Consider the following 55,080-nt stretch of genomic DNA (forward strand, 5'->3'; position numbering starts at 1 on the left):
GCGTTGATCGCCCTGGCCCGCCGCCTGGTCGACGTCATCTGGGCACTGCTGCGCGACGGCCGTGAGTTCCATCCCTCACCACCGGTCACAGCCGCAGCTGGCGCTTGACACGATCATTGAAACTCCTCATCGGCGTGGGGTCACACGCAGTCTAGCCGCGGGTGATCAAGGCGCCGGCGAACGACGCGGCGGGCGGCAGGGTGGGCAGCAGCGTTGCCTGGTAGGCGTGGTAGATGTCCGGTTTGCCGGCCCAGACCGTGGCGGCCGGCCGGTTCTCCGGGTCCAGTTCGTGGTGCCACGACCCGTGTTCGCGGTCGACGAAGCAGGCCTCGGCGTGCTCGCACCACTGCCGGAACCGCTCGAGGTAGCCCGGGTCGCCGGTCGCCTGGTGCAGCGTCCACGCGGCGGCGATCGCCTCCGCCACGACCCAGTGCAGGCGGGTGCGCACGACCGGCGTCCCGGCGAAGTCGGTGGTGTAGACGAAGCCCGGGTGCCCGTCGACCGCCCAGCCGTGCTCGGTGGCGGTCCGGAACAGCGCGGCCGCGTCGGGGACCAGCCAGTCCGGCGCGTCGTCGCCGAGCGCGCGGCGCAGGTGCACCGCGAGGCGGGCCCACTCGAAGAGGTGGCCGATGGTCGCGCCGAACGGGCGGAACGGGTGCGCCGGCTCGTCGCGGTTGTGCTCCAGGAGCACGTGCCAGCCGGTGTCGTAGTGCTCCGGCAGCAGCCAGCCGTGCGCGCGGGCCTCGCCGTGCACCAGGCGCTCCACAATGGACAGTGCGCGGCCGGCCCAGACGCGGTCGCCGGTGACGTCGGCGGCGGCCAGGAACGCCTCGACGGTGTGCATGTTCGCGTTGGCGCCGCGGTAGGCCTCCAGGTGGGTCCAGCCGCGGTCCCAGACGTCGGCGACCCGGCCGGCGGCCGGCTCCCAGAACCGGCGTTCGACGACGTCGAGGGCGTCGGTGAGCAGCGGTTCCGCTCCCTCGGCGCCGGCCGCGACCGCGCTCGCGGCGGCCAGGACGACGAAGGCGTGTTCGTAGGCGCGCTTCTCTGACAACGTTGTCGTCGCGTACCAGCCACCGTGGTCGGCATCACGGAGGACGCCGGTCAGCGCGGCGACACCGTGCGCGACCTGCTCGCCCGTTTCGGCCCCCTGAAGCTGCGCCAGCGCGAAGACGTGCGTCATCCGGCAGGTGATCCAGGTTTCGACCGGCCGGTCGAGCACCGGCCGCCCGGTGTCATCGAGCCAGGCGAACCCACCACCGGGGTGGGCCGCGTCGGCGGCGAACCCGAGCAGGCGGGCGGGTTCGGCCCGCACCCAGGCGGGAACCGAAGCAGGGATGTCCACTCTGTGCCTTTCTCGGTGATCGACGCTTCCGCCAAGGTAGGCCAAGCCGCCCGTCCCCGTCACCGCGGGCTGTACCGGAAGCGCCCGCCACCGCGTACTCTGACCTTGAGAGCGCTCCCAGTCTTCGACGCACGCTACCCGACGAAGGGACTGACGTGACCAGGAGACGATCCACGATCCTCGCCGCCGTGACGGTGCTGCTGGCGAGCCTGACCGCGATCCTGCTGAACACCGGCACCGCCGAAGCGCACGGCGCGATGATGAAACCGGGCAGCCGGACCTTCCTGTGCTGGCAGGACGGGCTCAGCTCGACCGGCCAGATCATCCCGCAGAACCCGGCCTGCTCGGCCGCGGTGAACACCAGCGGCGCGAACTCGCTGTACAACTGGTTCGCCGTGCTGCGCTCCGACGGCGCCGGGCGCACGCGCGGCTTCATCGAGGACGGGAAGCTGTGCTCCGGCGGGAACCCGGGCTACGCCGGGTTCGACCAGGTCGGCGCCTGGCCGCTGACCCACCTCACAGCTGGGGCGACGTTCGACTTCTCGTACAACGCGTGGGCCGCGCACCCGGGCTGGTTCTACACGTACGTGACGAAGGACGGCTGGAACCCGAACGTCCCGCTCACCTGGGACTCGCTGGAGGACCAGCCGTTCCTGACGATCGACCACCCGCCGGTGACCGGCCAGGTCGGCACGGTCGACGGGCAGTACAAGTGGACGGGCGCGCTGCCGTCGAACAAGACCGGGCGGCACATCATCTACTCGGTGTGGAAGCGCTCCGACAGCGCCGAGACGTTCTACGGCTGCTCGGACGTCACCTTCGACGGCGGGCACGGTGAAGTCACCGGCGTGAAGGAGCCGAGCACCCCGCCGACGACGCCCACCGATCCCCCGCCCTCGGGTGGCTCGTGCATGGCGATGTACGAGGTCACGAACACCTGGAGCGGCGGCTACCAGGCCACGGTGACGGTGATGAACCACGGCACGGCGGCGTACAACGGCTGGCAGGTGGGCTGGACACTGCCCACGGGCCAGACGGTCGGCAGCGTCTGGAACGGGACGCTGAGCCAGTCGGGTTCGGTGGTGACGGTCCGCAACGCGGACTGGAACGGCCGGATCGCCCCGGACGGCTCGACGACGTTCGGCTTGGTGGTGAACGCTTCCGGGACGAACCCGGCCCAGCCGGCCCCGACCTGCCAGGGCAGCTGAGCGTCCGGTGTGGACGGTAGCGCCGGTCCCGTCAGCGGGCGGGACCGGTGCTGCCCCGGGTGACCAGCTTCGGCCGGGAGGCGCAGACATCACCGGCCGGGCGGCCGTCGACGAGGTCGTTCAGGACGGACACGGCCAGGGCGCCGAGTTCGGCGAGCGGCCGGCTGATCGCGGTGAGGGCCGGGCGGACGAGGCGGCAGAGCGGGGTGTCGTCCCAGGAGACGATGGAGAGGTCCCCGGGAACGTCGAGCCCGAGCTCCCGCGCGGCAACGAGCGCGGCGACGGCGAGGGAGTCGGTGTCGCAGAGGACGGCGGTGGGGCGGGGGTGGCCGGCCAGCAGCCGGCGGACGGTGTCGGCGGAGGGTTCGATGTGGACGGTCGGCGGCGGGGCGGGCCGGGGTGGAGAACCGTTGAGGTGGCGGGGAAAGGGGTCGCCGAGCGACCGGGCTCGGTTGTCGGGACCGGCTGCGGGCCCGCGTTCGGCCCACCGGTGACCGCCTGCGGCCCTTTCCCGTCTGCCCAGGCCGGCCGCGGGGTCGGGAACCGCGCGGCCCTCGGCCCAGCCGTGCTTGCCGGGGGCAGCAACCCAAGACCCACCACGATCCCCGCCGCCTTCGGCCGACCGGTACGCGTCGCCACCAACGCCGGCAGCTGGGCCGGGAACCACGCCGCCCGCATCCCGGCCACCCGGACCTGCCGCGGGGTCGGGAACCGCACGACCCTCGGCCCAGCCGAGCTTGCCGGGGGCGGCAGTCCAAGACCCAGCACGATTCCCGCCGCCCTCGGCCCGCCGGTGCGCATCGCCACCACCGCCGGCAGCGGAGCCGGGAACCGCGCCACCCGCGTCCCGGCCACCCAGACCCAGCCGCCACGCCGCCGCCCTGAACGCCGTCTCCCTCGTCGCCGCGTCCGCGAACACCGGCGCGCCCGCGATCCGGACCACCCGCCGGTGCCCCAACGCCGCCAGGTACGCCAGTGCCTCCGCGGCCGCCGCCGTGTCGTCCACTCTGGCCGTTGGTACGCCCGGCAGCCCGCCCGGCCCGCCCAGCAACACCGCCGGCAAGCCGATCCGGACCAGCTCCGCCGCGCGGTCCGGCTCGGTGAGCAGCACGCCGTCCACCCTCCGCTCCGCGTGCCAGCGGCGGAAGACCGCCAGCGACGCCTCGCGACCGGCGGCCACGTGTAGCAGCAGCTCACCCGGGAACCCGTCGAGCAGCGCCGGGAAGAACAGCTCCGGCGGGCGGTCGAGCACCAGGCCGATCGCGCCCGTCCGGCCACCCGACAGGGCCCGCGCCGTGTTGCTCGGCGACCAGCCGAGCGAGCGCGCGATTTCGGTGATCCGGCGTCGCGTCGCCTCCGAGACGCCGGGGCGCCCGTTGAGCGCGTACGAAACCGCGCCCTTGGACACCCCCGCCTCGCGGGCGATGTCGGTGATCGTCGGCCGCTTCATCGCACCCGCTCCCCGTGCCGGAGCCCGTCCGTGTCCGCCCGGACACCCGCCGTCGCGCACCTTGACACCTGCCGTTCACGGAAACGAGACTCCGTCCGGGAGCGCTCCCAATCACCGGGGAGCAGATCGGGGAGTGCGCGCACATGAGGCAGATCCGAAGACGGCTGGCCTTCGCCGTCACCGTCGTCCTGCTCGTCCTGACCGGCGGCTGCGGCCCCGGCACGCCCGAACAGATCACCCTGACGCTGGCGACGTTCGGGCAGTTCGGCTACGAAGACCTCATCCCCGGCTACGAGTTCACCCACCCCGGGCTGACCATCCGCCAGGTCAAGACCGAGCAGGGCGGCCCCTACCACGAGGACCTGCTGGCCAAGCTGCGCAGCGGCCAGGGCCTCGCCGACGTCCAGGCCGTCGAGGAAGGCCACCTGGCCGACGTCCTCGCGCAGTCCGCGAAGTTCGCCGACCTGGCCGAGATCGGGCCGCGTGACGTCAAGCCCGGCCGGTGGCTCGAGTGGAAGTACGAAGCCGGCCGCAGCAAGGACGGCAAGCTCGTCGGCTACGGCACGGACATCGGCCCGCTGGCCATGTGCTACCGCAAGGACCTGCTCGAAGCGGCCGGACTGCCCACCGACGCCGGGTCGGTCAAGACGATGTTCGCGACCTGGGACAGCTACTTCCGCACCGGCGAGAAGTACGTCGAGCGCGCGAAGGGCAAGGCCTGGTTCGACTCCGCGGCGCAGAACTTCAACGCCATGGTCAACCAGCTCCCGGTCGGCTACCTCGACCGCGAAGACCACCCGACGCTCGAGACGAACGGCCCGCTCCAGGCCGCGTGGAACCAGGTCACCACGGCCGTGCGGCAGGGCCAGTCGGCCGGGCTCACCGCCTTCGCCGACGACGGCAACAACGGCCTGCGCCTCGGCAGCTTCGCGACGAAGGTCTGTCCATCGTGGATGCTCGGCGTCATCGAAGAACAGTCGGGGCCGGGCAACGCGGGCAAGTGGGCGATCACCGACGCGTTCCCGGACGGCGGTGGCAACTGGGGTGGCTCGTACCTCACGGTGCCGGCCGCGAGTGAGCACCCGGCGGAGGCCGCCGCGCTCGCCGCCTGGCTGACCGCGCCGGAGCAGCAGCTGCACGCGTTCCGGGTCAGCGGCAACTTCCCCAGCCAGGTCGACGCCTTCACCTCGCCGGACCTGCTCAGCGAGATGAACGGCTACTTCGGCGGCGCGCTGAGCGGCCAGGTGTTCGTCGCCCAGGCCCGGAAGGTCGGCAAACCGCAGTACAAGGGCCCGGGCGACGGCAAGATCCAGGAGCAGGTCATCGCACCCGCGCTCAAGGCGGTCGAGGGCGGGGCCGACCCGGGCGCCGTCTGGCAACAGGTGCTGACCGGGGTGCGCCGTATCGCGGGTTGAGCCGTCGGTCAGGCGGCGTTGACGGCCGCCTGGGCCCGCGCCATGTACTGCTGGTAGGCGCCGTTGTTGTAGGTCACCCACGGCGACCAGTTGCCCCCGCCGGAGGAGATCGTGAACGCGGCCCGCGCGGCCGGCACCGGGTCGAACGCGACCGCGTCGCTGACCTCGCTGTGCCAGTAGGAGTTGATCTGCCACAGGCCGCGGTCCCGGCTGCAGTCGGTGTTGATCAGCACGGCCCGGGTCCACCCGGAGCTCTCGGCGAGCGCGACGGCGACCGACACCTGCCAGCCGTAGCCGGAAAAGCCGCCCGAGCGCGCGGTTCGCGCGATCTGCACGTCGCTGAAGTGGGTGCCGTCGAGGATGCTCTGCTGCGTGCATTCGACGGTGGCGGGCGCGGCGATGCCGGTCGGCAGCGTGCCCGCCGAGGCGACCGGGGCGAGCCCCGCGGTGAACGCGAGGGCGGCGAGCAAGCCGAGCAGCGGAGTACGGGACATGGGGCACCTCCGGGATCCGGGGCGGATTTTCTTCAGGGAAGGACACCCGGTGAACTCCTGTCAATGGTCTGAACCATATTGGACTGGACCAATGCCGCGCAGAATCCTCGCCGCCAGTGCGCCGGTGACGGCGGAATCCGCGGCGGAGGCTCGCTCCGGTGGGCCGATCCGCCGAACGGCGGCGTCCGGCAACCGAGCGAGAAGTTGTCCGCAAACTTGTCCGGTCGGGACGAAACCCGCTCGCGCGTCACTCCCCCGTGCGGCACCCTGGGCCCGGTGACCACACCCGACCTCACCCCGCTCGCCGGCCACGCCGTCCGCCACCCCCGCCCCGACGACCACCTGCCGGTCCTCGCCGTCCTCGACTCCTGGTGGGGTGGGCTCGGCGGGGCCGAAGGCTCTCGGCAGCGGGCGCTCCTCCTGCCCAAGCTGATGTTCCAGCACTTCACCGGCAGCAGCTTCCTGGTGACCGCGGACGAGCGGATCGTCGCGTTCCTGATCGGCTTCCTCTCGCCGTCCCGGCCGGACGAGAGCTACATCCACTTCGTCGGCGTCGATCCCGGCGAGCGTGGCCAGGGGCTCGGCGCCGCGCTGTACGAACGCTTCTTCGCCTACAGCCGGGCGCACGGCCGGACCACCGTCCGCGCCATCACTTCGCCGGTGAACCGGGCTTCGCACGCCTTCCACACGCGGCTGGGGTTCGTCACCGAACCCGGGCCGAAGGAGGTCGACGGCCTGCCGGTCCAGCCCGACTACGACGGGCCGGGGCTGGACCGGCTGTCCTTCCGGAAGGACCTCTAGCCCGACACGCTGAAGGACCGCACCCCCAGCCCGGTCTGGCCCTCCCACGGCTCGAAGCCGAACTGGACGCTCGTCAGGTACCAGGCGTCGCTGATCTTGCCCCGGTTGACCGCGTCGCGGGTGAAGTCGGGCAGGCTCACGTCGAGGCTGTCCGTCCCGCCGGTCCGCACGTACGAGATCACGTTCCAGCCGATGTTGCCGAACCAGACGTTCCACGTCGCCCCGGCGAGCTGGGCCGTGCCGATCACGCTGCCGACCGGCTGCGGGGCCCCGCGGTGGTTGCCCCAGATCATCACCTCGGCGCCGGTGTTCTGGCCCGCCGGGTTCGGCGTCGGGTCGTACCAGACGTCGTAGGCGGCGTCCCACTGTCCGGCCTGGACGGTCGTGTAGTCCACATGGGACCGCAGCGAGCCGAGCGAGCGGACCTGGCGCGGCAGGCCGCTGCCGGTGCTGCAGTTGCCGTAGTGGCAACCGGCGTACACCGACGGGTACGAGCCGGGTGCGCCGTTGGTCGGGCGGTGGTGCGACGCCGTGGTGACGGTGAACCCGCTCGCCGACACCGAGAGGCACTGGGTCGTGTCGTCGCCCCAGTTGTTGTTCTGCACGATGTAGCGGCCGCCCTGGATGCGCAGCGAGCCGTACTTGTCGCACAGCTGCGTGTCCGCGGCCGCCGGCGGGGCGGCGAGCGCGACGGCGCCGGACAGCAGCACGGTCGCGGCGCCGAAGGAGGCCAGGGTGGCCCGTAGCCGGTTCTGCATGGCGGAGCTCCTTTCGCGAAGGGGTGGAAGCCCGGGCCGGACGGCGGCTGCGCGGCACCGCCCGGCCCGGGCGGTCATCACTGCACCGGCGGGTAGGCGTTCTGGACCAGTTCCTCGAACTGGGCCTGGAACCACTTGCCGGACAGCGGAGAGTTCGGCAGGGCGCCGGTCAGGTTGCCGCCGTTGGCCTGGTCGCTGCCGTGGTAGGTCGGGTCGCACATCCGGTCGAAGCCCTTGCCTTCGTCGTTCGGGATCTGCGAACTCGCGCCGTCGGACTCACCCGGCGGCTTGACCCAGACGTAGGCGTCGAAGTGCGCCGCGGGCGACGCGGTCGGCCGCGTGCCCAGGCCCGCTCCGCTCTGGTTGCACCAGTTTCCGCGGTGCAGCCGCCGGTCGATCCGGCCGGAGTTGACGTAGCTGTCCACAGTGGACCCCGACGCGCCGCTGGGCCGGGCCGAGCCGCCCCACCCGTTGCGGGAGGTGTCGATCAGCATGCCGATGCCGCTCGGCAGGCCCGCGGAGACGAACGCGTTGTACATCGCCGTGGCGAACGGCACCTCGGCGAAGTACGGGTTCCACTGGTAGAACGTCGCCGACTTGATCTGCTGGCCGCCGACGTTCAGGTTCGGGTCCGGCAGGTTCGGCTCGGTCAGCGGCGTGTAGTTGGCCGTGTCGCTGATGAAGCCGTCGATGCTGTTCACCCCGGCCGTCGTACCCTGCAGCGTCTGCTTCACCAGGTTGACGAACGGGCCGAAGTTGCTGTCCCAGCCCAGCCACGCCGAGTGCGCGATGTCCAGGTAGTTGTAGACGTTGGAGATCGCGTGGAGCTTGTTCAGCGCGTACTGGATGCCCTGGGTGTAGGCCCCGGTGGACTGCGCTTCGGCGCACTTGGCCGTAGCGGTGTTGGTGATCAGGTTGGGCAGCGAGTCCGGCTCGACGACCGCCACGACGCGCAGCGGCGCGTACTTGCTGTCGGACAGGATCGAGGCGATCGGGTCGATGTACTCGCTCTTGTACCGGGCCAGGCCGTTCGAGCCGGCCTGCAGCTCGCCGTTGGACGCCAGCGCCGCGCAGTCGCGGTTCGGCAGGTCGTAGACGACGATCTGGATCGTCACCGGCGTCCCGCCGCTCTGCTGGGCCAGCGCCGCGTCGAGGTGCCCGCGCAGGCCGCGGGCGCTCGAGGTGCCTTCGATCGCCGCGATCCGGTCCAGCCAGACCGCGGTCGAGGTGTTCGCCACCTTGGCCATCTGGGCACCCAGGGTGCCGCCCTTGGCCGCGGCCGCCGCGGTCACCTCGCTCGACCAGTCCGGGTTCACGTACCCCTTCGAGCCGGCGTACGGGTTGTCGACGTGGGTTCCCGGCGTCGGCGTGGTCGTCACCGTGGTGGGGGTCGTCGGGGTGGTGGGAGTCGTCGGGGTCGTGGGCGTGGTGGTCGAACCGCCGGTGGTGCCGTCACAGACGACGCCGTTGAGCGTGAACGACGCCGGGATCGCGTTCGACCCCGAGTACTGGCCGTTGAAGCCGAGGCTCGCGGTCGCGTTCGCCCCCAGCGTGGCGCCCCACGACGGGCTCTTCGCGCTGACGTGCTTGCCGCTCTGGCTGAACGTCGCGCTCCAGCCCTGCTGGACCTGCTGGTTGCCGCCGAAGTCCCACTGGAGGTCCCAGCCGGACGTGATCGGGTCACCCAGGTTGGTCACCGTGATGTTCGCGGTGAACCCGGGCTCGTACAGGTTGGTCGCGTAGGTGACCTTGCAGCCGGAGGCGGCGACCGCCGGGCTGCCGCCGGCCACCACCAGGCCGGCCACGACGGCCGCGGCCGTCACCGAGGACGCCACGGCGAGCCGTGACTTCCTCTTCGCGGACCAGAATTCACTCTTCATCGAGTGTGCTCCTTCTGTTGTCGGGTCAGGCGCTGCACGGGGTGGCGCCGACGGCGAACCCGCCGGGACTGCCGGTGGACGAGCCGGTGGCCTGGAAGCCGATCGACGTCGAGGCGCCGCCGGCCAGATCGGGCGCCCAGGCCGGCGCCTTCGCGGTCGCCTGCTGCCCGGACTGGGTGACGGTCGCGCCCCAGCCGCCGGTGATCTGCGTCCCCGACGGCACGGTCCAGCCGAGTGCCCAGGTCTTGAGCGGCGAGGTGCCGGTGTTCTTGAGCGTCACGGAGGCGACGAAGCCGCCCTGCCACGCGTTGTCGACGTGGTAGGTGACCGCGCAGCTCACCGCGGGCGGTGGGTCGGTCGTGCCGCCACCCGACCCCACAGGTGGGATCAGGTACGGCTGCAGGATCGCCTGCTTGGCCTGGTTGACGGTGGTCCAGTCGTCGTTGAGGATGCCGCCGGTGTCCCCGGAGTTCGGGTTCCACGACCAGTACGTGAAGCTCATCCCGGTCGTGCCGGTGCCGGCGTACTTCATCAGCTCCTGCAGCCAGGTCTTGTCGCGCGGGTCGGCGAGCGTGGTGCCGAACTCGCCGAGCAGCACCGGCGCGATGTTCTGCTTCTGCAGGTAGCCGAAGAAGTGGTCCCACAGCGCGGGCAGGTTCGCCGGGAACGACGGGTCGGAGAACCACGGCTGCGCGAACACCGACGTCGCGTATTCGTGCGCCGAGTAGACCAGCTTGTCCGGTTTGGACAGGCGCACCGGGAACTGCTTCGCGCCGGACAGGTTGCCGCCCCACCAGCCGCACTGCGGGTCGCCGGTGCCGCTGACGCAGTCGAGGCCCTCGACGATGACCAGCCAGTCCGGGTTGGCCGCCAGCACGGCGTTGCCGCCGCGCTCGGCGGCCAGCCGCCAGTCGGTCGCGGTGTCGCCGCAGCCCCAGCACGCGCCGCCGCCACCCTGGATGGAGTGCGGCTCGTTGTGCAGGTCGGCGCCGATCACCGTGGTGTTGCCCTTGTAGTGCTGGGCGAGCATCGTCCAGTCGGACAGCCAGCGGCTTTCGGGATAGGCGCTGGTGTACCAGAGCGCGGACTGCGCGCCGGAGTCCGGCCGGTGCTGGTCGAGGATGACGCGCATGCCCTTGGTGCCGGCATACGCGATGATCTTGTCGAGCACCTGCAACCCGGAAAGCCCTTGCAGGTCGGGGTTCTGGACGGCGTCGATGCTGGTCGGCTTGACGCCGGGGTCGAAGAGCTGGTTGGAGTACGGGAGCCGCAGCGTGTTGTAGCCGAGGCTCGCCATCTGGTCGAGCATGTCCTTGTAGTTGCGGCTCCACAGGCCGTGCGGCGAGTAGTTGCCGGTCTCGGCGCCGAACCAGTTGACGCCGGTCATCCGCACCGGCGCCCCGGTGGCGTCGACGAGCTGGGAGCCCGACGCGTGCCAGTAGCCCGTGCCGGTGCCGGTTGCCTGCGGGGCCGCGGTGGCCGGGGACGCCGTGAGAACGGCGCCCCCGACCAGTGCGGCGACCGCGAAAGCGAGCAGTCGCTTCATCGAGTGCCTTTCAGCCGAACAGGGCGACGTGGGCGGCGAACGCCGTGGCGATCTCCGACTGCGCCCAGAACCGGTGGTAGGTGAACGTCGGCGCGGCGCCACCGTCCAGGTAGGACTGGACCTTCGGCCACTGTGGATCGCTCTTGTAGAAGGAGCGGATCGACTCGAACGTCGAGCCGGAGTTGATCGCGTCGCCGTTCGGCATCGTGCCGGTCCAGCCGGTCGGGACGTAGAGGCCCTGGTCGGTGGTGGCGTTGTAGGTGTCGTCGAACCGGTTGTAGTCGCTCCGGGTCTCCGGCACCGCGATGCCCTTGCTGTCGGTGTTCGCCGAGAGTGCCGTGAGCAGCTGCTCCCCCACGGTCTTGGCCTGCGCGTTGCTCGAGCCGGCCGCGTAGTAGAGCAGGGTCTTGGCCAGCGAGGCGGCGACCCCGACGTCCTGGCTGTAGTTCTTCACCGTGACGTGCAGGCCGGTGTTCGAGCCCGGGCTGGTGGCGTTCCAGGTGTCCGGCGCGCCGCTCCAGGTCAGGTCGGACGGGACCTGGAAGCTCCCGCCGGTGCCGACCGTGGTGCCCGAGATCGCCCACGGGACCCACTTGTCGAGGATCTTCTTCGCCCGGGCGTCGTTGGTCGCCTGGTAGTACTCGGCGATCCGTTCCATGCCCCAGGTCTGGAAGCCGAACCACTGGTTGCTCGGCGGGTCGTGCCAGACCGGCTGCTGGTCGTAGAACATCCCGTAGAAGGTCGGGGTGCCGGCCGGCGGGGTGCCGTACTGGCCTTCCCAGCTGTTGGTCGCGCCGCCGGCGAGACCGCCTTCGGACGACTGGAGCCACTGCAGGAACTCCATCTGGCGGCCGAGGCTGGTCGCCCAGTCGCTCGCGCCGGTCGCCGAGGTGACCTTCAGGCCCGGGTCGGTCGACAACGCGTACGCCGCCAAGGGGTTCTGGTAACCCTGGTGGGCCGCGCCGTCACCGATGCGCCACGCCCAGGCGCTGGACGAGTCCATCGAACCGCCCCAGGCGTAGTACCACGAAACCAGGTAGTGCTCGCTGTCCTTGCCACTGCCGGCCGCGCAGCTCGACGCGCCGACGCAGTTGCCGATCTTCTTGAAGTACTTGTCGAACAGCGAGTACCGCAGGTAGTCGCCCATCTTCGACGCCTTCTTCACCACGGCCGCGACGTCGGCGCTCTTGCCCTGCGCGGCGGCCCACTTCTCGGCCTGGAAGGCCACCTGCACGGCGCGGGCGTCCGCGTCGGGCGCGTCGGTGTACTTCCACTGCTTCGCATACGACGAGTCGCCGGTGAACAGGTCGAGGTAGCCGTTCTTGCCACCGAACTTCAGGATGTCGCAGCTGGGCTGGGTGACCGTCTCCCAGACCGACTCCTGCGACCCGCGCTGGAAGGTGTTGATGAACGCGGGCGCGGTGTTCGTGCCGTCTTCGCAGTGGCCGAACTTGTAGATGTTGTCGACGTCGAGCAGCCAGTGCATGCCGTAGACGTCCGCCGAGCCGTAGGCCGCCTTGAGCTCCGCCGCGATCGGGTCGGCCCCGACGGACACACCGGTCTGCAGCTGCGACGGGTAGGACTTCGGGCTCGGGTACTCGGCCGCGTAGGTGGCGGGCTTGCTCGCGTTGTAGCCGCTGTTGCCCGGCTGGTCGGCCGCGGACGGGATCGCGTAGGTCTCGATCGACGTCCACGCCTGGTTGAACGGCGACCAGTCCCCGGTGATCTGCCCGTAGGACGCCTCCAGCCACAGGTAGTAGCTGAACGCCTCCGACGTCGTCTCGTGGCCGTGGTCCGGCGCCTCGACGATCAGCGTCTCGATCGAGTGGTAGGGCACCAGGATGTTCCCGAACTTGCGGAAGTAGCCGTTGTTCGGGTCCTTGATCTTGTTGTACTGCGTGAGGAACGCGAGCTGGTAGTCCGAAGTGGACGACGAGATCTCGTTCACCGTCACCGTCGCCGCGGTGTAGCCGCCGCTGCTCGCGGTGAAGGTCGCGCTGCCCAGGGCTCCCCCGTTGTCGGCGCTCTTCACGGTGACGTTCTGCGGGGTGTTCCAGTTCGACGTCGAGAAGGTCAAACTGGCGGGTGTCGCGGTGAGGTCGGCGCTGCCCGCGGTCCGGGCGACCGCGACGGTGACCGGGGCGGTCGGCGCGCCGGCGAGGCTGACCGCGAACGTCGTCGAGCCGCCCTGCTTGACCTGCGCGGTCGCCGGGGACGCGACGATCGTCGGTCCGGAAAGGACCTTCACGCTGACCGGGCTGGAGGTCGCCGACGCGTTCTTGTTGTCGTAGGCCTTGGCCGTGATCGAGTAGGTGCCGGCCGGGACGTTGCCCCAGCTGCCCTCGAAGGGCGCGGCGGTGTCGGTGGCCAGGAGCGTGTCGCCGGCGTAGAACTCGACCTTGCTCACCGTGCCGTCGGTGTCGGCGGCCGTGGCGGCGAGCGGGATGGTGGCGGGGGCGTAGTAGGTGCCACTCGTGGTGGGCGAGGTCAGGGTGACGGTCGGGGCCTTGTTGGCGCCGGTGCAGGCGGTGCCGTTGACGGAGAAGTCAGTGGGTGGGCGGTTGGCGGAGCCTTTCGAGCCGTTGAAGCCGAAGCTCGTGCTGGCGCCGGTGCCGAGGTGGCCGTTGTAGGACAGGTTCGTCGCGGTGACCGCGGCGCCGCTCTGGGCGAAGGTGGCGCTCCAGCCCTGCTGGACCTTCTGGCCGTCGAGGAACGTCCAGCCGACCTGCCAGCTGTCGAGCGGCGCGCCGTCGTTGCGCAGCGAGACGTTGGCGGTGAACCCGGTGTCCCAGTCGTTGGTGGTGTAGGTGACGGAACAGGCGACGTCGGCGCCGAGCGCCGGGGGCGGGGCGGCCAGCAGCGCGGCGGCGGCGACCGTGGCCGAAGCCAGGGCGAGCACGCGGCCGCGCAACCAGCGCGTTCGGCGCGCACGGCGCCATCGGGGGGAGGAACGCATGGCTTCGGAACTCCTTTGTCCGTAGGGAGCCAGCGATCTGGGAGCGCTTCCAGGCGCAGACGGTAGCCAGCCGGAAACGTGGATGTAAAGAATCGAGTCAGAAGGACACCGAGAGCACGGACGTCACACCGACGCTCCGGGCGCGTGCGGGCGCACTGAACACTCCTGAACAGCCGCGGCCGTTGGTCGCTGATTCACTCGAACGGCCTAGCGCCCTGGTCACCGAAAGTGCACCGAATCCGGCGTTCAGTGCCGTCGGCATACATCTGGGTCAAGAACGCCCGCGGTGAAAAAGTCGACCACGCCGCCCGAGGACCACCGAGGCCGAAGACCGTGTCGACCCGGCAATCACGCGTGTCGGCCCTTCCGGCACGGCCCCGCGGGGCATCACGCGTGATCAGAGAGGCATCACGCGTGATTGAAGGGGCATCACGCGTGAGGGGAGGGTCGACACGGTCAGCTGGAGGCGCGGACCGCCAGGGAGACCGGGAGGATCTGCTGCCGCGGCTTCAGGCTCTGGTCGTCGAGCAGCTGCATCAGCGTTTCGACCATCGCGTGGACCTGCTCGCGCGGGTCCTGGTGGACCGACGTCAGGGGTGGGTCCATCGCCGGGGCCAGGGTCGCGTTGTCGTCGAAGCTGACCACCGCGACGTCGTCCGGGATGCGGCGGCCGGCCGCGTCCAGGGTGCGCAGCGCGCCCACCGCCATCATGTCGCTGGCGACGAACACCGCGTCGAGGTCGGGGTGCCGGTTGAGCAGCGCCGACATCGCGGTCGCGCCGCCGGACAGCGTGAAGTCGGCCTCTTCGGCCAGGTCCGCCGGGTCGAGACCGGCGTCGAGCAGGGTCTTGCGCCAGCCGGCGAGGCGGTCGATCGGGGCGCTCTGGTCCTGCGGGCCCGAGATGGTGGCGATCCGCCGCCGGCCCGCCGCGACCAGGTGCTCGACCGCGAGCCGGGCGCCGCCCTCGTTGTCGAAGTCGACGACGTGCACGCCGCGGCGGATGCCCGCCGCCTGGCCGCCGAACACCACCGGGATGCGCAGCAGCCGCAGCGCCTTGGGCAGCGGGTCGGCGCGGTGCGGCGCGAACACCAGCGCGCCGTCGACGTGCCCGCCTTCGAGAAAGCGGACCGTCCGGCTCAGGTCCTCGCGGATGTCGCTGAAGATCAGCACCATCTGGCGGCCGACGTCGGCGAGCTCGCGGTAGCCCGCGCGCATGACCGCGGCCCGGTACGGGTCGTCGAGCAGCCGCGACTCCGGCTCCGACAGCACCACCGCGACCGCGCCGGTGCGGCGGGTGACCAGCGACCGCGCCGCCTGGTTCGGGGAATAGCCCAGGTCACGGGCCGCGGCCAGGACCTTCTCGCGCGCCGCCGCGCTGACGTACGCGTCGTCGTTCAACGCACGTGACGCCGTCGACCGCGACACGCCGGCGAACGCCGCGACGTCCTCCAGCGTCGGCCGCTCTTCATCCCCTGCTCGAGGCACCACGGGTACCGCCCTCGCTCACCACAACCACCCGGACGCGACCAGCTTAACGGTCACGCAGGGCGATGTCCGGGAGCGCTCCTCGCAGGAAACGCTCCGGTTACGACCCCTTGACACCGGTTGAGGCCCCCAGCAGACTCTGCGACACCTGGGAGCGCTCCCAGTCGGGCTCCCAGCAGTGAGAGCGCTCATTCCCGTCAACAAGGTGGTTGGACACGTGAGAACGATCCGGAACGGCCTGGTCCTGGCACTGGGCATCACGATGACGGCGCTCGGCGCCACGGCCTGCGGCGGAGGCGGTGGTGACCAGACGCCGCCCGCGGCTGGTCCGAACGAGCACGTCGACCTGACGCTGTCGACGTTCACCGAGTTCGGCTACGAGGCACTCATCCCGGAGTACGAGCGACTGCACCCGAACATCAAGATCACCCACCGCAAGACCGGCCAGGGCGGCCCGTACCACCAGGACCTCATCACCAAGCTGGCCGCCGGCTCCGGCCTCGCCGACGTCGCCGCGGTCGAGGAGGGCCACCTCTCCGACGTCCTCGACAAGGGCTCGAAGTTCAACGACCTGAGCAAGATCGGGCCCGCCGACGCCTCCCCCGACCGCTGGCTCGGCTGGAAGTACGACGCCGCCAAGACCAAGGACGGCAAGGTCATCGGCTACGGCACGGACATCGGGCCGCTCGCCATGTGCTACCGCAAGGACATGTTCCAGGCTGCCGGTCTGCCGACCGACCCCGAGGCCGTCAAGCCGCTGTTCGCCACCTGGGACAGCTACTTCGCCGCCGGCGCCGACTACTCCGCCAAGACCAAGAAGGCCTGGTTCGACTCGGCCGCGCAGAACTTCAACGCCATGGTCAACCAGCTCCCCCAGGGCTACATCGGCAGCGACGACAAGCTCGCCGTCGAGAGCAACCAGGGCATCAAGGACGCCTGGACCAAGGTCACCGACGCCGTCGCCAAGGGCGAGTCGGCCAAGCTGACCGCGTTCAGCAACGAGTGGAACACCGGCTTCAAGCAGGGCGCGTTCGCCACGAAGGTGTGCCCGGCGTGGATGCTCGGCGTGATCAAGGAGCAGGCCGGCCCGGAGAACGCGAACAAGTGGGCCGTCACCGCGGCCTTCCCGGGCGGGGGCGGCAACTGGGGTGGCTCGTACCTGACCGTGCCGACGCAGTCGAAGCACCCGAAGGAGGCCGCCGAGCTGGCCGCCTGGCTGACTGCGCCGGAGCAGCAGATCAAGGCGTTCCAGGCCAAGGGCACGTTCCCGAGCCAGGTCAAGGCGCTGTCGGACCCGGCGCTGCTGAGCCAGACCGACGCCTACTTCGGCGGCGCGAAGGTCGGCGAGCTGTTCGCCGAGCAGGCGAAGAAGGTGCAGAAGCCGCAGTACAAGGGCCCGGGCGACGGCCAGATCCAGGAGAACGCCTCGAGCCCGGCCCTGCAGGCGGTCGAACAGGGCAAGTCGGCGGCGGACGGCTGGCAGCAACTGGTCGACTCGGCGAAGAAGATCACCCGCTGACCTCATGACCGTCCTCGACAAAGTCGCGCCGGAAGGGAGCAAGGCCGGGGAGCGCACGTCTCCCCGGCCCACCTTCCGGCACAAGCTGAGCCGGTGGGACGTCAAGGTATCGCCGTACCTCTACGTCGCGCCGTTCTTCATCGTGTTCGGGATCGTCGGGCTGTTCCCGCTGCTCTACACCGCGTACGTCTCGCTGTTCAAGTGGAAGGCCGGCGACGACGACCCGGACTTCATCGGGCTCGACAACTTCAAGGAGCTGTTCGCCGACAGCCAGTTCTGGAACGCGCTGACCAACACGGTCAGCATCTTCCTGCTCTCCAGCGTGCCGCAGCTGATCATCGCGGTGCTGCTGGCGGCGTTGCTCGGCGCCCGGCTGCGTGGCGCGACCGGCTGGCGCGTTGGCATCCTGCTGCCGTACGCGGCGAGCCTGGTCGCGATCGGCATCATCTTCGCGAACCTGTTCGGCCCCAAGTACGGGCTGATCAACGGCGTGCTGCAGACCATCGGCCTCGACCCGGTCGACTGGCAGGCCAGCCGGTTCGGCAGCCACGTCGCGATCGCGATCATGGTCAACTGGCGCTGGACGGGCTACAACGCCCTGATCGTGCTGGCGGCCATGCAGGCCATCCCGAAGGAGCTGCACGAGGCGGCGCTGATCGACGGCGCGGGCACCTGGCGGCGGTTCACGGCTGTCACCCTGCCGCTGCTCAAGCCCACGCTGATCTTCGTCACCATCACCTCGACGATCGGCGGCCTGCAGATCTTCACCGAGCCGAAGCTGTTCGACGCCCTGCCCGGGTCGAACAACGGCGGCTCGACCAACCAGTTCCAGACCGTGACGCTGTACCTGTACCAATCGGCGTTCGAGAACTACAACCTCGGCTACGCCTCGGCGATCGCCTGGGTGCTGTTCCTGATCATCGTGCTCATCGCGCTGGTGAACTTCTTCCTCACCGGCCGGCTCGCGCGCACCCCGGCGGTGAAGAAGAAATGACGACCCTCCAGAGTGGACTCCGCAGGCGAGTCGCCACGCTCGGGAAGCCGCGCAAGGCGACCTACGTCGTGCTGGCGATCTTCGTGCTCGGTTCGCTGTTCCCGTTCTACTGGTCGTTCCTGGTGGCCAGCCGCGACAACGGGATGCTCACCGAGCGCATCCCGCCGTTCATCCCCGGTGGCAACTTCTTCGCCAACGCCGCCCGGGTGTTCGACACCGTGCCGTTCTGGAAGGCGTTGGCGAACAGCGTCATCGTGTCCGGCACGGTCACGCTCACCACGGTGCTGTTCTCGTCACTGGCCGGGTTCGCCTTCGCGAAACTGCGGTTCAAGGGCCGCAACGGGATGTTCGTGTTCATCGTCGTCACGCTCGCGGTGCCGACGCAGCTCGGCATCATCCCGCTGTTCATCGCGATGTCCGAGCTCGGCTGGGCGGGCGGCCTGCAGTCGGTGATCGTGCCGAACCTGGTCACCGCGTTCGGCGTGTTCTGGATGCGGCAGTACACAGTGGACGCCCTGCCCTACGAGCTCATCGAGGCCGCGCGCGTCGACGGGTGCAGCATGATCCGGATCTTCTGGAACGTCTGCCTGCCCGCGGTGCGCCCGGCCGCGGCGATCCTCGCGATGTTCACGTTCATGACGTCGTGGAACGACTTCCTCTGGCCGCTGGTGGTCCTGGACGCGGGCAACCCGACCGTCCAGGTCGCTCTGGAAAAGCTGCAGAGCGGCTACTACGTCGACTATTCACTGGTGCTGGCCGGCACGACCCTGGCCACCATCCCGATCCTCATCGTCTTCGTCCTCCTCGGCCGCCAGATCGTGGCCGGGATCATGCAAGGTGCCGTGAAAGGGTGACCATGTCCGTACATCCCGACAGCGTTCGGGCGGAGACAGCGCTGATGTTCCCGCCCGGCTTCGTCTGGGGCGCCGCCACCGCGGCGTTCCAGGTGGAAGGAGCCACCACGGCCGACGGTCGCACCGACTCGGTCTGGGACGTCTTCGCACGCCGTCCGGGCGCGGTCGTGGGCGGCGACACCGGCGACCCGGCGGCCGACCACTACCGCCGCTACCCCGAGGACGTCGACCTGATGCGCCGCCTCGGCCTCGGCGCCTACCGGTTTTCGCTGGCGTGGCCCCGGGTCCGCCCGGACGGCGGCGCGCCGAACGCCGCCGGGCTCGCCTTCTACGACCGGCTCGTGGACTGCCTGCTGGAAGCGGGGGTCGAGCCGTGGGCGACGCTCTACCACTGGGACCTGCCCCAGACGCTCGAGGAGCAGGGAGGCTGGACGAACCGCGACACCGCGTACCGGTTCGCCGAGTACACCGAGACGGTGCTGGAACGCCTCGGCGACCGCGTCGCGAGCTGGTCGACGCTCAACGAGCCGTGGTGCGCGGCGATGCTCGGCTACGCGGGCGGCATCCACGCGCCGGGCCGCACCGACCACCCGGCCGCCGTCGCCGCCACCCACCACCTGCTGCTGGGCCACGGGCTGGCGATGGACATCATCCGCCGCCACGCGCCGGGCGTCCCGGCGGGCATCACGTTGAACCTCTACCCGGTCGCCCCGCACGACCCGGCGAACGTCACCGACGTCGCCGCGGCCCGCCGGATCGACGGCTTGCAGAACCGCCTGTTCCTCGACCCGGTGCTGCGCGGCGGCTACCCGGACGACCTGGTCACCGACCTGGCCCCGTTCGGTCTCGGCGACGTGGTGCGCGACGAGGACGCCGCGGTCATCGCGGCGCACGTCGACTGGCTGGGGGTGAACTACTACCGCGACTACCGGGTGGCCGGCCGCCCGGTGCCGGGCAGCGAGCCGGCGGGCCCGGAGTGGGTGGGCGCGGGCGACGTGCACTTCGTCCCGGACCTGGCGGCACCGCGCACGGACTCCGGCTGGGAGGTCCAGCCGGCCGGGCTGACGGAGTCGTTGCTGCAGGTCCACCGCGGCTACCGCCGGGTGCCGCTGTACATCACGGAGAACGGAGCGGCGTACCCCGACGTCATCGACGGCGGCGGTGACATCGTGGACACCGACCGGGTGGCGTTCCTCGACTCCCACCTGCGAGCGGCACACGACGCGATCCAGGCCGGAGTAGACCTGCGCGGCTACTTCTACTGGTCACTGCTGGACAACTTCGAGTGGGCGGAGGGCTACGCAAAGCGCTTCGGCTTGATCCACGTGGACTACGCAACGCAGGTGAGGACGCTGAAGCGCAGCGCACAGTGGTATTCACGGGTGATCGGCCTCAACGGCCTCGGCTGAGGGAGGAAGGAAGGTGAAGGCCGCCGGCGCGGGCGGCCTTCACCGGCGCAAGTGACGGGCCCTCAAAACCCGACACGACGAGAACCCAGACCCCCCGCACCGCGATCCGAAGCCAGAACACGGCCGGCAGCGCCGGGTCAAGGCATCTTTCCCGCCTTGACGCGGTGCTGCCGGCCGTAGTCACAATGAAGGCTTCGGGGTGCCGGAAGGGCATTTGAACCCGCCGCCCACCCGCCAAAGACGTGCATCCCGGCCACCTCATTGACAGACTGACCGGTATGGGACTGCGCAGCGAAGCTTGGTTCAACAACCCCGCCGACCCGGGCATGACGGCCCTCTACCTAGAGCGCTACATGAACTGGGGCCTCACCCGCGAAGAGCTGCAGTCCGGCAGGCCGATCATCGGCATAGCGCAGACCGGCTCGGACCTGTCCCCCTGCAACCGCCACCACGTCCAGCTGGCCGACCGCACCCGCGAAGGCATCCGCGAAGCGGGCGGAATAGCCATCGAATTCCCCGTGCACCCCATCCAGGAAACCGGCAAACGCCCCACCGCGGCACTGGACCGCAACCTGGCCTACCTGGGCCTGGTGGAGACGCTCTACGGCTACCCGATAGACGGCGTCGTCCTCACCACGGGCTGCGACAAGACGACCCCAGCCTGCCTGATGGCCGCAGCGACCGTGAACATCCCATCGATAGTGCTCTCCGGCGGCCCCATGCTCAACGGCTGGCACAACGGCGAGCGAACGGGCTCGGGCACCATCGTCTGGAAGGCCCGAGAGCTGCTCGCCGCCGGCGAAATCGACGACGCCGGCTTCATGGAGCTGGTCGCCTCCTCGGCTCCATCGCCAGGCCACTGCAACACCATGGGCACGGCATCGACGATGAACGCCCTCGCCGAGGCACTCGGCATGAGCCTGCCGGGCTGCGCGGCGATCCCGGCACCGCACCGCGACCGCGCCCGGATGGCCTACCTGACCGGGCGAAGGATCGTCGAGCTGGTCCGGGAAGACCTCAAGCCGTCGGACATCCTGACCCGAGAGGCGTTCGAGAACGCGATCGTCGTCAGCTCGGCGATCGGCGGCTCGACCAACGCACCGATCCACATCGGCGCGATCGCCCGGCACGTCGGCGTGGACCTGCCCCTCGAAGACTGGCAGCGGCTGGGGTACGCCGTCCCGCTGCTGGTCGACCTGCAGCCCGCGGGCAAGTACCTCGGCGAGGAGTTCCACCGCGCCGGCGGCGTCCCGGCGGTGGTGCACGAGCTGATGCGGCACGGCCTGATCCACGAGGACGCACGCACGGTCAACGGCCGCACACTGGGCGAGAACTGCCGCGAGGCCGAGGCCGGCGACCGCGACGTCATCCGCACCTTCGACACCGCCCTCACCGAAGACGCCGGGTTCCTCGTGTTCACGGGCAACCTCTTCGACGCGGCCATCATGAAGTCCAGCGTGATCTCCCCGGAGTTCCGCCGCCGCTACCTGGCCGGCGGCGTCTACGAGGGCACCGCGGTCGTGTTCGACGGCCCGGAGGACTACCATGCCCGCATCGACGAGGCGGGCCTCGGCGTCGACGAGCACTCGCTGCTCGTCATGCGCGGCACCGGCCCGCTCGGCTACCCGGGCGCGGCCGAGGTGGTGAACATGCGGCCGCCGGCGGCGCTGATCAAGCAGGGCATCCGTGAGCTGCCGTGCCTCGGCGACGGCCGGCAGTCGGGCACGTCCGGGTCGCCGTCGATCCTCAACGCCTCCCCCGAAGCCGCGGCGGGCGGTGGCCTCGCGGTGCTGCGCACCGGCGACCGGGTGCGCATCGACCTCGCGGCGGGCACCGCGAACGTGCTCATTCCGGACGAGGAGCTCGCGCTGCGCCACAAGGAGCTGGCAGAGTCGGGCGGGTACCCGGCCCCGGAGTCGCAGACACCGTGGCAGGAGATCCAGCGTTCGATGGTCGACCAGCTCTGCGACGGCATGGTCCTGCGCCCGGCCGTGGCCTACCAGCGGATCGCGCAGACGAAGGGCATCCCCCGCGACAACCACTAGCGCGGCACTTTCATAGGGAAAGTGCCGCTTCGAACGGGTGCGGAGGGGGTATCCCAGCGATAGCCGAGGCGAGGAGGACCCCATGTTGCCGGAGCGAGAGCGGCACGCCCTGCGCGAAATCGAGGCCGAGCTGCTGGCGAGCGACCCCGCGTTCGCCGCCGCGTTCAACGGCCGCACCCGGCGCGGCCTCCGGCGGTGGAACCTGCTGCTGGTGCTGTCCGACGTCACCGCGGTGGTGATGCTGGTCGTCGGCCTCTTCGCCCGCGACGCCGCACTCGTGCTCTGGGGCACGGTCTGCGCCGGCGCGCTGGTGGCGTGGCACATCGCCCGCGCCGAGACGACCCGGGAGGCCGCTCAGGACGGCACGACGCCGGCGGCCGGCTCGCGCTGAGCTTGCCGCCGACGTCCACAGTGGACTATTCGGCGGCCTCGGCCGCGCCGGCCACCGCCGCCGCCATCGCGGGCACCACCGCTTCGTCGAACACGCTCGGCACGATGTGCCCGGGGTCCAGGTCCTCGCCCACCACATCGGCCAGCGCGTGCGCCGCCGCCAGCAGCATCTCCCCGGTCACCCGCGTCGCGCCCGAGTCGAGCAGCCCGCGGAACATGCCGGGGAACGCGAGGACGTTGTTGATCTGGTTGGGGAAGTCGCTGCGGCCGGTGGCGACGACCTCCGCGTGCTCGCGGGCCGCGTCCGGGTCGACCTCCGGGTCCGGGTTGGCCAGCGCGAACACGATCGCCCGGTCGGCCATCGCGGCGACGTCGTCGGGCTTGAGCAGCCCGCCGGCGCTGACTCCGACGAACACGTCCGCGTCGCGCAGCGCGTCCTGGACGCTGCCGGTGACCCGTGCGGCGTTGGTGTTCTCGGCCAGCCAGTGCTTCTCCCCCACCAGGTCCCGGTCCGGGTGCAGCACGCCTTCGCTGTCACAGACGACGATCCCGTCGGCGTGGTAGCCCGCGCGCAGCAGGAGCCGCGCGATGGCGCTGCCCGCCGCGCCCGCCCCGGCGATGACGACCGACGTGCCCGCCGGCTCGCGGCCGGTCAGCTTCAGCGCGTTGTGCAAGGCGCCGAGCACGACGACCGCGGTGCCGTGCTGGTCGTCGTGGAACACCGGGATGTCGAGCTCGTCGTGCAGCCGCCGTTCGACGGTGAAGCACCGCGGGGCGGCGATGTCCTCGAGGTTGATCGCGCCGAACGACGTCGCGAGGTCCTTGACCGTGCGGACCAGGTCGTCGGGTTCGCGGCTGACCGGGCAGATCGGCCAGGCGTCGACGTCGGCGAAGCGCTTGAGCAGCGCCGCCTTGCCCTCCATCACCGGCAGAGCGGCGGCCGGGCCCTGGTCACCGAGCCCGAGCAGGGCGGACCCGTCGGACACGATGGCGACCGAATTGGCCTTCACCGTCTCCCGGGCGAGCGTCGAAGGGTCGTCCGCGATCCGCTTCGCCTGGTCCGCGACGCCGGGTGTGTAGTGCTCGGCCAGGTCGTCGGGGGTCTCCAGGGTGACGCGGGTCGTGACCTCGACCTTTCCTCGGCTGTGTGTCATGCCCGCGGAGTACCCGGACCACGCGGCCGAAAATCACCGACCTCGCCCGGCTGCGGTCCGCGGCGGCCGGCTGTCACGGCTGCGCCCTGCACCGGGACGCGACCCAGACCGTCTTCGGCGAAGGCTCTCACGGCGCGAAGGTGCTGGTCGTCGGCGAACAGCCGGGTGACGAGGAGGACCTCGCGGGTGAGCCGTTCGTCGGCCCGCCGGCAAGCTGCTGGACCGGGCCTTCGACGAGGCGGGCTTCGACCGGAAGTCGCGCTACGTCACCAACGCGGTCAAGCACTTCAAGTTCAAGCGTGCCGAACGCGGCAAGCGCCGCATCCACCGGAAACCGGGCCGCACCGAAGTGGTTGCGTGCCGGCCGTGGCTGCTGGCCGAGCTGAGGGCGGTGCGCCCGGAGCTGGTGCTGCTGCTGGGCGCGACGGCCGCGCAGTCGCTGCTGGGCCCGAAGTTCCGGCTGACCGCGCACCGCGGCGAGCCGGTCGAAGCACCCGAAGACGTGGCGGAGCTGGTGCCGTCGGCCATCGCGACGGTGCACCCGTCGGCGGTCCTGCGGGCACCGGACCGCGACGAGGCCTACGCGGCTTTCGTGGCCGACCTGACGGCTGCGCGCCGGACTCTCGCCTGACCCGAGCGCCCCAATGTGGCGTTGGGTGCGCTCAACGCACCCAATGTGGCGTTCGGGGCGGCGGACGCACCCAACGCCACAGTGGGGCGCCGCAGGTGAGCCGGCGCAGAGCCGCTTCCGCCGAGCCCGCGTGCTCGGCCAAGTCGCGCCAAGGGTCGTCCTTGCGTGCCAGCCGCTGCTTCTCCTTCGCCAGGCTCCAGCCGTCCGGGTCGGCCTTGCCCAGCTCGCGCCAGTCCAGCGGGGTCGCGGCCGCCGCGCCCGGGCGGGCGCGCAGCGAGTACGGCGCGACGAACGTCTGCGCGTAGCCGTTGCGGTTGGCGTCGAGGAAGATCCGGTCGCCGCGCTTGTCCTTGCGCTGGGCCGTCGTCAGCCGGTCGGGGTCGGCCGCCGCGACCCGGTCCGCCAGGGCGCGGGACAGCTCGAGCACCACGTCGACGTCGGACTTCGCGTCGAGCGGCGCCAGCACGTGGAAGCCGCGGCCGCCCGTCGCCTGGACGAACGCCGTCAGCCCGGCCCGCTCGTACTCGGCTCGGATCCCGCGCGCGACCGGCCGCAGCTCGGCGACCGGCGTGCCGTCCGGCGGGTCGAGGTCCAGCACCAGCCGGTCCGGCCGCTCCGGCGCGTCCACTGTGGACAGCCAGACGTGGAACTCCAGCGTGCCCTGCCCGGCCAGGTAGTCCAGCGTGTCGGCGTCTTCGCAGACCACGTAGTCGTCCGAACCGCCACCGCGCCGGGGCACGCTCGCGACGCGGATCGAGTCCGGGAAGTGCTCGCCCGGGTGCTTCTGGAACCAGCCCTGGCCCTCGATGCCGTCCGGGAACCGCCGCAGCGTCAGCGGGCGGCCGCGCAGGTGCGGCAGCATGACGTCGGCGACCGCCCGGTAGTACTCGACGACGTCGCCCTTGGTCAGCCCGTCGGCCGGGTAGAACACCTTGTCCGCATGAGAGATCTTCACGCCTGCTCCCGCACCACGTCGGCCGCCCGCTTGTCCTCGCGCAGCCCGGCGAACCGCGGGTGCCGAAGCCGCCCGTCGCGCGTCCATTCGGAGAAGCCGACCTGCGCGACCAGCTCCGGCCGGACCCAGTGCGCGCCGGACTCCTTCATCGCCCCGGCGAACGGCGACTGCTTCGTCTCGCGCGCCCGCAACCGGGCGTGCAGGGATGCCAAGAGCTTTTCGTCGAAGCCGGTAGCGCGCCGAAGCCGTGCCGCGCGCCCTGCGGGTCGGTGAAACCGCCGATGACCAGCTCCTGCCCCTGCGCGCACTTGAACTTCAGCCAGTCGGGTGTCCGCGTCGGCCCGTTTGGCGATGACGCCCTCCCAGCCACGCCGGCAGGCCTGTTCGGAGAACTTCTCGCCCTCGGTGTTGCGGTGGGCCGACAGCCGGAGCGGGTCCGCGAAGCCGAACGCGTCGCGCAGCAACGCCTTCCGCTGCCGCAGGGGCAGCGCGGTCGTGTCGTGGTCGTCGAAGTACAGCAGGTCGAACAGGTAGTAGTAGACCCGCACGCCGGTCGCGCGGGCGCGGTCCGGGTCCGTGAGGTGGATCCGCGGCTGCAGCGCGGCGAAGGTCGGTGAGCGTGGCCAAGGTCGGCTCGCGCCAGCCTGGTCCCGTCACGAGGCCTTCAGCGCTTTCTCCAGCTGGGCACGGGTCATCTTCGACCGGCCCTTCACACCCTGCTCGCGAGCCAGCTTGTCCAGGTCGGCCTTCGACAACTCACCGAGGTCCGGCTTCTTCTTGCCGCCGCCGCCCTTGCGGTTCTTCACGCTGCGCGAGAGGGCCTCGAACAGGTCGACGACGTCGGCCGACGGCTCCGGCTCCTCTTCGTGCGCGATCTCCTTGCCCGCCTTCTTGGCCTTGATCAGCTCCTCGACGCGGCCGGAGTACTCGTCGCGGTAGTCCTCGGGCTTCCAGGGCGCCGTCATCTCGTCGACGAGCGAGAGCGCCATGTCGAGCTCCTTCGGCCGCGGCTTCGGCAGGTCGGGCAGCCCGCCCATGACGTCCTTCGGCTTCCGCAGGTCGGCGACGAAGTGCAGGGTGTTGAGCACCATGACGTCCTCGCCGGCGCGGACCGCGCAGAGGTACTCCTTGCCGCGCAGCACGAACTTGGCGACCCCGGCCTTCTCGCTGCGATCCATCGCCTTGAGCAGCAGGCCGTACGCCTTGGCGAAGTCCTCCTTGGCCGGCTTGAGCCAGTAGGTGCGGTCGAAGAACCACGGGTCGATCTCGTCGAGCTCCACGAACTGCTCGATGTCGATCCGCCGCGAGCGCTCGGGCGCGATCTCGTCGAGCTCGTCCGGCTCGACGAGCACGTGGTCGCCGCCGCCGAGGTCGTAGCCCTTGACGATCTCGTCCTGGGTGACCTCGTCGCCGGTCCGCTCGTTGACCCGCCGGTTGCGGATCCGGTCGGACGTCCCGCGTTCGAACTGGTGGAAGTGGATCGTGTGGTCCGCCACCGCGGGGTACAGCTCCACGGGAACGGTCACCAGCCCCAGGCTCAATGCCCCGCTCCACACCGGTCTGGCCATGTCGACCTCCTCACCGGCAGCGTTACCCGCGGCGGGGACGCGTGAAACGACGGGAACCCGCCCAGGCGACCCGGACCGGCGACGGCCGGGAGGCTCGCTCGGAGTGCGGCGAGGGCCGTCGACCGGTGGAGGCGCCAGGCCGGCTGACCCTCCCGGGCGCTCGAACCGACGGAGGCCGCCCGCCCAACGGCGGTCGGGTGATCCGGCCGGTCGTGGCCGCGGTGCCGTGCGCGAGCCGATGCGGCCGCCCACCCCGCCTCCGAACCGGCGGGAGCCCGCCGGACCGGTGCGGGCGGTCCAGGCGGGCTCTGTGCCGAAGGCGGCTCCCAGCCGCCTTCTCGGGCCTCAGGCGACTTCGCTGCTCCGTCCCTTACCCGTGCGGTGCAGGCCGAGCATCGCCAGCAGCTCGGCGCAGTCGTCGGCGTCCTTGGCCCGCCCCGCGACCGCCAGTGCGGCCCTCCGGCGCGTCTGTTCCTGCTCGGGCGTGTCCCCACCCTCGAGGAGGAGGTCCGCCACCGGCCTCAGGTCGTTCCGCTTGTCTCGCATGTTCGCTCCCCTGAATCCCCGGTTCGCTCTTCGCCGGGCGGTTACCCCGGATCACCCCGCGAAACACAAGAGGCGCCGGCCGCCCCGGCGGAGACCGTCAGTCGTTAGGCCGAACGAGTGAAAACCGCGGGACCACGGGTCCGAACCCGCAAGGATGTGAGACCCACGTCACACCAGGAGGCCGGATGGGCACCCAGATCCGCATCAGCCGCGAGGACGGTTCGCTGCCCTGCGAAGTCTGCGGATTCCCGACGATGCACGTCGCCCAGGTCGTCGCCGACGACGGGAAGGTGCTCGGCCGGACCCTGGTCTGCACGACGTGCCAGCGCACCAGGCACCGCCCCGAGCAGGCCGTCGAACCGGAGGCGCCACCGGACGAGGTCCCGGCCGGCTAGGGCGCCGTCGTCGCGACCGCCGCCACGAACTCCGCCGCGACCTCGTGGAGCTTGCGGTTGCCGTCCTGCGAACGTTTGACCAGCCGCTGGAACGCCTCTTCGGCGGTGATCCGGTGCGCCGCCATCAGGATCCCCTTGGCCTGGTCGATCACCGCACGCGTCTCCAGCGCGCGGTTGAGCTGGTCGATCAGCTCACGCGCCGCGAAGTACCGGCGGGCGCTGCGCAGGCCGAACACGACCGTCGCGGTGTACAGCTCGAGGATCTTCGTGCCCAGCTCGCTGAAGCCGTGCTCGCCGAAGCCGAACAGGTTCACCGCGCCGGCCATGTCGCCGTCCACGGTCAGCGGCGCGGCGAGGAAGCTCGCCACGCCCAGCTGCTCGGCCGAAGACACGAACTGCGGCCACACGTCGCCCACCGCCCCGACGCCGACCCGCACCGGTTGCCCGGTCTCCGCGGCGCGCAGGCACGGGCCGTCGCCGATCCGGTACTGCTCGCGGTCGAAGTTCACCGCGCGCTGGTCGGTGCTGGCCACCGTTTCGGGGACCCCTTCGCGCACCAGGGTGATGCTCGCCATGTCGGCCCCCGGCACGACCTGCACCACGTGATCGCACACCGCCTGCAGCATCTGGCCGAGGTCCAGTTCGGTGTCCAGCATCGCGGTCAGCGACTCCATCGCCACCGTGACTTCGTCCAACCGCGCGGTGAGCTGCTCATCGCCGCCCGTCATCCTTGGTGACGCCCCTTTTCTCGATTCTCAAGGGCGCTCTAGACCAGGGAGGACCCGGGCGCGCGCCACTAGTGGGCCGCTAGCGCTTTAACGGGTCCAGCGCGAGATTACTGCATCCCGATCAGCACGGGCACAAGCGGTCACCGCCCCGGCGTGCCGCGCGTCCGTTCGGAGCAACGTCGGTTGCGGGCGGTTCACCCGTGGTTAGGCTCGGGTGACGGTTCAGCCCAGCAGCCGCCCTCGAACCCCCACGAGGCGCGGCGCCCCCGGCCCCGCGTCAGTACGGCGGTGAGCCGGCATGACCATTCCCCTGGCGAGACACCCGGCCCTGCGGCTGCGCACGACGTGGCCCGCCCCGCACGCGGTGCACATCGCCGCGCGCGGCGACCTCGACAGCGCGACGGCGGCCGACCTGGCCCGCCTGGTTTCGGACCGCCTGCGGGCGGCGCCGGAGCGCCTGGCCCTCGATCTGTCCGAAGTGGACTTCCTGGGGGTGGCGGGTGTGCAGGTCCTGCTCCACGCGGCCCTGCAGGCCGACCACGGCGGCACCGACCTGGTGGTGGTCGCCGGGACGAACCCGATGCTCCGCCGCGCCCTGGCGGTGACGGGCGCCGACCGGCGGCTGACCCTTCGCGAGCACTCGGCCGAACCCGCGCCCGCCTGACCCCATGTAGTGCGGCGGGCCGGTCAGCGGGACGAGCCGGCCGCTCCGGCGTGCTCGTCCCGGGCTCGCGCCCGCTTCGAGCGGACGTGCCGCTCCTCCCCCATCCGCGCCACCGCCTCCGGGTGGTGCAGCTCGAACGCCGGCCGCTCGGAGCGGATCCGCGGCAGGTCGAGGAAGTTGTGCCGCGGCGGCGGGCACGTCGTCGCCCACTCCAGCGAGTTGCCGTAGCCCCACGGGTCGTCGACCAGGACCTGCTCGCCGTAGCGGTAGCTCTTCACCACGTTCCAGATGAACGGCAGCGTCGACGCGCCCAGGATGAACGCGCCGATCGTCGAGATGGTGTTGAGCGTCGTGAAGCCGTCGGAGGTCAGGTAGTCGGCGTACCGGCGCGGCATGCCTTCGTCGCCGAGCCAGTGCTGGACGAGGAACGTCGTGTGGAAGCCGAGGAACGTGGTCCAGAAGTGCCACTTGCCGAGGCGCTCGTCGAGCATCCGGCCGGTCATCTTCGGGAACCAGAAGTAGATCCCGGCGAACGTCGCGAAGACGATCGTGCCGAACAGGACGTAGTGGAAGTGCGCGACGACGAAGTAGGAGTCGGTCACGTGGAAGTCCAGCGGCGGTGACGCCAGGATGACGCCGGTGAGGCCGCCGAACAGGAACGTCACCATGAACCCGAGCGACCACAGCATCGGCGTCTCGAAGCTCAGGTGCCCCTTCCACATCGTGCCGATCCAGTTGAAGAACTTGATCCCGGTCGGCACCGCGATGAGGAACGTCATGATCGAGAAGAACGGCAGCAGCACCGCGCCGGTGGCGTACATGTGGTGGGCCCACACCGCCGCCGACAGCGCGGTGATCGCGATCGTCGCCATCACCATCAGCCGGTAGCCGTAGAGCGGTTTCCGGCTGAACACCGGGATGATCTCGGTGACGATCCCGAAGTACGGCAGCGCCACGATGTAGACCTCGGGGTGCCCGAAGAACCAGAACAGGTGCTGGAACATGATCGCCCCGCCGTTTTCGGGGTCGAACACGTGCGCGCCGAGGCGGCGGTCGGCCTCCAGCCCGAACAGCGCCGCGGTGAGGATCGGGAAGGCCAGCAGGATCAGGATCGAGGTGAACAGGATGTTCCAGGTGAACAGCGGCAGCCGCCACATGGTCATCCCGGGCGCGCGCAGGGTCACGATCGTGGTGACCATGTTGACCCCGCCGAGGATGGTGCCGAGCCCGGACACGATCAGGCCCATGATCCACAGGTCACCGCCGATGCCCGGCGAGTGGATGGCGTTCGACAGCGGTGTGTAGGCCGTCCACCCGAAGTCCGGCGCGCCGCCCGGGGTGAGGAACGAGCTGATCACGATCAGCCCGCCGAACAGATACAGCCAGTAGGCGAACCCGTTGAGCCGCGGGAACGCGACGTCCGGCGCGCCGATCTGCAGCGGCAGGATGTAGTTGGCGAAACCGAACAGGTTCGGGGTGGCGTAGAGCAGCAGCATGATCGTGCCGTGCATGGTGAACAGCTGGTTGTACTGCTCGGGTGAGAGGAACTGCAGGCCCGGCCGCGCCAGCTCGCCGCGCATCAGCAACGCCATCGCGCCACCCGCCATGAAGAAGGCGAACGACGTCGTCAGGTACAGGAGTCCGATCTGCTTCGGGTCGGTGGTCCGCAGCAGGCGCAGCAGCGTTCCGCCCTTCGGCCCGCGCCGCGCGACGGCGAGCGGAACCGCCTGCAGGCTGGGCTTCACGTCGGTCATCCGCAACTCCTGTCGCCGGACTGTCCCGTAACCCGCGTACTACTCCTGATGCTCGCGCTCCGCGTTCCCCTGAACGGGTGGAACTAGGCCCGCAGGGCCGGGAGCAGCTCCTTTTCGGCGAAGTCGAGGAAGCCGTCCTGCTGGTCGCCGCCGATCTGGACCAGGGCGACGTCGGTGAAACCGGCCTGTTCGAACTCGCGGATGCCCGCGACGATCGGCTCGACGTCCGGGCCGCACGGGATCGAGCCGGCGACGTCGTCTTCGCGGACGAACTGCGTGGCCCCGGCGAACCCGGCCGGCCCGGGCAGCTCGGCGTTGACCTTCCAGCCGCCGGCGAACCAGCGGAACTGCTCGTGGGCGCGCTTGACGGCCGCGTCGCGGTCGGCTCCCCAGGACACCGGCATCTGCCCGATCTTGCGGCTCGGCGGCCCGAGCTTCGTCGCGTCCCACTCGCTCGACAGCTCCGCCTTCGGCTCGACCGCGATCATCGCGTCGGCGACCGGGGCGAACCGCTTGACCGACTGCGAACCGGACACCGCGACCCCGATCGGCGTCCGCCGCTCCGGCAGGTCCCACAGCTTCGCGGAGTCGACGCGGAAGTGCTTGCCCTCGTAGTCGAAGTAGCCGCCGTCGAACAGCCCGCCGATGATCTGGAGCGCCTCGGCGAGCATGTCGTGCCGGACGTTGGCCGGCGGCCAGCCGCGGCCGACGACGTGCTCGTTGAGGTTCTCCCCCGCGCCGAGGCCGAGGGTGAACCGGCCGCCCGAGAGCGCCTGGACCGTCGCCGCCTTCTGGGCCACGACCGCCGGGTGGTAGCGCATCGTCGGGCAGGTCACGTAGGTCATCAGCTCGACACGCTCGGTGCGCTGGGTGACCGCGCCCAGCACGCTCCAGGCGTAGGGCGCGTGCCCCTGCTCGGCGAGCCACGGCGAGTAGTGGTCGCTCATCACCTCGAAGTCGAAGCCGGCCTGCTCCGCCCCGGTGGCGAAGCGGACCAGCTCGTTCGGCCCGGCCTGCTCGGTCATCAGCGTGTAGCCGATCCTCATCGGCGGCTCCTTTCGATCACGCCCCGCATACCCGCTCCCGGCGTGGGTAACCGGCTCGCATGGGCGAATCCCGGACGCTGGCGCGCAAGCTGATCGACGACCACCTGGTGGACGGAGAGCCGGTGGCCGGCCGCGAGATCGGCCTGCGGGTCGACCAGACACTCACCCAGGACGCCACCGGCACCCTGGTCATGCAGGAGCTCGAAGCACTCGACCCGGACCGGGCGAAGACCGAGGTGAGCGTCCAGTACGTCGACCACAACCTGCTGCAGGCGGACGAGAAGAACGCCGAGGACCACGCCTTCCTGCGCTCGGCCTGCCGCCGCTACGGGATCTGGTTCTCCAAGGCCGGCAACGGCGTCTCGCACCCGACCCACATGCAGCGGTTCGGCAAGCCCGGCCGGACCCTGGCCGGCTCGGACTCCCACACCTGCGCCGGCGGTTCGCTGGGCATGCTGGCCATCGGCGTCGGCGGCCTGGAGGTCGCGCTCGCGATCGCCGGCGAGCCGCTCTACCTGCGGATGCCGGAGATCTGGGGCGTCCGGCTGACCGGTGCGCTGCCGGACTGGGTGTCGGCCAAGGACGTCGTGCTGGAGATGCTGCGCCGCCACGGCGTGCGCGGCGGTGTCGGGCGGATCGTCGAGTACCACGGGCCGGGCCTGGCCGGGCTCACCGCGATGGACCGGCACGTCATCGCGAACATGGGCGCCGAGCTCGGCGCCACCGCGACGGTGTTCCCCGCCGACGACGCCGTCCGCGCGTTCCTGCGGGCCGAAGACCGCGAGGACGACTTCACCGAGCTGCACGCCGACGAGGGCGCGGCCTACGACGTCGAGGACGAGATCGACCTCGGTTCACTCGAGCCGCTGGTCGCGAAGCCGTCTTCGCCCGGCAACGTCGTCACGGTCCGCGAAGCCGCCGGCACCCCGGTCGACCAGGTGGTGCTGGGCTCTTCGGCGAACCCGGGCTTCCGCGACTTCGCCGTCGCCGCCGCGATCGTGAAGGGCCGCCAGAGCGCCGGCTCGGTCAGCTTCGACGTCAACCCGTCGTCCCGGCAGATCCTCGTCGACCTGACCCGCGCCGGGCACGTCACCGACCTGGTCACCGCGGGCGCGCGGATCCACCAGACCGGCTGCCTCGGCTGCATCGGGATGGGTCAGGCGCCCGCGCCCGGGCAGACGTCGCTGCGCACCTTCCCCCGCAACTTCCCCGGCCGCTCGGGCACCACCGACGACGCGGTGTGGCTGTGCTCGCCGGAGACCGCGGCGGCGTCGGCGCTCACCGGCGTGCTGACCGACCCCCGCGAGTTCGCCGCCGAGCACGACCTCGCGCACCCCGACCTGGCCCCGCCCGAGCACTCCGCGGTCAACACCGGGATGCTCGAGGGGCCACTGCCCGCCGGCGAGGCCGCGGAGGTCGAGCTGGTCAAGGGGCCGAACATCTCCGGGCTCCCCGAGTTCGAACCGCTCCCCGACCGCCTCGAAGCACCGGTGCTGCTGGTCGTCGGCGACGACGTCTCGACCGACGAGATCTCCCCCGCCGGCGCCCGCGCGCTGCCGTTCCGGTCGAACATCCCGAAGCTCGCGGAGTTCACCTTCACCCGGATCGACGAGGACTACCCGGCACGCGCCGCCGAGACCGGCGCGCACTTCGTAGTCGGCGGCTCGAACTACGGGCAGGGCTCGTCCCGGGAGCACGCCGCCATCACCACCCGGCACCTGGGGATGCGCGCGGTGCTGGCGCTGTCGTTCGCGCGGATCCACTGGCAGAACCTGGCGAACTTCGGCGTCCTGCCGCTCGAGTTCGCCGAGGAGGCCGACCGGGAGCGGATCTCGGCCGGCGACACGCTGGTCCTGGACGGGCTGCGCGACGCGCTCGGCGGGGGTGAGCTGACCGTCCGGAACACCACCCGGGACGAGGAGTACCGGGTGACTCATCGGCTCTCGGAGCGGCAGGTGGAGGCGGTGCTCGCCGGGGGCCGGATTCCGCTGCTCGCCACCCGGAAGTGAGGTTTACCCGGTGATCCACCGGGTACTCGGCGCACGAGAGAAGGGAGCGGGCATGCCCCAGTCGTGGAGCACCAAGCGCGAACGCCAGTACGAGCACGTCAAGGACTCGGCCGAGGACCGCGGCGCGAGCACCAAGCGCGCCAAGGAGATCGCCGCTCGGACGGTGAACAAGAACCGTGCGCAGTCCGGTGAGTCGCGGGAGGCGAGCAAGACCTCGCTCAACGACAAGTCCCCGCAGCAGCGCGGTGGTGAGCGGTCCGGCAACCGGAAGGGTCCCGGCGGCCCCACCAAGGACCAGCTCTACAACGAGGCCAAGAAGCGGAACATCGACGGCCGCTCGACGATGACCAAGAAGGAACTCGAACGGGCGCTGGGCCGGTGACGAAGCCCGAAATACCCGAACAGAAAGTGTCAGCGTTCCCCCGGATGGGTAATACCTCTCGCATGGAAGAACCACAAAGCCGCAGCTCAGCCAGCAGCAAGCCCACGCTGGACGAGCTGCTCGAGGAACCGGTGGAGCTGCGCCTGCCCGCCATGGCGGAGCAGATTCCCCTGGTCCGGATGCTCACGCACGGCGTCGTCTCGCGCGCCGACTTCGGCCTCGACGCCATCGCCGACGCCAAGATGGCCGTCGACGAGGCGTGCGCGCAGCTCGTCCAGCTCGCCGAGCTCGGCACCCAGCTGCACTGCCGCTTCGTGCAGGCCGCCGACGGTCTGCACGTCGTCGTCTCGACCCGCTCGAACGACCCGCGGCCGCCGAGTGACCGCACCTTCGGCTGGCACGTGCTGACCACGCTGAGCCGGTCGGTGACCGCGCACTGCGACGTCCTACCCGGTGGGGGCGCGGGCATCGTCACGATCGAGCTGGTGCTCAACCCGGGAACGAGCGCGTGAGCGGCGAGCGCAAAGCCCTCCTCCACCGGCCCGACGAGTACGCCCACTGCGAGCCGCTGTTCGACGAGCTCGGCACCCTCGAACCCGACGATCCGCGGCGGGACGTGGTCCGGAGCAAGCTGGTCACCGAGCTGCTCCCGCTCGCCGAGCACATCGCGACGCGCTTCTCGGGCCGCGGCGAGCCCCGCGAGGACCTGGTCCAGGTGGCCCGGATCGGCCTGATCAACGCCGTCGACCGGTTCGACCCCACCCGCGGCCACGACTTCCTGTCCTTCGCGGTGCCGACGATCATGGGTGAGGTCCGCCGGCACTTCCGCGACACCGGCTGGTCCGTGCGGGTGCCGCGGCGGCTCAAGGAGCTGCACCTTTCGCTGAGCCAGGGCTCGGCGGTGCTCTCGCAGCGCCTCGGCCGCGCGCCGACGCCCACCGAACTGGCCGAGCACCTCGGGCTGGACGTCGACGACGTCCGCGAAGGCCTGCTCGCCGGCAACGCCTACCAGGCCCTGTCGGTCGACAAGCCGGTCCACGACGACGCCGAGGCGCTGTCGCTGGCCGACACCATGGGGGAACCGGACCACGAGATGGCCATGGTGGAAAACCACGAGGCCCTCCAGCCGCTGCTGCAGGAGCTGCCGAAGCGGGAGCGCGCGATCCTCGTCATGCGGTTCTTCGGCGGGCTGACCCAGACCCAGATCGCCGACCGCGTCGGCATCTCCCAGATGCACGTCTCCCGGCTGCTGTCGCAGACCCTGGAGCAGCTGCGCGGCAAGCTCACCGGCGAAGGCTAGGGCCGGCCACCCGGCCGGCCCCGCCTGCCAAGGTCAGCTGCCTGGGTCAGCGCAGCCAGCCGGGGCGGCCGCCCTTCCCGAGCCGCCGCCACTGCCGGCCGAACGTCTCCCGCAGGTCCTCCGCCCGGACCGCGTCTTCGGCGTAGAGCATCCCGAACGTGAACGTGTTCTGCCCTTCGCCGTGCCCGGCGATGGTGAGGTGGTGCAGGACGTCCCGGCCGACCACGGTGTCCTGGTGCTCGCCCAGCGTGCTCTGGACGGCCTTGACGTTCTTGCGCCACTGCCGCAGCTTCTTGCCGTAGACCGGCTTCACGGTGTCCGCCGCGTAGCGGGCGCGCTTCGCCTTCTTGCGGACGTCGTGCAACGCCGTCTCGAGCTCCTCGCCCGTCAAACCGGTCGTCGCCGCCTCGGCCCGGCGGAGCTTCCTGGCGGCCTTGCGCACCGGTTCGCGCAGTGCGGACTTCGCCGGCTTGCGGGCCTTCGCCGTCAGCGGGGGTGCGGTCACCAGGTCGTCGAGCGCGCGGAGCAGGTGCCGGTACCGCTTGCCGGTCAGCGCGGCCATGGCCTTCGTCCGGCCTTCTTCGGCCTCGCGGGCGAAGTAGCGGGTGAGGTACTGGCGCAGTGGCCCGAACACCAGCTCCGGCGGGACGTCGTCGAGCTGTGCGCGCAGCCGTTCCTCACCGACTTCGGTGTCCCTGGCCGGCGCCAGCTGCTGCCCGAGCCGCTGCAGCTCGGCCGCCAGCGCCGCGGTGCGCTTCTTGTCCACAATGGACCCGAACGTGCGGAGCGTGCTGCGCAGCTTCCGGGTCGCCACCCGCATCTGGTGCACGGAGTCCTCGACGTCCAGCCGCACCCCGACGTCCGCCCGGCGCAACCGGGCCTGGTGCTCGCGCAGGGACGCCAGCACGACGTCGCCCGCCGTCGGCTTCTCGCGGGCGCGCGGCGGCCGCGGGACGCGGTCGCCGATCAGGCGCCGCAGCTTCGAGGGCCACGGCGAGGCGGACGCGCCGGCGTCGGCCAGCGCCCGGTCGAAGTCGTCGAGCCGGCCGGGCGCGGTGCCGGGGTCGAGCTCCAGCTCCAGCTCACGCCACTTGTCCAGGTGCGCGCCGTCGCCGCCGACCTCGCCGGTCACGTGGTCGTCGGTCAGCGTCGCGATCGTGCGGCCCTCGCCGTCGGCGAGCCGGTGCTCGAACCGGTCGGTGCGCAGGTGCGCGATCGGCACCAGCTTCTCCCCCAGCGTGTAGGCGGCCACCAGGCGCCGCAGCCGGCCGGGCACCTTGTTCGGGTCGCCGCCCAGCGGCAGCTGGATCTCCTGCCGCTCGTCGGCCGAGACGGGCAGCTTGAGGTGCCAGCCCGCGTCGTGGCCGCCGACGCGCCGCCGGAGCGTGATGCCGCCGCGCGCCAGGCGGAAGCTCGCGGTGTCGTAGTAGGACGCGTCGAGCAGGTGCTCGACCGGGTCGTCCTGCGTCTCGACGCCCGCGACGCCGATCAGCCGGGGCACGCCGCTGCCCGCGACGATCTCGTACTTGCGCTCGCGCTCGGTCACCGACGACGGCGCTGCCATGGTCATCCTCCCTGGGGCCGATGTGCCTGCCGGGTACCCGGCCGACACCAGGTCGACACGGGATTCGGCACGCGGGCAACGGGTATCCGGGCCGGGAAATCCCGAGTCCGGACCAGGAGCCTGCATGAACGGCAGCCAGCCCGCAACCGACCTGACCACCGTCCTCGCCGCCGACCACCGGCAGCTCGACCGGCTGTGCACCGAGCTCGAGCTCGGCCAGGGCAGCCCGGAGAACCGCAAGGACCTCGCCGACCACCTCATCGCCGAGGTGGTCCGGCACACCGTCGCCGAAGAGTCCTTTCTGGACGGCGGCGACCGCGACCTCGCCGAAGCGGACCGCCTGATGCGGCAGCTGGAGGGCGCGGGCCCCCAGGAGCCGCGCTTCGAACGGCTGCTGGGCGGGCTGATCCGCGCCGTCCGGCGGCACGTCCGCGGCGAAGGACCCGAAGCGGTGCGCCAGGTGCGGCTCGCCTGCTCCCCCGAACGGCGCAGCGAGCTGGGCGAACAGGTCGTCGCGGCGCGCGACGCGGCGGCGACGCTGCCGCACCCGGACCTCGCCGACCGGATGCCGCAGGCCGACCAGCTGTGGCCGGGGCCGGGGTTCGTCGACCGGGCGCGGGCCGCGCTGTGCCCACCGGACGACGGTGCGCGGAGCGCGTCGGGTTGAATGGCGGATCATGAGCATCGGTGAAGACGAGTGGGCCCGCGACCGAGCCGCCTTCGGGCCGGACGACGCGGTGGCGCCGGGCCCGCTCGCGCGCCAGCTCGCCGACCTCACCCGCACCCTGCTCGACGAGGCGCCCACCGTCGGGGGCGTGCTCAAGCTGGTGGTGGGGGCCGCGAGCGCGCTCGTCCCGGACGCCGACCTGGTCAGCGTCACCCTCCGCACCTCCGACGGCACGTACCACACCCCGGTCGAGACCGACCCGCTGGCCGAGCGGCTCGACCTGCTGCAGTACGAGCACGACGAAGGCCCCTGCGTCGAGTCGGCCCGGCCGGACGGCCCGGCGCTCGGCTGGTCCCAGGACGTCGGCCACGACCCGCGCTGGCCCTCGTTCGGCCCCGGCGCCGCCGCGTACGGCTACCACTCGGTGCTGGCCACCGCGCTGCTGCCGGACGCGCGCCCGCCCCGGCTGTCCGGCGCGCTCAACATCTACTCGGGCCGGCCGGGCGCGTTCGACAGCCGGGCGGTCGACATCGCCCTGCTGCTGGCGACGCACGCGTCGCTGGCCCTGGCGCACACCGAGGCGGTCGCCTCGGCCGAGCTGGAGCGCACGCACCTGCGCCGCGCGGTGGACAGCCGGGACGTCATCGGCCAGGCGAAGGGCATCCTGATGCAGCGCCGCGGCATTTCCGCCGACGAGGCCTTCGACGTGCTGCGGCAGGCGTCCCAGGAACTGAACGTGAAGCTGGCGGACCTGGCGCGGACCCTCGCCACCCGGCACACCGAAGTCGACCTGCCGGCCGCGGAGTCCTGACCCACGCACCGCTCGAGGGCGGCACTTTCACGTGAAAGTGCCGCCCTCGAGGTGGGTGTGAGCGGGGTTACTGCGCGGAGTACGGGGTCTGGTGCTCGATCGACGGGCTGACGTTCGGGTACCGGCCTTCCTGACCCGGCACCGGCGTCACCGTCGGCGCCTGCAGCTCCGGGTCGACCCGCTGCGGCGCCCCGCGGCGCTGGACGACCGCCTCGACCTCCTGCTCCCCGCGGATGCGGGACAGCACGCCGAGGGTGATGGCGTGCGCCAGGGCGAGGATCAGCAGCAGCACACCGAGCCGGCCGACGACGCCCGGCAGGTCACTGCCGCCCATGTCGATGGTCGAGACGAGCGCCAGCACCCCCAGCGTCGCCAGGTGGAACAACACGGTGACCAGCCGGGTCATCGAAGCGCCGGCGGCGGGGTCGCCGTAGGAGTTCTCCAAGTAACGGCGGCCGCTGCGGTAGATGATCTGCCCGTCGATCAGGACCAGCGCCACGCCGATCGCGAGAAACGACAGGTACGCGTTGGTGGTCATGCCGGACGCTCCTTCCTGGGGGACCTCTCCGGAAGAGGTACCCGGCAGGTTGCGCAGGGAAACGCCGCGGTCACCCCGTGAATGTGTCCGGGTCGGGCCCGGTGCGGCGGCCGTCGTCGAGCTTGCCGACCGCGGTCATGTCCTCGTCGTCGAGCTCGAAGCCGAAGACGTCGATGTTCTCCCGGATCCGCTCGGGCGTGGCCGACTTCGGGAACACGATGTTCCCGAGCTGGATGTGCCAGCGCAGCACGACCTGCGCGGCGGTCCGGCCGTGCTTCCCGGCCAGCTCGGCCAGCACCGGGTCTTCGAGGACCTCCGCCTGCGCCAGCGGGCTCCAGGCTTCCGTCGCGATGCCGTGGGACTGGTGGTAGGCGCGCAGTTCCGTCTGCTGCAGCGCGGGGTGCAGCTCGATCTGGTTGACCGCGGGCACGGTGCCGGTCTCTTCGGCGAGCCGCTCGAGGTGGGCCGGCTGGAAGTTCGACACCCCGATCGCGCGGGCCTTGCCCGCCCGCAGGATGTCTTCGAAGCCTTGCCACGTCCGGACGTAGGTGTCCTTGTGCGGCAACGGCCAGTGGATCAGGTAGAGGTCGACGTACTCGAGGCCGAGGCGTTGCAGGCTGCCTTCGAGCGCGTTGATCGCGTTGTCGTGGCCGTGCGCGTCGTTCGCCAGCTTCGTGGTGACGAACACGTCTTCACGCGCCAAGCCGGATTCCGCGATGCCGGCGCCGACCCCCTCCTCGTTGCGGTACATCTGCGCCGTGTCGATGTGGCGGTAGCCCGCTTCCAGGGCCGTGCGCACGGCCCCGGCGGTCTGTTCGGGCGGGATTTGGAACACGCCGAACCCGAACTGCGGGATGGACACGCCGTTGTTCAGCTCCACGGCGGGGACGTCGGCAGTGGTGGTGGTCATGGTTGCGGCCTACCCGAGGTCTCCGGGCACGAAACACGGCGGGGCGGCACCCGCCCCGCCGTGTCACTCGATCGTGTGAACTAGCTGCCGGGCCGGTCCACGTCACCGCGCCAGGCGCCGGTCTCCCGGCCGCGCTGCTCGATGAACTCCTTGAACCGCTTGAGATCGCCCTTCACCCGGCGGTCGAGCACGCCCAGCTTGTCGGCGACGTTCTCGGCGAAGCCCTCCGGGTCGATGTCCATCTGCGCGGTCACCCGCGTGTGGGAGTCGTCGAGCCGGTGGAAGGTGATGACGCCGGCGTGGTCCGGCCCGGAGTCCGACGTCCAGGCGACCCGCTCTTCGGGGTGCTGCTCGGTGATCGTCGCGTCGAATTCGCGCGTCACGCCACCGAACCGCGTCACCCAGTGGGTGTGGGTGGCGTCCAGCTGACGGATTTCCTCGACGCCTTCCATGAACTGCGGGAACTCCTCGAACTGCGTCCACTGGTTGTACGCGGTGGAAACGGGGACCTCCACGTCCACGATTTCGGTGATCGTGCTCATGCACTCCTCCTCGGTGGGGTTGGCGGTACCGCTCGGCTACCCGGCGCCGGAACGGTCAAACCCGGCGTGGTTGACGTCGCGGCCCCCCGGGTACACGGCGGCCAGGCAAGGAGGTGTTGCGTGATCGAAGAAGTGAACAAGCAGCCGGCGGCCGACCGCTCGGTCGGTGAACTGGTGACGGACCTGACCGGCGAGGTCAAGCGGCTCGTCCGGGACGAGATGCGGCTCGCGGTCTTCGAACTGCAGCGCAAGGGCAAGAAGATGGGCCTCGGCGCGGGACTGTTCGGCGCGGCGGGCCTGTTCGCGCTGTTCGGCGCCGGGACGCTGGTCGCGGCCGCCGTGCTGGCGCTCGCGCTGGTCGTGCCCGGCTGGCTGGCCGCGGTGCTCGTCGCGGTCGCGCTGTTCCTGGTCGCCGGGATCGCCGCGCTGGTCGGCAAGAAGGAAGTCACCCAAGGCGTGCCGCCGGTGCCCGAGGAAGCCATCAGCGGAGTCCGTGCGGACGTGGACACGGTGAAGCAGGGAGTGCACACATGAGCGGCGACTTCCCGAAGAACGCCGAAGAGGCGCGCCTCGACCGGGACGCCACGCGCGAGGAGCTCACCGAGACCCTCGAAGCACTCGGGCAGAAGCTCGACGTCAAGTCCCGCGTCAAGGACGGCGTCGACGAGAAGCTCGACCAGGCGACCGCGAAGGTCGCGGACGTGACCAACGAGCCGACCGCGGTGAAGTTCCGCCAAGGCGCCGATGTCGTCCGGAGCAACCCGGTGCCGATCTTCGCCGGTGTGCTCGGCCTGGTGATCCTGATCCGGCTGATCCTGCGACGGAGGAACGACTCGTGAACAAGGTCCTGTACAAGCCGCTGAGCTGGGTCGTCGGCGCCCTCGGCGGCGTGCTCGCCGGCCAGGCCTTCAAGCAGGTCTGGAAGCGGGTGGCCGGCGAAGAAGACGCGCCCGACGCCACCGACCGCGACTACACCTGGACCCAGGTGCTCATCGCGGCGGCGGTGCAGGGCGCGATCTTCGCCGCCGTCAAGGCCGCGACCGAACGAGCCGGCGCGGTGGGCTACGAAAAAGCCACCGGTGAGTGGCCGGACGACTGACCACTGCGTCCTTTGAGGACAGAGTGGACGGCGGGAGGCGTGACCGCGTCGGTCACGCCTCCCGGCCGGGCCGGGGTGCGACGCGGTCGGTCAGCTCGGAGACCGCTGCCGCGACACTCGGGTGGATTTCCAGCAGCCGGTCGGCGCCGGTGACTTCCAGCGAACGCGTCACCGAGTGCCCGGCGAGGACGACGGTGACGACCGCCCGGTCGTTCGCCTGCAGCAGCGAACGAACTCCGGCGCAGCTGAGGAAGGCGACCCGGGTCAGGTCGACGACCAGCCGGTCGCCGGTGGCGAGCGCGTCGTCGAGTGCTTCGACGGTGGCGGCGTCGATGTCCCCCACCAAGGTGACGACGCGGACACCGCCCGGTCGCATGATGGTGGTGACGGTCAAGCCGGACGGTTCGTCGATCGTGCGGAAAAGGTCGTACATGGCGCTCCCTAGAAAGCGTGCAGGGGCGCTGACCGGAGCACGTGTTCTGAACAACAGCCAACACCGTTGACCGTACGCCACTGCGCCCACAGGTCAACCCCGCGGGTTTCCCGCCTCCGACCTCGGGGAATCCGCCGGAGGCGCCCATCCGGCCCGGAAGGAGATCCATGCGTGTCGTGATCGTCGGCGGTGGTTTCGCCGGTTACCACGCGGCGAAAAGCCTGCGGAAAACCGCCGGTGAAGACGTCGAAATCGTCGTTCTCAACCCGACGGACTACTTCCTGTACCTCCCGTTGCTGCCCGAGGTGGCGGCCGGGATCCTCGACCCGCGGCGGGTGACCGTTTCGATCCCGGAGACGCTGCCCGGCGTCCGGCTGGTGCTCGGTGTCGCGACCGGTGTCGACTTCGACGCCCGCCACGTCGCCTACACCGACCCCGAGGACCGCGAGCACCGGATCGGCTACGACCGGCTGGTGCTGGCCGCGGGCAGCGTCAACAAGCTGTTGCCGATCCCGGGTGTGCCGGAGTACGCCCACGGCTTCCGCGGTGTCCCCGAAGCCCTGTACCTGCGTGACCACATCACCCGCCAGATCGAGCTGGCCGCCGCGGCCGAAGACCCGGCCGAACGCGACGCGCGCTGCACGTTCGTCGTCGTCGGCGCCGGTTACACCGGCACCGAGGTCGCCGCGCAGGGCCCGGCGTTCACCGCGGCGCTCGCCGCCCGGCACCCCGAGCTCGCCGGGCAGAAGATCCGGTGGCTGCTGCTCGACGTCGCCGAGCGCGTCCTGCCCGAACTCGGCAAGCGCCTCGGCAAGACGGCCGACGAAGTGCTGCGCGCCCGCGACGTCGAGGTGCTGATGAAGACCTCCGTCGACCACGCGGACGACAAGGGCGTCACGCTGACCACGGGCGAGCCGGTGCCGACGCGCACGCTCGTCTGGTGCGTCGGCGTCCGGCCGGACCCGCTGGTGGCCGACCTCGGCCTCGAGACGGCGAAGGGCCGGCTGTGCGTCGACGAACAGCTCGTCGTGCCCGGGCACGACGACGTCTTCGCGTGCGGGGACGCGGCGGCGGTGCCGGACCTGACCCGGCCCGGCGAGTACACCGCGATGACCGCGCAGCACGCCGAGCGCCAGGGAAAGCTGGCCGGGCGCAACGTCGCGGCGTCGCTCGGCTACGGCCGCCCGGGGACCTACCGGCACCACGACCTCGGCTTCGTCGTCGACCTGGGCGCGGGCGCCGCCGCGGCGAACCCGTTGCACATCCCGCTGTCCGGGCTGCCCGCGAAGGCCGTGACCCGCGCCTACCACCTGATGGCGATGCCCGGGAACCGCGTGCGCACCGCCGCCGACTGGCTGCTGGAGCGGCTGACCGGCCGCCAGACCGTCCAACTGGGACTCGTCCGCTCGGGTGCGGTGCCGCTCGACACCGACTCCCCGGAACTCCCCCGGCGTTGAAAGGAACTTCGATGTCCGCCGACCGCTCCGCGGGCCCGCCCGTCGTCACCGCCGGCGACCCGTCCGGCGCCAAGGTGATCGTGCTGGACCCGGCCGGCGCCGGGAACCACGGTGAGCTGCCCGCCACCTGGCGGCCACTGGCCCGGCGACGCGGCATCTTCTGGTGCCGCGTCCCCGCCGACGGGGCGCTCACCGAAGCCGACGACCTCCTCGGCGACCGGGGCCGGGCAGATCCCGAGATCGCCGTCGTGGCCGGCGGTCCCCTCGCGGCGGAGGCGCTCCAGCTGGTCGGGCGCCACCCGGGCGCAGCCGCACACCTGCTCCTGGTCACCCCGTCCGGCGCCGGGACCGACCCCTCCGCCGAGCTGCGTGCGGCGGGCACGGACGTGCGGGTGGTCGCGCCGGACGCGGAAGAGCCGTTGCCGCTGGGTCACCCGGACGTGGTGGCCGCCGTCCGGGCGGCGCTCGGCGACGTTTAGCCCGCCGGTACGGGCGGTAACCGCCGCCCATGAGCGAAACCGTTGCCGACCACCTGCTGGCCAGACTGCGCGAATGGGACGTCGACCAGGTCTTCGCCTACCCCGGTGACGGGATCAACGGCATCGTCACCGCCTTCGGGAAGGCCGACGACACGCCGCGCTTCATCCAGGCGCGGCACGAGGAGATGGCGGCGTTCTCAGCCGTCGGCTACGCCAAGTTCAGCGGCCGGGTCGGCGTCTGCATGGCCACCTCCGGCCCCGGCGCGATCCATCTGCTCAACGGCCTCTACGACGCCAAGCTCGACCACGTCCCGGTCGTCGCCATCGTCGGCCAGACCGCCCGCAGCGCCATGGGCGGCAGCTACCAGCAGGAAGTCGACCTGCAGGCGCTCTACAAGGACGTCGCGAGCGAGTACCTCGTCGAGGTCAACGTGCCCGAGCAGCTGCCGAACGCGCTCGACCGCGCCATGCGGACGGCGATCGCGCAGCGGGCGCCGACGGCCCTGATCATCCCGGCGGACCTGCAGGAGCAGGACTACGAGGCGCCGAAGCACGCGTTCAAGCAGGTGCCCTCCAGTCCGCCGTCCCACCCGCGGGCGAGCGTCGTCCCACCGGCCGACGAGCTCGCGCGCGCCGCCGCGGTCGTCAACGCCGGCGAGCGCGTCGCCGTGCTGGTCGGCCAGGGCGGCCGCAACGCCGTCACCGAACTGCGCGAGTTCGCCGAGCTGACCGGGGCCGGCATCGCGAAGGCGTTGCTGGGCAAGGACGTCCTGCCCGACGACCTGCCGTACGTGACCGGCGCCATCGGCCTGCTCGGCACCCGCCCCAGCTACGAGCTGATGCGCGACTGCGACACGCTGCTGATCGTCGGCTCGGGCTTCCCGTACTCCCAGTTCCTGCCGGAGTTCGGCCAGGCGCGGGCGGTGCAGATCGACGTCGACGCGCGGTTCCTCGGCCTGCGCTACCCCACCGAGGTGAACCTGCTCGGCGACGCCAAGGCCACTCTGGAGCGGCTGCTGCCGCTGCTCGAGCGCAAGGCCGACACGTCGTGGCAGGGCAAGGTCGCGCACAACGTCGCCGAGTGGCACGAAACCGTGACGCGGCAGGCGATGCTCGAAGCCGACCCGGTCAACCCGATGCGGATCGTGCACGAGCTGTCCGAGCGGATCCCCGACGACGCGATCGTCACCGCCGACTCGGGCTCGGCCACCAACTGGTACGCCCGCAACCTGCGGATCCGCGGCCGGATGCGCACGTCACTGTCCGGCACGCTGGCCACCATGGGCCCGGCCGTGCCGTACGCGATCGGCGCGAAGTTCGCCTTCGGCGACCGCCCCGTCGTCGCGTTGACCGGGGACGGCGCCATGCAGATGAACGGCATGGCGGAGCTGCTCACCATCGCCCGCTACCGCGAGCGGTGGGCCGACCAGCGGCTGGTCGTCTGCGTGTTCCACAACGGCGACCTCAACCAGGTCACCTGGGAGCTGCGGGCGATGGGCGGCGCGCCGAAGTTCGAGCAGTCGCAGTCGCTGCCCGAAGTGTCCTACGCGGACTTCGCGCGCAGCATCGGGCTCGGCGGCGTGACCGTCGACGACCCGGCACAGCTCGGCGACGCGTGGGCCGCGGCGCTCACCGCGGACGTGCCGACCGTGCTCGACGTCCACTGCGACCCCGAGGTGCCGCCGATCCCGCCGCACGCGACCACCGAACAGCTGAAGTCGATGACCGAGGCCGTGCTCAAGGGCGACCCGAACGCCTGGCACCTGTTCACCCAGGGCATGAAGACCAAACTGCAGGAGCTCCTGCCGAACCACCGCTGAAAGGAGTCCACTGTGGACACATCCGCGTTGCGCGACCTGACGACCGAGGGCGGCCCGTTCGCGTCGGTGCACTTCGACGAGTCGCACGACACCGAGGACGGCGCCAAGCAGCTCACGATCCGGCTCAAGGAGATCGAAGCCGCGCTGAGCGACCAGCAGGCCGACGCCGAGACGGTCGACGCCGTCGTGCGGGCGGTCCGGGACAGCGAGCCGCCGGTCGGCAAGGCCGGCCGCAGCATCGTCGCCGCGCACGGCACGGTGCTGCTCGACCGGCGCCTGGCCGCGCCGCCGCCCGAGCAGGTCGTCCGGTTCTCGGCGCTGCCGTACCTGCTCCCGCTGGCGACGCACGAGGCGGAAACCCTGCCCTACCTCGTCGTCGTGACCGACCAGGTCGGCGCCGAAGTCACCGAACACGGTCGCGGCGCGCCGCGCACCGAGACGGTCGAAGGCGAGGACCCGCCCGAGGTCCAGGGCGGCAGCGGGCCGGCGCACCGCGACAAGCAGACCAGCGAGACGGCCCGGCAGAACTTCGAAGAGATCGCGAAGTACGTCGCGAAGGCGGCCGAGCGCTCCCACGCCGAACTGGTCGTGCTGGCCGGCGAGGTCCAGGCACGCAGCGCGTTGCACGACCGGCTGCCGGAGCCGGTCCGCCGGCTCACCCGTGAGGTCGAGGGCGGCAGCCGTGCTCCGGGCTCGTCGCGCGAGGAGCTGGACCGGCACGTCCACGAGCTGCTCGCCGGCCGCCGGCTCGCGAGCCTCGACGACGTCGCCGAGACGTTCCGGGCGGAGTCGGGCCGCGAATCCGGCCTCGCGGTCAGCGGCCTCGAAGCCGTGACGACGGCGCTGGCCGAGGCCAACGTCGCCACGCTGCTGGTCGGCTCGCCCGGTGACACCTCGGTGTTCGCCGGAGCGGAGCCCACGCAGGTCGCCGTGGGCAAGGCCGGGTTGCAGGCGCTCGGGGTGGCCGAGCCGGCCGAACGCCGGTCGGACGAAGCCATCCCGTTCGCGGCGGTCGCGACCGGCGCGGACGTCGTGGTGCTCGACGAGCGCCTCGACCTCTGGGAGGGCTTCGGCGCATTGCTGCGCCACACCTGAGCTACTGGGCGGCCAGATCCGACGGGTGCGTGGCCAGCGGCGTGACGGCAATCGTCATGAACGGGTACAGCGGCAGGGTCGAGAGGATCCCGTGCAGCTCGTCGTTCGAAGCGACGTCGAAGACGCTGAAGTTGCTGTAGCGCCCCACGATCCGCCACAGGTGCACCCACACGCCCGCGCGCTGGAGCTCCAGCGCGCGGGCTTTTTCCGACGCGACCCGGTCGGTGACGTCGAGCCCGGGCGGGATCGAGACGTCCATTCGCACGTGGAACAGCATGGTCAGCGCCTTTCCAGGCGGCGCACAGCCGCCAGGTCGAGGTCGACACCCAGGCCGGGGCCGTCCGGCAGGTGCAGCTCGCCGCCGTCGTAGCGCAACGGCGTCGTGAGCAGCTCTGCACTCATCAGCAGCGGGCCGAACAGCTCGCTCCCCCACGTCACCGCCGGGGTGGTGCAGGCCAGCTGGAGCGTGGCGGCCGTGCCGACCGGGCTTTCGATGGACGTGCCGGCGTGGCACGGGATCCCGGCCGCGGCGGCGACTTCGGCGATGGCCCGCGTCGCGCGCAGGCCGCCGGACTTCGTCGTCTTCAGCGAGAACACGTCGGCCGCGCGGGTCTTGGCCAGCCGCAGCGCGTCGCCCGGAGTCCGCAGGCTTTCGTCGGCCATCACCGGGATCGGCAGTGCGTGGTTGATCTCGGCCAGCGCTTCGACCTCGGCCCCCGGCACCGGTTGTTCGACGAGGTCGACACCGGCGTCCGCCAGCCGCGGCAGGTGGTGCAGTGACGTCAGCAGGTCCCAGCGCGCGTTGAGGTCCACCCGCACGCTCGCCACCCCGACCAGCTTTTCGGCGACCGCGCACACCCGCGCGACGTCTTCGGCCGGATCCAGCGCACCCATCTTGAGCTTGAAGCTGCGGTGCCCGGCATCCAGCTTCGCGAGGGCTTCGTCGGCGACCACCGGCGCCGGTTCGGTGCCGAGCGCCCAGGTCACCGGCACCGACCGCCGGGCGAGGCCGCCCAGCAGCGTGTGGACCGGCACGCCGAGAGCGCGGGCCCACGCGTCGTGCAACGCGACCTCCACCGCTGCCTTCGCGTAGAGGTTGGCCGCGACGACGTCGCCGAGATCGCGCAGGATCCCGGCGACGTCGTCCACCTGACGGCCGAGCAGGATCGGCGTGAAGTAGCGCTCGACGACGAGTGCCATGGTCTCCACGGACTCCCCGCCCCACCACGGGCCGCCGGGCACCACTCCCTCGCCGACGCCGACGGCGCCGCCGCGGGTGTGGACGAACACCAGCAGCACCGGCTGTGCGGCCATGCCGGTGCGGGCGAAGCGGTGCGGGCGGCGCAACGGCACGTCCAGCAGCACCGTCTCGACGCGCTCGATCGCCAGGTCGGTCATCGATCCTCGTTTCGGCTGGGGGAATGCGGGAGGTCAGGCGCGTTCGAGCACGAAGTCGTACGTCACACCGAGCCGGCCGTCCTCCCGCGGTCCCGGGTCGAGCACCAGCTCGGGCTTGGTGGCCTCGGCGACGTCGCTGTCGAGCCACTCCCCGCCCTGGAAGTACAGCTGCGTGGTGATCGTGCGGTGGCCCGGCGCGCGCACCATCAGGTGCAGGTGGGCGGGCCGCCACGCGTGCCACGCGGCCGCCGCGATCAGCTTCCCGGTCGGCCCGTCGGTCGGGATCTGGTACGGCGCGGGCTGCACGGTGGTGATCTCGAAGCGGCCCTGCCCGTCGCTCACGACGACACCACGCAGGTTGCCGGCCGGGATGTCCGGCGCGAAACCGGAGTAGTAACCGTCGTCGTCGGCGTGCCAGATGTCCAGCTCCGCACCGGCGACGGGGGTGCCGTCGAGGTCGCGGACCTGCCCGGCGAACACCAGCGGCTCGCCCTTCTCGTCCGGCCGCATCGGCAGCTTCGTCTGCCACGGCAGGGTTTCCTGGTCCGGCAGGTAGTACGGGCCCTGGATGCTGCCCTTCGTCCCGTCCTGGCTGCGGGCGGCGACCTCCTCGACGACGTGCTCGACGAAGACGTCGAGGAACAGCGGCCACTCGCCGCCCTCGCCGACGTCCATCAGCCACTGCTTCGCGGCCTGGAACTCCGGGTAGGTGACGTCGTGTTCGCGGATGGCCTGGTGCACGCCGCGCAGGACGGCGCGGGCGACCGCGTCGACGCGCTCGGCCGGCACGCTCGCTGTCTCGCGGGCGGCGGCGCGGAAAGCCTCACTGGCGGAGCTGCCGGAACCGGCGGCGGTGGGTGCGTGTTCGGTGGTGGTCATCTTTCGGTCCTTCGTCAGCGGGAAAGGGAGGTGGCGCCGGGGTTGTAGAGGTCGGGCACGGTCCAGCCGTCGAGGTCGTACTCGGCCATGCACTGCTCGGCGAAGCCCTTCATCGCCTCCGCCGAGCCGGACTGCTGGGCGGCGAAGAGCAGTTCCGCGCGCACGCCTTCGTGGTTGCCGGAGTAGTTGCGCTCGTAGAGCTCGTGGCGGCCGCCGAACTCGCTGCCGATCGAGTCCCAGATCAGCTTCATCAGCTTCACCCGCTCGACGGAGTCGTAGCCGTTGGAGCCGCGGACGTACTGGTCGAGGTAGGGCCGGATCTCCGGCGAGCCGAAGTCCTTCGCCGAGGACGGCAGGTAGATCAGCGCGGAACCGAGGTCCTGCATGATGATCTCGCGGATGCGCGGGTAGCCGAGCGTCATGAACCAGCGGTAGGCGAGGCCGTAGTCCAGGTGCGGCAGGACGGCGCCGTTCCTCCACTCGTCCGGGTTCGCGGCCATCGCGTCCGACAGCGCCCAGAACAGGTTGCGCCAGCCGATGACCTCGCCGACGCGGGTCTGGATGCCGCGGAAGTCCTTGGTGCCGGTGACCTCCACGCCCTTCATCAGCAGCCCGGCGATGAAGTCGAGCTTGACGGCCAGCCGCGCGACGCCGTGGAAGGTGAAGCGGTGCAGGAAGCCCGAACCCGGGAAGAACGTGCTCGCCTTCTCCGCGTCGCCGTAGATGAAGACGTTCTCCCACGGGATCTTCACCTTGTCGAGGATGAAGATCGTGTCGTTCTCGTCGAACCGGCTCGAGAGCGGGTAGTCGAACGGGCTCGCGGTCTTGTCCGCGACGTTCGAGTAGGAGTTGCGGCAGATCAGCTTCATGCCGGGCGCGCCCATCGGCACCGTGCAGACCAGCGCGAACTCGCGCTTCTTGATCGGCAGGCCGTAGTGGGCGATGAAGTTGTAGTTCGTGATGGCCGAGCCGGTCGCGACGACCTTCGCGCCGGAAACGATCAGGCCGTCGTCCCGCTCCTCTTCGACGTGGATGAACAGGTCCTTGACGTCGTCGGGGTTGCGGTCGCGGTCCACCGGCGGGTTGATGATCGCGTGGTTCCAGTACAGGACCTTTTCCTGCGACTCGGTGTACCAGCGCCGGGCGTTGTCGGCGAAGGGCTCGTAGAAGTCGGAGTTCGCGCCGAGCGTGCCGAGGAACGCGGCCTTGTAGTCCGGGCTGCGGCCCATCCAGCCGTAGGTCATCCGCGCCCACGCGACGATCGCGTCGCGGTCGGCGAACAGGTCCTCTTTGGACTTCGGGGTGCGGAAGAACGGGTGGGTGAAGCCGCTGCTGCCGGTGTCGGTCGGCGCGGTGAGCACGGACTGCTGGTCCGGGTCGTGCAGGGCGTCGTAGAGGCGGGCGGTCATCCGGACCGAGTTGCGGAAGGCGGGGTGCGTGGTGACGTCGTCGACCTTGTCCCCGTAGATGAACACCTCCCGGCCGTCGCGGATGGACTCGACGTACTCGTCGCCGGTCATCGGCCGGGTCGTGCGCACCTTCGCCGGCGCGTCGTGCTCTTGGATGGTCATCGGGCAAACCCTTCGTCGATCAGTGGGAAGCGGCGGTGAGCGGGGCGAAGTCGGCGGAGCCGAACCAGCCGAGGTCGGGGCAGTCGACCGAGGCCGACCAGTGGGCGTGGCCGCGCGGGCCGAGTTCGCGGAACCCGCCGGCGAAGAACAGCAACGGGTCGGCGTCGCTGGTTTCGAAGTGCTCGACCTCGCCGACGACGATGAGGTGGTCACCGCCGTCGTAGATCCGCCACGGGCGGCACGAGATGGTCGCCGCGGTGCCGGTCAGCACCGGGGCGGTGACGCCTTCGGCCCACTCCGGCGCCCGGTCCCGCGGGCGGCCGGCGTAGTGCCACGCCGTGTCGAGCTGGTCCGCGGCGAGGACGTTGACGGCGAACGGCGCGCCGTCGAGGTAGCTGCACGCCTTCGACCGCCGGGTCAGCGTGACCTGGCAGAGCGCCGGTTCCAGGGAGACGGCGGTGAAGGCGTTCACCGTCGCCCCGTGGGGCTCACCGTCGTGGTTGCGGCAGGTCACGACCGTGACGCCGGTGGCGAAGCGGCCGAAGGCGTTGCGGACTTGGCGCTGGTCGAGCGACATTGCTCTTACCTCCTGTACGCTTTGCGTACATCATGAACGCTATGCGGACACGTTAAGGAGAGTCCCCCGGCGGGTGCGCATTGTCAAGACGGCCGGTGCGGGAGGATGTCCGGATGGAGACCGACCGCGACTTCATCCAGAGCATCGAGCGGGGATTCGCCGTGCTGATGGCGTTCGACGCCGAGCGCGCGAACCCGACGCTCGCCGAGCTGGCGACCGCGACCGGCCTGTCCCGCCCGGCCGTCCGCCGGATCCTCCTGACGCTGCAACGGCTCGGGTACGTCCGCGGCGACGGCCCGCGCTGGTCGCTGACCCCGCGCGTGCTGAGCATCGGCCAGCACTACTCGGCGTCGCACGGGATGATCGAGACCGCCCAGCCGCGGTTGCTGAGCCTCGCCGAGGAGACCGGCGAGTCGGCGTCACTGGCCGCGCTGGACGGCGCGGAGGTCGTCTACGTCGCCCGGGTGCCGGTGCGGCGGATCATGAGCATCAACGTCTCGATCGGCACGCGGGTGCCGGCGCACGCGACATCGATGGGCCGGGTGCTGCTGGCCTGGGCGCCGCCGGCCCTGGTCGAGGAGGTGGTGGCCGCCGGCCTGCCGCGGTTCACGGCGTCGACGGTCACCGACGGGGACGGCTTCCGCCAGGCACTGCGGACCGTGCAGGACCAGGGCTGGTCACTGGTCGCCGAGGAGCTCGAGGAAGGGCTGCTGTCGGTGTCGGCGCCGGTGCGCGACGCGAGCGGGGCGGTGGTGGCGGCGCTGGCGTCGTCGACGTCGAGCGGGCGGTCGGACGTCGAGAAGCTGCGGCAGGAGGTGGTGCCGCTGGTCGTGCGCACGGCCGCGCGGATCAGCGCCGACCTCGGGCACCGGGTCGCGCCGGGCCGCGGCCGTGACGGGTTCTTCTGAGGGGCCCTCGGTCGTCGCCTCAGTCGTCGTCGAAGACCGACAGGGCTTGACGGCGGTGGAGCAGCTCGACGGCGACGTCGAGCTGGCGTTCGAGCTCCTTGAGCCGGAGGCGTTCCGCCGGGGTCAGCCCGCCGTGGTGGAGGGCACCCTTGCGCAGCTGGTGCTCTTCGTCGATCAGGTCGGCGATGCGGTCGGTGATTTCGTGCGCTGCCATGGGAAATCCCCTCCTGTCCGCCCGTGAGCATACGCCGCGAGGGTAGCCTCGCCCGGGTGATCCACGTCGCCGATCTGGTGCGCGCCCGCGGCGCCCGGGCAAGCCTGTGTGTCGTGCGGGACGGCCGGGTGCTGCTCGACATCGGTGTCGGCGGCCCGCCGGACGCGCTGTTCTGGATCTTCTCGGCGAGCAAGCCGTTCGTCGCGCTGCTGGTGCACCAGCTGGCGGCCCGTGCCCTGGTGGACCTGGACGTCCCGGTGGCCCGCTACTGGCCGGAGTTCGCGGGCGGCGGCAAGGGCGCGGTGACGATCCGCCAGGTGCTGTCCCACCGCTCGGGCTTCGCGACGGCGCGCGGCTTCGCGGGGGACGCGCTCACGATGACGGACTGGCCGCGCGCGGTCCGGGCGATCGAGCGAGCCCGGGTTCGCTGGGAGCCCGGCTCGGCGGCGGCCTACCAGCCGATCGTGTACGGCCACGTGCTGGGCGAGCTGGTCAGGCGGGTCACCGGAGTTTCGGTCGCTTCGCTGCTTTCGTCGGAGTTCCTGGATCCGCTGGGCCTCGCGGACACGCATCTGGGGCTGCCCGCGTCGCTGTGGCCCCGGCACGTCCCGGTCCGCGGCTACGGCCTGGGCGGCCCACCGACGGCCCACCTGGTGAACCGCCGCGCGGTCCGCCGCGCGGTGATCCCGGCGGCGGGCATCTCGACCACGGCCCGCGACCTGGCCCGGTTCTACAGCGCGCTGCTGGACGGCTTCGCCGCCCCTGCGGTGACGGAGGCCCGCCGGCCATCGGGCGACCCGGTGGTCGACCGCACGATCGGCACCCGCATCCACTGGGCCCACGGCTTCCAGCTGGGCGGGGTGGGCCGCCCGATGGGCCGGCTGAGCACGAGCGAGACGTTCGGCCACAACGGCAGCAACTGCTGCATCGCCTGGGCGGACCCGGTGCGTCGCGTGGCGTTCGCGTATCTGACGGACCGGTTGGTGTCCGGCCACAGCGCGGCGGCCCACCTGGGCGAGGTGGCGGACGCAGTGCTGAAGGCCTGCGACTGACCCGCCGAATGCGCCCCAATGTGGCGTTCGGCGCATCCAGCGCACCCAATGTGGCGTTGGGTGCGTCCAACGCACCCAATGTGGCGTTCGGTGCGTCCAACGCACCCAATGTGGCGTTCGGTGCATCCAACGCACCCAACGCCACATTGGGGCGCTTGAGACCGGGGGTCAGGCGCGGGCCAGCTCCACGAACGCCTTCACCACCGGTGCCACCGCACCGCTCCGCCAAGCCAGCCCGAGGTCGATCACCGGCACCGGCTCCTCCAGTCGCCGCAACACCACCCCGCGACGCCGTAGCGCCCGCGCCCGGTGCTCCGGCACCGCCGCGATTCCCGCGCCCTCCGCGACCGCGCGCATCAGCTGCTCGTCCTCCGGCTCCTCGCGCACGATGCGCGGCACTCCGCCCGGCCACACCTGTGCGCTGATCGCGTCGTACTGGCCCGGGCCGTTCGACCGCGGCCAGAACACCACCGGCTCCGCCGCGATCCACGCCCGCCGCAGCCGGCCGCGGCGGCGGGCCAACGCGTGCCCGGACGGCAGCGCGATCAGCACCTCCTCCGAGCCCACCACCGCCACCTCCACACCCGGCCGGGATACCGGCGGCCGCACGAAGCCGACGTCGATTTCGCCCGTCGACAGGCGCTCCAGGTTCAAGCTCGTCCAGCCCGTCTCCAACGCCAGCGAGACGTCCGGGAACGCCGCGCGATACGCCGCCACCAGGTCGCCGGCCAGTGGGCCCGGGGCCGACCGCGTGTACGCGATCCGCAGCCGGCCGGCGAAGCCGCGGCCCGCCGCCGCGATGACGCCGCGGGCCTGGTCCAGCCGGGTGAGCAGTTCGCGCGCCTCCGCAGCCGCCACGCGGCCCGCCTCCGTCAGCGCGAACCGCGGCCCCGAGCGGTCCAGCAGCGCCACCCCCAGCTCCGCCTCGAACGCGCGGATCTGCTGGCTCAGCGACGGCTGCGACACGAACAGCCGCGCGGCCGCCCGCGTGAAGTGCATCTCCTCGGCGAGCACGGCGAAGTAGTGCCATCGACGCAGGTCCACCCAGCCACTATAGGCCAGGCCTATAGATCAAGAGGGACCGAGTCTTGGACCGGGCCGCGGCGCCGGCCCGAGACTGGGGATCGTGAACCGCACCGATCGCAAGCTCCGTGCCCTCGCCGCCGCCGCGGACCGGGACCTCCTCGACCCCCTGGCCGGGTTCGTCGACCTCGCCGGCCTCCGCGAAGCCGTCGAGGACCTCACCAAGGCCTTCGCCCCGCTCGGGCGCGTCCAGCACACCGTCGCCGCCAAGGCCTGCGGGCTCGCGCCCGTCCTGCGCTACCTCGCCGATCTCGGGGTCGACGCCGAGGTCGCGAGCCCCGGCGAGACGGCGGTCGCCGAAG

At 71.3% G+C, this 55,080-nt stretch carries 54 protein-coding genes and 2 pseudogenes (1 of these 56 only partly in view); 28 read left to right on the forward strand and 28 right to left on the reverse strand.

The genetic code is table 11. The features are described from left to right. Positions 1-151 precede the first annotated feature (151 nt). A complete protein-coding gene (locus M8542_RS46160) occupies positions 152-1,345 on the reverse strand; it encodes an AGE family epimerase/isomerase (RefSeq protein ID WP_257926773.1) in 1,194 nt (397 codons plus the stop codon). Between the two features lie 155 nt (positions 1,346-1,500). Between M8542_RS46160 and M8542_RS46165 the strand changes: the two genes are divergently transcribed. After that, entirely contained in the window at positions 1,501-2,553 is a 1,053-nt protein-coding gene (locus M8542_RS46165) for a lytic polysaccharide monooxygenase (RefSeq protein ID WP_257926774.1), read from the forward strand. Positions 2,554-2,584: 31 nt separating this feature from the next. Here the strand turns inward: M8542_RS46165 and M8542_RS50725 are convergent, their stop codons facing one another. Next, positions 2,585-4,003, reverse strand: coding sequence for a LacI family DNA-binding transcriptional regulator (locus M8542_RS50725; protein ID WP_257926775.1), 1,419 nt, complete (start codon positions 4,001-4,003; stop codon positions 2,585-2,587). 143 nt (positions 4,004-4,146) lie between these two features. Between M8542_RS50725 and M8542_RS46175 the strand changes: the two genes are divergently transcribed. Further along, complete coding sequence (locus M8542_RS46175) at positions 4,147-5,418, forward strand: ABC transporter substrate-binding protein (protein WP_257926776.1); 1,272 nt, start codon at positions 4,147-4,149, stop codon at positions 5,416-5,418. An 8-nt stretch (positions 5,419-5,426) separates the two neighbouring features. On the opposite strand, the gene M8542_RS46180 is transcribed toward M8542_RS46175, so the two are convergent. Beyond that, on the reverse strand, positions 5,427-5,912 hold the full coding sequence (locus M8542_RS46180) for a transglycosylase SLT domain-containing protein (protein WP_257926777.1): 486 nt from the start codon (positions 5,910-5,912) through the stop codon (positions 5,427-5,429). A gap of 276 nt (positions 5,913-6,188) precedes the next feature. Between M8542_RS46180 and M8542_RS46185 the strand changes: the two genes are divergently transcribed. Next, positions 6,189-6,713, forward strand: a complete 525-nt coding sequence (locus tag M8542_RS46185) for a GNAT family N-acetyltransferase (protein WP_257926778.1) — start codon at positions 6,189-6,191, stop codon at positions 6,711-6,713. Here the strand turns inward: M8542_RS46185 and M8542_RS46190 are convergent. The 5 genes from M8542_RS46190 to M8542_RS46210 all read right to left on the reverse strand — a co-directional run bounded on the left by M8542_RS46190 (position 6,710) and on the right by M8542_RS46210 (position 15,338). Then, positions 6,710-7,471 carry a GH12 family glycosyl hydrolase domain-containing protein gene (locus M8542_RS46190; protein WP_257926779.1) on the reverse strand — a complete coding sequence of 254 codons (762 nt, stop codon included), beginning with the start codon at positions 7,469-7,471 and terminating at the stop codon, positions 6,710-6,712. The genes M8542_RS46185 and M8542_RS46190 overlap by 4 nt on opposite strands. A 77-nt stretch (positions 7,472-7,548) precedes the next feature. Beyond that, positions 7,549-9,351, reverse strand: coding sequence for a glycoside hydrolase family 6 protein (locus M8542_RS46195; protein ID WP_257926780.1), 1,803 nt, complete (start codon positions 9,349-9,351; stop codon positions 7,549-7,551). A 25-nt stretch (positions 9,352-9,376) separates the two neighbouring features. Beyond that, complete coding sequence (locus M8542_RS46200; protein ID WP_257926781.1) at positions 9,377-10,897, reverse strand: cellulase family glycosylhydrolase; 1,521 nt, start codon at positions 10,895-10,897, stop codon at positions 9,377-9,379. Positions 10,898-10,907: 10 nt separating this feature from the next. Further along, positions 10,908-13,853, reverse strand: coding sequence for a glycoside hydrolase family 48 protein (locus M8542_RS46205; RefSeq protein WP_257926782.1), 2,946 nt, complete (start codon positions 13,851-13,853; stop codon positions 10,908-10,910). Between the two features lie 456 nt (positions 13,854-14,309). Continuing rightward, positions 14,310-15,338, reverse strand: coding sequence for a LacI family DNA-binding transcriptional regulator (locus tag M8542_RS46210; RefSeq protein WP_257926836.1), 1,029 nt, complete (start codon positions 15,336-15,338; stop codon positions 14,310-14,312). A 217-nt stretch (positions 15,339-15,555) separates the two neighbouring features. Between M8542_RS46210 and M8542_RS46215 the strand changes: the two genes are divergently transcribed. The 6 genes from M8542_RS46215 to M8542_RS46240 all read left to right on the forward strand — a co-directional run bounded on the left by M8542_RS46215 (position 15,556) and on the right by M8542_RS46240 (position 22,550). Next, positions 15,556-16,857: an ABC transporter substrate-binding protein gene (locus tag M8542_RS46215; RefSeq protein WP_257926783.1), complete on the forward strand. Its 1,302-nt coding sequence runs from the start codon at positions 15,556-15,558 to the stop codon at positions 16,855-16,857. 4 nt (positions 16,858-16,861) lie between these two features. Then, on the forward strand, positions 16,862-17,851 hold the full coding sequence (locus M8542_RS46220) for a carbohydrate ABC transporter permease (RefSeq protein ID WP_257926784.1): 990 nt from the start codon (positions 16,862-16,864) through the stop codon (positions 17,849-17,851). Beyond that, on the forward strand, positions 17,848-18,705 hold the full coding sequence (locus tag M8542_RS46225; protein WP_257926785.1) for a carbohydrate ABC transporter permease: 858 nt from the start codon (positions 17,848-17,850) through the stop codon (positions 18,703-18,705). Before M8542_RS46220 ends, M8542_RS46225 begins: the two co-directional genes overlap by 4 nt. Next, a complete protein-coding gene (locus M8542_RS46230; protein WP_257926786.1) occupies positions 18,702-20,114 on the forward strand; it encodes a GH1 family beta-glucosidase in 1,413 nt (470 codons plus the stop codon). The genes M8542_RS46225 and M8542_RS46230 overlap by 4 nt, the downstream gene beginning before the upstream one ends. A gap of 278 nt (positions 20,115-20,392) precedes the next feature. Beyond that, a complete protein-coding gene (locus M8542_RS46235) occupies positions 20,393-22,159 on the forward strand; it encodes an IlvD/Edd family dehydratase (RefSeq protein WP_257926787.1) in 1,767 nt (588 codons plus the stop codon). Positions 22,160-22,241: 82 nt separating this feature from the next. Beyond that, positions 22,242-22,550: a DUF3040 domain-containing protein gene (locus tag M8542_RS46240; protein ID WP_257926788.1), complete on the forward strand. Its 309-nt coding sequence runs from the start codon at positions 22,242-22,244 to the stop codon at positions 22,548-22,550. 25 nt (positions 22,551-22,575) lie between these two features. Here M8542_RS46240 and M8542_RS46245 read toward each other — a convergent pair whose 3' ends face one another. Next, on the reverse strand, positions 22,576-23,703 hold the full coding sequence (locus M8542_RS46245) for an NAD(P)-dependent malic enzyme (RefSeq protein ID WP_257926789.1): 1,128 nt from the start codon (positions 23,701-23,703) through the stop codon (positions 22,576-22,578). Here M8542_RS46245 and M8542_RS46250 point away from each other — a divergent pair. Then, a pseudogene (locus M8542_RS46250) lies at positions 23,697-24,334 on the forward strand (UdgX family uracil-DNA binding protein). The gene M8542_RS46245 and the pseudogene M8542_RS46250 sit on opposite strands and share 7 nt — an antisense overlap. Positions 24,335-24,365: 31 nt before the next feature. Here the strand turns inward: M8542_RS46250 and ligD are convergent. The 4 genes and pseudogenes from ligD to M8542_RS46270 form a co-directional block, all read right to left on the reverse strand. Next, complete coding sequence (gene ligD, locus M8542_RS46255) at positions 24,366-25,289, reverse strand: non-homologous end-joining DNA ligase (protein ID WP_257926790.1); 924 nt, start codon at positions 25,287-25,289, stop codon at positions 24,366-24,368. Next, positions 25,286-25,900, reverse strand: a pseudogene (locus M8542_RS46260) (ATP dependent DNA ligase); the annotation flags it as partial. The pseudogene M8542_RS46260 and the gene ligD, both read right to left, overlap by 4 nt. Before the next feature lie 42 nt (positions 25,901-25,942). Continuing rightward, positions 25,943-26,857, reverse strand: coding sequence for a non-homologous end joining protein Ku (gene ku, locus M8542_RS46265; protein ID WP_257926791.1), 915 nt, complete (start codon positions 26,855-26,857; stop codon positions 25,943-25,945). A 345-nt stretch (positions 26,858-27,202) separates the two neighbouring features. Further along, positions 27,203-27,403 (reverse strand): hypothetical protein, encoded by a 201-nt coding sequence (locus M8542_RS46270; protein WP_257926792.1) that lies wholly within the window; start codon positions 27,401-27,403, stop codon positions 27,203-27,205. Positions 27,404-27,588: 185 nt separating this feature from the next. Here M8542_RS46270 and M8542_RS46275 point away from each other — a divergent pair, with 185 nt between their 5' ends. Beyond that, entirely contained in the window at positions 27,589-27,798 is a 210-nt protein-coding gene (locus tag M8542_RS46275) for a hypothetical protein (RefSeq protein WP_257926793.1), read from the forward strand. Here the strand turns inward: M8542_RS46275 and M8542_RS46280 are convergent. Then, a complete protein-coding gene (locus M8542_RS46280) occupies positions 27,795-28,526 on the reverse strand; it encodes an ANTAR domain-containing response regulator (RefSeq protein WP_257926794.1) in 732 nt (243 codons plus the stop codon). The two genes, M8542_RS46275 and M8542_RS46280, sit on opposite strands and share 4 nt — an antisense overlap. Before the next feature lie 298 nt (positions 28,527-28,824). Here M8542_RS46280 and M8542_RS46285 point away from each other — a divergent pair, with 298 nt between their 5' ends. Next, a complete protein-coding gene (locus M8542_RS46285) occupies positions 28,825-29,190 on the forward strand; it encodes an STAS domain-containing protein (protein WP_257926795.1) in 366 nt (121 codons plus the stop codon). A 23-nt stretch (positions 29,191-29,213) separates the two neighbouring features. Here M8542_RS46285 and ctaD read toward each other — a convergent pair whose 3' ends face one another. Together ctaD and M8542_RS46295 are read right to left on the reverse strand one after the other, a co-directional pair. Continuing rightward, the gene (ctaD, locus tag M8542_RS46290) at positions 29,214-30,944 is read right to left on the reverse strand and encodes an aa3-type cytochrome oxidase subunit I (protein WP_257926796.1); all 1,731 of its coding nucleotides are present in this window, start codon (positions 30,942-30,944) and stop codon (positions 29,214-29,216) included. Positions 30,945-31,027: 83 nt separating this feature from the next. Beyond that, a complete protein-coding gene (locus M8542_RS46295) occupies positions 31,028-31,990 on the reverse strand; it encodes an LLM class F420-dependent oxidoreductase (RefSeq protein WP_257926797.1) in 963 nt (320 codons plus the stop codon). Between the two features lie 59 nt (positions 31,991-32,049). Here M8542_RS46295 and M8542_RS46300 point away from each other — a divergent pair, with 59 nt between their 5' ends. From M8542_RS46300 to M8542_RS46315, 4 genes are all read left to right on the forward strand, one after another. Beyond that, positions 32,050-33,999 (forward strand): aconitate hydratase, encoded by a 1,950-nt coding sequence (locus M8542_RS46300; RefSeq protein WP_257926798.1) that lies wholly within the window; start codon positions 32,050-32,052, stop codon positions 33,997-33,999. Between the two features lie 52 nt (positions 34,000-34,051). Further along, positions 34,052-34,381 (forward strand): plasmid stabilization protein, encoded by a 330-nt coding sequence (locus M8542_RS46305; RefSeq protein WP_257926799.1) that lies wholly within the window; start codon positions 34,052-34,054, stop codon positions 34,379-34,381. 62 nt (positions 34,382-34,443) lie between these two features. Next, entirely contained in the window at positions 34,444-34,893 is a 450-nt protein-coding gene (locus tag M8542_RS46310; protein WP_257926800.1) for an ATP-binding protein, read from the forward strand. Next, positions 34,890-35,681: a SigB/SigF/SigG family RNA polymerase sigma factor gene (locus M8542_RS46315; RefSeq protein ID WP_257926801.1), complete on the forward strand. Its 792-nt coding sequence runs from the start codon at positions 34,890-34,892 to the stop codon at positions 35,679-35,681. Before M8542_RS46310 ends, M8542_RS46315 begins: the two co-directional genes overlap by 4 nt. Before the next feature lie 46 nt (positions 35,682-35,727). Here M8542_RS46315 and M8542_RS46320 read toward each other — a convergent pair whose 3' ends face one another. Continuing rightward, positions 35,728-37,245, reverse strand: coding sequence for a CYTH and CHAD domain-containing protein (locus tag M8542_RS46320; protein ID WP_257926802.1), 1,518 nt, complete (start codon positions 37,243-37,245; stop codon positions 35,728-35,730). A gap of 124 nt (positions 37,246-37,369) precedes the next feature. Between M8542_RS46320 and M8542_RS46325 the strand changes: the two genes are divergently transcribed. Then, positions 37,370-37,912, forward strand: coding sequence for a hemerythrin domain-containing protein (locus tag M8542_RS46325; protein WP_257926803.1), 543 nt, complete (start codon positions 37,370-37,372; stop codon positions 37,910-37,912). A gap of 10 nt (positions 37,913-37,922) precedes the next feature. Continuing rightward, positions 37,923-38,723, forward strand: a complete 801-nt coding sequence (locus tag M8542_RS46330; protein WP_257926804.1) for a GAF and ANTAR domain-containing protein — start codon at positions 37,923-37,925, stop codon at positions 38,721-38,723. Between the two features lie 67 nt (positions 38,724-38,790). Here the strand turns inward: M8542_RS46330 and M8542_RS46335 are convergent, their stop codons facing one another. The 3 genes from M8542_RS46335 to M8542_RS46345 form a co-directional block, all read right to left on the reverse strand. After that, positions 38,791-39,261, reverse strand: coding sequence for a hypothetical protein (locus tag M8542_RS46335; RefSeq protein WP_257926805.1), 471 nt, complete (start codon positions 39,259-39,261; stop codon positions 38,791-38,793). A gap of 70 nt (positions 39,262-39,331) precedes the next feature. After that, positions 39,332-40,171: an aldo/keto reductase gene (locus M8542_RS46340; protein ID WP_257926806.1), complete on the reverse strand. Its 840-nt coding sequence runs from the start codon at positions 40,169-40,171 to the stop codon at positions 39,332-39,334. 80 nt (positions 40,172-40,251) lie between these two features. Then, complete coding sequence (locus M8542_RS46345) at positions 40,252-40,713, reverse strand: SRPBCC family protein (RefSeq protein WP_257926807.1); 462 nt, start codon at positions 40,711-40,713, stop codon at positions 40,252-40,254. Positions 40,714-40,833: 120 nt separating this feature from the next. Here M8542_RS46345 and M8542_RS46350 point away from each other — a divergent pair, with 120 nt between their 5' ends. Genes M8542_RS46350 through M8542_RS46360 form a run of 3 tightly spaced genes read left to right on the forward strand, consistent with a single transcriptional unit; the run spans position 40,834 to position 41,812 of the window. Continuing rightward, the gene (locus M8542_RS46350; RefSeq protein WP_257926808.1) at positions 40,834-41,247 is read left to right on the forward strand and encodes a phage holin family protein; all 414 of its coding nucleotides are present in this window, start codon (positions 40,834-40,836) and stop codon (positions 41,245-41,247) included. Next, positions 41,244-41,552: a DUF3618 domain-containing protein gene (locus M8542_RS46355; RefSeq protein WP_257926809.1), complete on the forward strand. Its 309-nt coding sequence runs from the start codon at positions 41,244-41,246 to the stop codon at positions 41,550-41,552. The genes M8542_RS46350 and M8542_RS46355 overlap by 4 nt, the downstream gene beginning before the upstream one ends. Further along, entirely contained in the window at positions 41,549-41,812 is a 264-nt protein-coding gene (locus M8542_RS46360; protein WP_257926810.1) for a DUF4235 domain-containing protein, read from the forward strand. Before M8542_RS46355 ends, M8542_RS46360 begins: the two co-directional genes overlap by 4 nt. 52 nt (positions 41,813-41,864) lie before the next feature. On the opposite strand, the gene M8542_RS46365 is transcribed toward M8542_RS46360, so the two are convergent. Beyond that, positions 41,865-42,245: an STAS domain-containing protein gene (locus M8542_RS46365; RefSeq protein ID WP_257926811.1), complete on the reverse strand. Its 381-nt coding sequence runs from the start codon at positions 42,243-42,245 to the stop codon at positions 41,865-41,867. Positions 42,246-42,412: 167 nt separating this feature from the next. Here M8542_RS46365 and M8542_RS46370 point away from each other — a divergent pair, with 167 nt between their 5' ends. Genes M8542_RS46370 through M8542_RS46385 form a run of 4 tightly spaced genes read left to right on the forward strand, consistent with a single transcriptional unit; the run spans position 42,413 to position 47,096 of the window. Further along, positions 42,413-43,702: an NAD(P)/FAD-dependent oxidoreductase gene (locus tag M8542_RS46370; RefSeq protein WP_257926812.1), complete on the forward strand. Its 1,290-nt coding sequence runs from the start codon at positions 42,413-42,415 to the stop codon at positions 43,700-43,702. Between the two features lie 11 nt (positions 43,703-43,713). Beyond that, positions 43,714-44,181, forward strand: coding sequence for a hypothetical protein (locus M8542_RS46375; protein ID WP_257926813.1), 468 nt, complete (start codon positions 43,714-43,716; stop codon positions 44,179-44,181). A gap of 29 nt (positions 44,182-44,210) precedes the next feature. Then, on the forward strand, positions 44,211-46,001 hold the full coding sequence (locus M8542_RS46380) for a thiamine pyrophosphate-requiring protein (protein WP_257926814.1): 1,791 nt from the start codon (positions 44,211-44,213) through the stop codon (positions 45,999-46,001). 12 nt (positions 46,002-46,013) lie between these two features. Then, entirely contained in the window at positions 46,014-47,096 is a 1,083-nt protein-coding gene (locus M8542_RS46385) for an Rv2629 family ribosome hibernation factor (protein WP_257926815.1), read from the forward strand. A 1-nt stretch (position 47,097) separates the two neighbouring features. On the opposite strand, the gene M8542_RS46390 is transcribed toward M8542_RS46385, so the two are convergent. From M8542_RS46390 to M8542_RS46410, 5 genes are read right to left on the reverse strand one after another with little or no spacing between them, the layout of a single operon-like run. Further along, on the reverse strand, positions 47,098-47,373 hold the full coding sequence (locus tag M8542_RS46390) for a muconolactone Delta-isomerase (RefSeq protein ID WP_257926816.1): 276 nt from the start codon (positions 47,371-47,373) through the stop codon (positions 47,098-47,100). 2 nt (positions 47,374-47,375) lie between these two features. Continuing rightward, positions 47,376-48,494: a muconate/chloromuconate family cycloisomerase gene (locus M8542_RS46395; protein ID WP_257926817.1), complete on the reverse strand. Its 1,119-nt coding sequence runs from the start codon at positions 48,492-48,494 to the stop codon at positions 47,376-47,378. A gap of 33 nt (positions 48,495-48,527) precedes the next feature. Further along, positions 48,528-49,373 (reverse strand): catechol 1,2-dioxygenase, encoded by an 846-nt coding sequence (gene catA / locus M8542_RS46400; RefSeq protein ID WP_257926818.1) that lies wholly within the window; start codon positions 49,371-49,373, stop codon positions 48,528-48,530. Between the two features lie 14 nt (positions 49,374-49,387). Then, a complete protein-coding gene (locus tag M8542_RS46405; RefSeq protein WP_257926819.1) occupies positions 49,388-50,944 on the reverse strand; it encodes a 4-hydroxyphenylacetate 3-hydroxylase family protein in 1,557 nt (518 codons plus the stop codon). A 19-nt stretch (positions 50,945-50,963) separates the two neighbouring features. Continuing rightward, entirely contained in the window at positions 50,964-51,521 is a 558-nt protein-coding gene (locus M8542_RS46410; RefSeq protein ID WP_257926820.1) for a flavin reductase family protein, read from the reverse strand. Between the two features lie 113 nt (positions 51,522-51,634). On the opposite strand from M8542_RS46410, the gene M8542_RS46415 reads away from it, so the two are divergent. Then, positions 51,635-52,429, forward strand: a complete 795-nt coding sequence (locus tag M8542_RS46415) for an IclR family transcriptional regulator domain-containing protein (protein WP_257926821.1) — start codon at positions 51,635-51,637, stop codon at positions 52,427-52,429. A 19-nt stretch (positions 52,430-52,448) separates the two neighbouring features. On the opposite strand, the gene M8542_RS46420 is transcribed toward M8542_RS46415, so the two are convergent. Next, positions 52,449-52,643, reverse strand: coding sequence for a DUF2630 family protein (locus tag M8542_RS46420; protein WP_257926822.1), 195 nt, complete (start codon positions 52,641-52,643; stop codon positions 52,449-52,451). A gap of 56 nt (positions 52,644-52,699) precedes the next feature. Here M8542_RS46420 and M8542_RS46425 point away from each other — a divergent pair, with 56 nt between their 5' ends. Continuing rightward, on the forward strand, positions 52,700-53,695 hold the full coding sequence (locus M8542_RS46425; RefSeq protein ID WP_257926823.1) for a serine hydrolase domain-containing protein: 996 nt from the start codon (positions 52,700-52,702) through the stop codon (positions 53,693-53,695). 168 nt (positions 53,696-53,863) lie between these two features. On the opposite strand, the gene M8542_RS46430 is transcribed toward M8542_RS46425, so the two are convergent. Then, a complete protein-coding gene (locus tag M8542_RS46430; protein ID WP_257926824.1) occupies positions 53,864-54,739 on the reverse strand; it encodes a LysR family transcriptional regulator in 876 nt (291 codons plus the stop codon). Positions 54,740-54,821: 82 nt separating this feature from the next. On the opposite strand from M8542_RS46430, the gene M8542_RS46435 reads away from it, so the two are divergent. Continuing rightward, positions 54,822-55,080 carry the 5' end (the start) of a type III PLP-dependent enzyme domain-containing protein gene (locus M8542_RS46435; protein ID WP_257926825.1) on the forward strand. 1,034 nt of this gene lie beyond the right edge of the window, so 259 of the gene's 1,293 nt are visible here — the first part of the coding sequence; it begins with the start codon at positions 54,822-54,824; its stop codon lies off the right edge, out of view.

It is taken from the genome of Amycolatopsis iheyensis, from assembly GCF_024703995.1.
Taxonomy (GTDB): domain Bacteria; phylum Actinomycetota; class Actinomycetes; order Mycobacteriales; family Pseudonocardiaceae; genus Amycolatopsis; species Amycolatopsis iheyensis.

Excerpts from the sequence above, each read along its gene's own strand:
- M8542_RS46180 (WP_257926777.1), bottom strand. The coding sequence starts at position 5,912 with ATGTCCCGTACTCCGCTGCTCGGCTTGCTCGCCGCCCTCGCGTTCACC.
- M8542_RS46275 (WP_257926793.1), top strand. The coding sequence starts at position 27,589 with ATGGGCACCCAGATCCGCATCAGCCGCGAGGACGGTTCGCTGCCCTGC.
- M8542_RS46200 (WP_257926781.1), bottom strand. The coding sequence starts at position 10,897 with ATGAAGCGACTGCTCGCTTTCGCGGTCGCCGCACTGGTCGGGGGCGCC.
- M8542_RS46295 (WP_257926797.1), bottom strand. The coding sequence starts at position 31,990 with ATGAGGATCGGCTACACGCTGATGACCGAGCAGGCCGGGCCGAACGAG.
- M8542_RS46190 (WP_257926779.1), bottom strand. The coding sequence starts at position 7,471 with ATGCAGAACCGGCTACGGGCCACCCTGGCCTCCTTCGGCGCCGCGACC.
- M8542_RS46285 (WP_257926795.1), top strand. The coding sequence starts at position 28,825 with ATGACCATTCCCCTGGCGAGACACCCGGCCCTGCGGCTGCGCACGACG.
- M8542_RS46405 (WP_257926819.1), bottom strand. The coding sequence starts at position 50,944 with ATGACCATCCAAGAGCACGACGCGCCGGCGAAGGTGCGCACGACCCGG.
- M8542_RS46245 (WP_257926789.1), bottom strand. The coding sequence starts at position 23,703 with ATGACACACAGCCGAGGAAAGGTCGAGGTCACGACCCGCGTCACCCTG.
- M8542_RS46270 (WP_257926792.1), bottom strand. The coding sequence starts at position 27,403 with ATGCGAGACAAGCGGAACGACCTGAGGCCGGTGGCGGACCTCCTCCTC.
- M8542_RS46395 (WP_257926817.1), bottom strand. The coding sequence starts at position 48,494 with ATGACCGACCTGGCGATCGAGCGCGTCGAGACGGTGCTGCTGGACGTG.
- M8542_RS46305 (WP_257926799.1), top strand. The coding sequence starts at position 34,052 with ATGCCCCAGTCGTGGAGCACCAAGCGCGAACGCCAGTACGAGCACGTC.
- M8542_RS46280 (WP_257926794.1), bottom strand. The coding sequence starts at position 28,526 with ATGACGGGCGGCGATGAGCAGCTCACCGCGCGGTTGGACGAAGTCACG.
- M8542_RS46340 (WP_257926806.1), bottom strand. The coding sequence starts at position 40,171 with ATGACCACCACCACTGCCGACGTCCCCGCCGTGGAGCTGAACAACGGC.
- M8542_RS46355 (WP_257926809.1), top strand. The coding sequence starts at position 41,244 with ATGAGCGGCGACTTCCCGAAGAACGCCGAAGAGGCGCGCCTCGACCGG.
- M8542_RS46335 (WP_257926805.1), bottom strand. The coding sequence starts at position 39,261 with ATGACCACCAACGCGTACCTGTCGTTTCTCGCGATCGGCGTGGCGCTG.
- M8542_RS46205 (WP_257926782.1), bottom strand. The coding sequence starts at position 13,853 with ATGCGTTCCTCCCCCCGATGGCGCCGTGCGCGCCGAACGCGCTGGTTG.
- M8542_RS46370 (WP_257926812.1), top strand. The coding sequence starts at position 42,413 with ATGCGTGTCGTGATCGTCGGCGGTGGTTTCGCCGGTTACCACGCGGCG.
- M8542_RS46235 (WP_257926787.1), top strand. The coding sequence starts at position 20,393 with ATGGGACTGCGCAGCGAAGCTTGGTTCAACAACCCCGCCGACCCGGGC.
- M8542_RS46325 (WP_257926803.1), top strand. The coding sequence starts at position 37,370 with ATGAACGGCAGCCAGCCCGCAACCGACCTGACCACCGTCCTCGCCGCC.
- ku (WP_257926791.1), bottom strand. The coding sequence starts at position 26,857 with ATGGCCAGACCGGTGTGGAGCGGGGCATTGAGCCTGGGGCTGGTGACC.
- M8542_RS46220 (WP_257926784.1), top strand. The coding sequence starts at position 16,862 with ATGACCGTCCTCGACAAAGTCGCGCCGGAAGGGAGCAAGGCCGGGGAG.
- M8542_RS46420 (WP_257926822.1), bottom strand. The coding sequence starts at position 52,643 with ATGGCAGCGCACGAAATCACCGACCGCATCGCCGACCTGATCGACGAA.
- M8542_RS46365 (WP_257926811.1), bottom strand. The coding sequence starts at position 42,245 with ATGTACGACCTTTTCCGCACGATCGACGAACCGTCCGGCTTGACCGTC.
- M8542_RS46320 (WP_257926802.1), bottom strand. The coding sequence starts at position 37,245 with ATGGCAGCGCCGTCGTCGGTGACCGAGCGCGAGCGCAAGTACGAGATC.
- ctaD (WP_257926796.1), bottom strand. The coding sequence starts at position 30,944 with ATGACCGACGTGAAGCCCAGCCTGCAGGCGGTTCCGCTCGCCGTCGCG.
- M8542_RS46240 (WP_257926788.1), top strand. The coding sequence starts at position 22,242 with ATGTTGCCGGAGCGAGAGCGGCACGCCCTGCGCGAAATCGAGGCCGAG.
- M8542_RS46195 (WP_257926780.1), bottom strand. The coding sequence starts at position 9,351 with ATGAAGAGTGAATTCTGGTCCGCGAAGAGGAAGTCACGGCTCGCCGTG.
- M8542_RS46415 (WP_257926821.1), top strand. The coding sequence starts at position 51,635 with ATGGAGACCGACCGCGACTTCATCCAGAGCATCGAGCGGGGATTCGCC.
- M8542_RS46225 (WP_257926785.1), top strand. The coding sequence starts at position 17,848 with ATGACGACCCTCCAGAGTGGACTCCGCAGGCGAGTCGCCACGCTCGGG.
- M8542_RS50725 (WP_257926775.1), bottom strand. The coding sequence starts at position 4,003 with ATGAAGCGGCCGACGATCACCGACATCGCCCGCGAGGCGGGGGTGTCC.
- catA (WP_257926818.1), bottom strand. The coding sequence starts at position 49,373 with ATGACCACCACCGAACACGCACCCACCGCCGCCGGTTCCGGCAGCTCC.
- M8542_RS46380 (WP_257926814.1), top strand. The coding sequence starts at position 44,211 with ATGAGCGAAACCGTTGCCGACCACCTGCTGGCCAGACTGCGCGAATGG.
- M8542_RS46175 (WP_257926776.1), top strand. The coding sequence starts at position 4,147 with ATGAGGCAGATCCGAAGACGGCTGGCCTTCGCCGTCACCGTCGTCCTG.
- M8542_RS46375 (WP_257926813.1), top strand. The coding sequence starts at position 43,714 with ATGTCCGCCGACCGCTCCGCGGGCCCGCCCGTCGTCACCGCCGGCGAC.
- M8542_RS46300 (WP_257926798.1), top strand. The coding sequence starts at position 32,050 with ATGGGCGAATCCCGGACGCTGGCGCGCAAGCTGATCGACGACCACCTG.
- M8542_RS46330 (WP_257926804.1), top strand. The coding sequence starts at position 37,923 with ATGAGCATCGGTGAAGACGAGTGGGCCCGCGACCGAGCCGCCTTCGGG.
- M8542_RS46390 (WP_257926816.1), bottom strand. The coding sequence starts at position 47,373 with ATGCTGTTCCACGTGCGAATGGACGTCTCGATCCCGCCCGGGCTCGAC.
- M8542_RS46410 (WP_257926820.1), bottom strand. The coding sequence starts at position 51,521 with ATGTCGCTCGACCAGCGCCAAGTCCGCAACGCCTTCGGCCGCTTCGCC.
- M8542_RS46310 (WP_257926800.1), top strand. The coding sequence starts at position 34,444 with ATGGAAGAACCACAAAGCCGCAGCTCAGCCAGCAGCAAGCCCACGCTG.
- M8542_RS46345 (WP_257926807.1), bottom strand. The coding sequence starts at position 40,713 with ATGAGCACGATCACCGAAATCGTGGACGTGGAGGTCCCCGTTTCCACC.